This window comes from Dactylosporangium sp. NPDC050688 (assembly GCF_040654515.1).
Classification (GTDB): Bacteria; Actinomycetota; Actinomycetes; order Mycobacteriales; family Micromonosporaceae; genus Dactylosporangium.
The window spans coordinates 1-57671 of record NZ_JBFAIC010000008.1; the positions used below are offsets into that span (position 1 = coordinate 1).

Below are 57671 nucleotides of genomic sequence, written 5' to 3' on the forward strand. Positions count from 1 at the left end.
GAGTTCCGACGTGGGCTCTTCCGATCTCCGGGCGCCGCTGGCGGACCGGGCGCCGCTGGCGGACCGGGCGCCGCTGGCGGACCGGGCGCCGCTGGCGGACCGGGCGCCGCTGGCGGACCGGGCGCCGCTGGCGGACCGGACGCCGCTGGCGGACCGGGCGCCGCTGGCGGACCGGACGCTGTCGAACCGAGCGTCGCTGGTGAGCCGGGCGCTGCCACCGCGCCCAACGCCGCCGAGCGGGACGTCGCGGCCTCACCTGACGCGAAGCCCCTCCGTTCCGACGCAGCGCGGGCCCGCCGGCGACCTCCCTCCCCTCACCCCATCCCCCCATCGGGCGACATTTCGGAAATGTCCGGCAGTGGAGGAGCCGAGGAAACGACCCACGGCATGGGCGAGGAAACGACGCACGGCATGGGCGACGAAGCCGCTGCCACGACCGGTGACGCCGGGCGCCGGACCCCCGCCGCGACCAGCAGCGCGGAAGACCCGGCCACCACCTCGACCAGCGGCGCGGATCAGGACGTCACACCCACTGCACCTACGAGCGGCCCGGCCATCACCTCGACCAGCGGCGCGGGTGAGGACGTCACACCCACTGCACCTACGAGCGGCCCGGCCATCACCTCGACCAGCGGCGCGGATCAGGACGTCACACCCACTGCACCTACGAGCGGCCTGGCCATCACCACAACCGGCAACGCGGGCGAGGCCGGCGGCGGCGGAAGCACCCCCTCGGGTGACGAGGCCGCCACAGCGAGCCACGCTGCGGGTGAGGCAGCCACCCCGACCAGCGGCGCGGGTGATGCCACCGGCACGAGCGGCGATCCCCTCACCCACGACGACGACCTGGCCACGGCCGCCGGCGGTGCCGGCACTCCCCCACCGCGGTCCGGGCGGCAGCGGGGTGGGACGGGGTTGGTGATCGCGCTGCTCGTGGCGTTGCTCGGGTTCGCCATCTCGGTGCAGTTCAAGGCGAGCAACTCCGACGCCGGGCTGGCGGCCGCGCGGCCCGAGGACCTGGTGCGCATCCTGTCCGACCTGGACGCGCAGCAGGACCGGCTGCGGCGGGAGATCAGTGACCTGGAGGAGACGCGGCGCCAGCTGGACTCGGGGGCGCAGGGGCGGGACGCCGCGCTCGCCGAGGCGCGGAAGCGGGCCGACGAGCTGGGGATCCTGGCCGGGACGTTGCCGGCGGAGGGGCCCGGGTTGTCGATCGAGATCACGCCCGGGACGGAGAAGGTCAAGGCGGAGGTGATCCTGGACGCGGTGGAGGAGCTGCGGGGGGCCGGCGCCGAGGCGATGCAGATCAACGGGCACGACGGCGGCACGGTGCGGGTCGTCGCGTCGACCTATTTCGTGGACGGGGACAACGACCGGCTGGTGGTTGCCGGGCTGAGTCTCGCCGCACCCTATACGATCATGGTCATCGGCGGACCGGACACCATGCGCACTGCACTGAACATCCCCGGAGGGGTGGTGGACAGCGTGCGGCAGCACGGCGGTACGGTTCTGGTGCGTGCAGCGGATCCGGTGCGCGTGACCGCGTTGCACACCGCCGGTGAGTTGCAGTACGCAAAGCCCGCCTGACGACTAAGGACCGACGTGATTCCCGAGGATCTGCGCTACACGGCGGAGCACGAGTGGCTCGCACCGGCCGAGGCCGGCGCCTTCAAGGTCGGCATCACCCACTTCGCCCAGGAGGCGCTGGGCGACATCGTGTTCGTGCAGTTGCCGGAGGTCGGCGCGACGGTCAAGGCCGGCGACTCGTTCGGTGAGGTCGAATCCACCAAGAGTGTTTCGGAGATCTACGCGCCCGTCTCGGGTGAGGTCGTCGCGGTCAACGGGGCCCTCGACGCCACGCCGGAGGCAATCAACACCGACCCGTATGGCGACGGCTGGCTGGTCGTGCTCAAGGCCGACGACCCTGCGGCGGTCGACACGCTGCTGGACGCCGCGGCGTACCGGGAGCTGACGGAAAACAGCTGAGCCGCGACAATACGGTTCACCGACATCGGCTGATCCGCGAATCAGCCGATTGAGCACGGCAAAGCGGAAACGCGATGAGCACGAGAAGACAACGTCCGACGACCCGCGACAGGAAATGCGGCAATACGGTGCCGCGAGTCTGGTTGACCCGTGATTTCGGGCGTGACTAGGCTCGCTCAGTCAACCGTATGCATCAGCCTGTCGCATCGGAGGACACCCGAGTAGACGACCGTGAGGTGGTTCCATGACACGCCCAGACGACGAGTTCCCCCCGCTCGACGTCACGTCCACGCTCAACCTTGGCGCCATTGAGGATGCCATCGCCGGGCCGGACGACGACGTGGTTCCCACCCGCGTGTCGGGGTCGCTCCCGCCCGGCACGGCCCTGCTGGCGGTGCGCCGCGGCCCCAACGCCGGTGCCCGCTTCCTGCTCGACCACGACGTGACGACCAGCGGCCGTCACCCCGACAGTGACATCTTCCTCGACGACGTCACGGTGTCCCGGCGGCACGCCGAGTTCCACCGCGAGGGTGGCACGTTCACGGTGCGCGACGTCGGCAGCCTCAACGGCACGTATGTGAACCGCGAGCGGGTCGAGGCCGCCACCCTCAGCAACGGCGACGAGGTCCAGATCGGCAAGTTCCGCCTCGTGTTCGTGGCAGGACCGCGCCCCGACGAGAGCTGAGGCGATGACGGGGGCGACGGCAGCCGCCTGGGACACACCGCAGGACCGCGACGGGCACGACCGTGGCGGTCCTCAGGGCGCTGCCCGCGGGGAGCGCCTGATGAGCATCGGCGAGGTGCTCGCGCAGCTGCGCGCCGACTTCCCCGATGTCACGATCTCCAAGCTGCGGTTCCTGGAGACCGAGGGTCTGGTGGAGCCGCGCCGGACCCCGGCCGGGTACCGCAAGTACACCTGGACGGACATCGCCCGGCTGCGGTATGTGCTGACCGCGCAGCGCGACCACTACCTGCCGCTGCGGGTGATCCGTGAGCATCTCGCCACAATGGGTGAGCCGCTCACGGAGGTCTCGCAGTCGGTGCCGGTCGAGGTGCCCGCCGAGGTGCGGCTCACCCGGGACGAGCTGCTGGACAAGGCCGGGCTCGGCGACGCCACGCTGCGCGCCCTGGAGGAGCACGGCCTGCTGCGGCCCCGCCCGGGCGGCGGCTACGACGCCGACGCCCTGGAGGTGGCCACGGCCGCGGCGCGGCTGGCCGAGTTCGGCGTCGAGCCGCGCCACCTGCGCGCCTACCGGGCCGCCGCGGACCGCGAGATCGGCCTGTTCAGCCAGCTGGTGACCCCGATGACGCGGCAGAGCGGCCCGGCGGCGCGGGCACGGGCCGCCGACACGGTGCACGAGCTGGCGGCGCTGACCCAGCGGGTGCACGCCGCGCTGGTGCGTGCCGGGCTGCGGGAGATCCTGGGCAAATGAGCTGTCGGGGACCCCTCCCCACACCCTCGGCCGGAGCGATCTTCGCCACTGAGCGCACTTGTGCGGTGGCGCGAGTGGCACGACCTCCCCTTCGCCCGTGTACCGTGCAGGGAGTGGCAAGTCGACACGGAGGCGGGCAGTGCGAGAGCTGAATGTGGTCGGTGTACGCGTGGAGCTGCCTACCAATCAGCCCATCGTGTTGCTGAAGGAGGTCGACGGCGACCGCTACCTGCCGATCTGGATCGGTGCGGTGGAGGCGACCGCGATCGCCTATGAGCAGCAGGGGGTCAAGCCTGCCCGGCCGCTCACCCACGACCTGATGCGCGACATGCTGGCGGCGCTCAAGGCCCCGCTGAAGGCGGTCGAGATCGTCGAGATGCGGGACAACATCTTCTACGCCGAGCTCGTGATCGGCGACAACGTGCGGGTCTCCGCCCGGCCGAGTGACTCGATCGCCCTGGCGCTGCGCGTCGGCGCGCCGATCCGCTGCGCGGACCAGGTGCTCACCGAGGCCGCGATCGTCATCCCGGACGAGCAGGAGGACGAGGTGGAGAAGTTCCGCGAGTTCCTGGAGCAGGTCCGCCCGGAGGACTTCGCCGGGTAGGTTCGGCACTGTGACCACCCGCGCCCGTGGTGAACGGCCAGGTGAACGGCCAGCTGAATCGGGACAAATGGTCACAGTGGCGACGCGCGGAAAATTCGGCGCACCGACACGCGGCGTGTCGCGGCGTTACCTCCACGCAGACCCTCAAGGTGCGCTATAGGGTTGCCGTGTTGACGCTGGAGGTGGGTCGCAATGCAACAGCCGCCCGATCCCGGGATACCCGGTCATGCTGCTGACACGGTTTCGGTGAGCGCTTTCGCCAAGTCCGACGACGTCGGTTACCGCGGTCCGACCGCCTGCCACGCCGCCGGGATCAGCTACCGCCAGCTCGACTACTGGGCCCGCACCGGGCTGGTCGTGCCGAGCGTGCGCGACGCGGCCGGCTCCGGCAGCCAGCGGCTCTACTCGTTCCGCGACATCGTGGTGCTCAAGGTGGTCAAGCGCCTCCTGGACGCCGGCGTCTCCCTGCAGAACATCCGCAAGGCGATCGACACCCTGCGCTCCCGCGGCGTCGCCGACCTGGCCGGCATCACCCTCATCTCCGACGGCACCACCGTCTACGAGTGCCGCTCCCCCGAGGAGGTCGTCGACCTGCTGCAGGGCGGCCAGGGCGTGTTCGGCATCGCGATCTCCGGCGCGTTCAAGGAGATCGAGGGCACCCTGTCGCACCTGCCGGCCGAGGCGGCCACCCCCGCCGAGGAGGCCCCCACGGCCACCGACGAGTTCGCCGCCACCGGCGGGGACGAGCTCGCGATGCGCAGGGCCCGCCGCCGCGCCGGCTGACACCCCACAAAGCAAACCGCTCCACAAGGCCAACCGCTCCACAGAAGCCAAACCGAACGCCAAACGCCAACCGCTCCACAAAGAACCGCAGCTCGCGCCGGTCGACCACCCCCAACGGTCGACCGGCGTTTCCGTGCCCGGCGCATGGCAGGAAAGGTGGGGCCGGCGTCGTTGCGGTCACCGCGCGGCGCCGGTGAGGATCGCAGGCATGGCAGCCCAGCGGGTCCTCGTCGCCCTCTTCGACGGCGTGCAGAGCCTCGACGTCACCGGCCCCGTCGAGGTGTTCGCCGGCGCCGAACAGGCCCGCCCCGGGTCGTACACCATCCGCACCGGCAGCATCGACGGCCGCACCGTCACCACGTCCAGCGGGCTGCGGCTCACCCCCGACGGGGACCTGGCCGGCGGGGACGCCGCCGACCTGATCGTCGTGCCCGGCGGCGCCGGCACCCGCGCCGGCGACCCGCGGCTCGTCGCCTGGCTGCGCGCCACCGCGCCGGGCGCGCGGCGGGTCGCGTCGGTGTGCACCGGGGCGTTCCTGCTGGCCGAGGCGGGCCTGCTCGACGAGCGCCGCGCCACCACCCACTGGCGGCACGCGGGCGCCCTCGCCCGCCGCTTCCCGCGGGTCACCGTCGACACCGAGCCGATCTTCGTCCGGGACGGCGACGTGTGGACGTCCGCCGGGGTCACCGCCGGCATCGACCTCGCGCTCGCCGTCGTGGAGGCCGACCACGGCCGCGACGTCGCCCTCGCCATCGCCCGGCACCTGGTGATGTTCGTGCGCCGGCCCGGCGGGCAGCGGCAGTTCAGCGCGCAGCTGGCGGCGCAGGTCGCCGCCCGCGACCCGCTGCGGGAGGTGCAGCGGCACATCGCCGAGCACCCGGCCGGCGACCTCAGCGTCGACGCCCTGGCCAGGCTCGCCAACCTGTCGCCGCGGCAGTTCAGCCGGGCATTCACGGCCGAGGTCGGCACTCCGCCCGGCCGCTACGTCGACCGGGTCCGCCTCGAGACCGCCCGCCGGCACCTGGAGGAGGGCGCGTTCGTCGAGGACACCGCGCGCGCCTGCGGCTACGGCACCGGCGAGGCGATGCGCCGGGCGTTCGTGCGGACGCTCGGTGTCACCCCGACCTGCTACAAGGAGCGGTTCACATGCACATGATCTTCGTGGTGTACGACGGGATGACGGCCCTCGACGCGATCGGCCCGTACGAGATCCTGTCCCGGCTGCCCGGCGCCAGGGTCACGTTCGCCGGCGTGACGGCCGGCCCGGTGCGCACCGACACCGGCGCGCTGCGCCTCGTCGCCGACCGGGCGCTCGCCGACTGCGACGCCCCGGACCTCGTCCTCGTGCCCGGCGGCCCCGACGTGCGGGCGCAGACCGCGGACACGGCCCTGCACGGGTGGCTGCGCGCCGTGGACCCGGCGACGGCGTGGACGGCGTCGGTGTGCACGGGTTCGGTCGTCCTCGCCGCCGCCGGCCTGCTGCGCGGCCGCACCGCCACGTCGCACTGGCTGGCGCTGGACCTGCTGCCCCGCTACGGCGTGACCGCGTCGGCGGAGCGGGTCGTGCGGGACGGCAAGTACGTCACCGGCGCCGGTGTCTCGGCCGGCATCGACCTGGCGCTCACTCTCGCCGCCACGATCGCCGGCCCGGACGTCGCCCAGTCGATCCAGCTCGCCACCGAGTACGACCCGCAGCCGCCGTTCACGGCCGGCTCGCCGCGGTCTGCGCCGCCGGCGCTCGTGTCGCACCTGCGGGCCAACGCCCACCTCGTCATGTCGACGTAGACTGCGGCGGTGGCGTTCCGTGGCTGGCCCGCCGAGGCCCTCGACTTCTACGACGGTCTCGAGGCGGACAACTCAAAGACCTACTGGACGGCGCACAAGGCCGTCTACGACGACAAGGTCCGCGCCCCGATGACCGAGCTGCTCGCCGAGCTGGAGCCCGAGTTCGGCCCGGCGAAGATCTTCCGGCCGTACCGGGACGTGCGCTTCAGCGCCGACAAGTCGCCGTACAAGACGTCGTGCGCGGCGTCGTTCGAGCGCGGCGGCTACATCCAGCTGACCGCCGCCGGGCTCGCCGCGGGCGCCGGGGCGTACTGGATGGACCCGCCGCAGCTGGCGAAGTTCCGCCAGGCGGTCGCCGACGACGCCAGCGGCGGGCGGCTCGCCGCGATCGTCGCCGACCTCGCCGCCCGCGGCACCTCGGTCACGTCGCGGGAGCAGCTCAAGTCGGTGCCGCGGGGCTTCCCGAAGGACCACCCGCGCGGTGACCTGCTGCGGCACAAGGGGCTGATCGCGTGGCACCAGTTCGAGCTGCGCCCGTGGCTGGGCACGGCGAAGGTGAAGACGCACGTGGTGACGTTCCTGCGCTCGTGCGCGCCGCTGCAGGAGTGGCTGGCCACACACACCTGCTCATGATCCCGAATGGTTTTGGTAGCCAGAGCTACCGGAACCATTCGGGATCATGGGGGAGGGTGCGGGAGTCAGCGGCGCTCCACCGCGGCGAGGACCACGTCGAACGGTGCCGCGGCGGCGGTCCGGGCCGCCTCGGCGCGGTCGGCGGCCTCCCGCTCGGCGTCGTCCAGCCACGGCCCGCCCTCGGCCCGCATCGCCTCGCGGGCCGCTGACGCGCCGGCCTGCCACGCGGCCTCCTCGGCGGCGGCCCGGACCAGCAGCTCCGGCGGCTCGCCGACCGGCACGTCCGGCGGGTCCGCGAGCAGGTTGCCGGGTGGCACGAACACCACGGGCAGGCCGCCGGGCGGCGTGGTCTGCCGCTGCGCCTCGAACGCCGGCGCGGCCGTGACCGCCTCGGCGTAGACGGCGGCGGTGCGCTGCGCGGTCGCCTGCCACGAGTGCCGGTCCCGGACCATCTGCCGCGCCCTGGACGCGAGCGTCTGGGCGAACATCGGGTCCTGCAGCAGGGCGCTGACGGCGTCGGCGAGGCCGTCGGGCTCCCCGACGGGGAACCGCACGCCGGTGACGCCGTGCTCGACGATGGACGCGAGCCCGCCGGTGGACGCGACGACCAGGGCGGCGCCGGACGCGGCGGCCTCCAGCGCGACGGTGCCGGTGGCCTCGTAGCGGCTGGGCATGACGAACGCGTCGGCGGCGGCGAGGACCGCGGCCAGGGTGCGCTGGTCGAGCCGGCCGGGGAAGCTCACGGCACGGTGTAGCTTGCGCTTGCGGGCCTGCTCGATGAGCGCGGCCCGGTAGTCGCCGGCGCCGGCGACGACCGCGCGGGTGCCGGGGTGCCGGTCGCGGATCGCCGGGAGCGCTTCCAGGAGGTCCTGGACGCCCTTCTCGGCGATGAGACGGCCGGCGTAGACCAGCAGCGGGCCCTCACCGGCGAAGCGGAGCCGGGCGGCGCGGACCTCGCGGGGCGAGGCGGTCCAGAGGTCGGGGTCGATGCCGTTGGGCACCACGTCGACCCGGCCGGCGGGGATGTCGAACAGGTGCTGGACCTCCCACCGCAGGTAGTCGGTCGGCACGATCACCCGGCACGCCTCGGAGCCGAGCCACCACTCGACGGAGTGCACGGAGCGGCTCGTCTCGCCGGTGAGATACCCCTGGTGCCGGCCCGCCTCGGTGGCCTGCATCGAGGCGACGAACGGCAGCCCGAGCGACTCCTTGAGGGTGATCGCGGCGTGGGTGACGAGCCAGTCGTGGGCGTGGATGACGTCGTAGCCCTCGTCGGGCACGGTGCGCCGCGCGACCTCGGCGAGCAGGTGGTTGACGGCCATGGTGTGCTCGAGCGCCCCGCCGGTGGTGTCGGCGGGCGGTGCGTCGGCGTGCACGACGCGGACGCCGTCGACGACGGACACGGAGCCGGCGACGGCCGGGTCGTGCCGGGTCACGACGGTCACGGAGTGGCCGGCGGCCACCAGGGCGGCAGACAGGGCGGCGATACGCCCGCGGGGCGCATCATCGGTCGTCGGACGTTGGAATTCCCAGGCGATCATCAATACGCGCATAGCGGATACCTCTCGACGCCGACTGTCACCGTAGCGCGTTCCGGCGCTTGCGCGGAGCGGCTTCGCGGGCCAATTTCGTGGGTGCTGGTTTGCTGGATGATGCCGACTGCAACTTGCGGTTCGCCCTGATCACGGACCTCGCGTGCAGCAGCGCGGCGACCGAGCGGGCGGAGAACGGGGCGCCGGTGGGGCGGTGGGGAGCGTCGCCCTCCGCGATCTCACTGACGGACCCGAGACCGCACTCACCCACGTGCGCCTCGGCGGCGGTGAGCACCGCGTCGACCGGCAGCCCGGCCGCGAGGCACGCCTCCACGTACGGGGCGAGCCACCACGGCCACACGGTCCCCTGGTGGTAGGCGGTGTCCCGGGCGACGACCCCGCCGCGGTGGCCGCCGTGGTAGCCGTACTCGGCGGGGGCGAGGCTGCGCAGGCCGAGCGGGGTGAGCAGGGCGGCGCCGACGGCCCGCAGCACGTGCTGGCGCAGGTGCGCCTCGTCGGCGCAGGGCGCGTACGGCAGGCTGAACGCGAGGACCTGGTTGGGCCGCAGCACGGCGTCGTCGTGGACGCTGCCGCCACCCTTCGGGTAGGCCGCGGGCTGGGCGTCCACGACGTCGAACAGCCAGCCGTCCGGCGCCCGGAACCGCTTGACGAACTGCGCCTTCACCGCGTCGCGGCGGGTGTGCACCACGGAGGCGTCGCGGCCGCAGCGTTCCCGCAGCGCGCCGACGGCGCCGAGCGCGTTGGCCCACAGGGCGTTGAGCTCGACCGGCTTGCCGTCGCGCGGGGTGACCGGGCCGCGCGGCAGGCGGGCGTTCATCCATGTCAGGCCGGACTCGTCGGCGTCGATGACGAGCAGCCCGTCGGCGGGGTCGGCGCGCACCCCGTCGGCGGTGCCCTTCGTGTACGCGGCGATCACCCCCTCCAGCGCCGGCAGCAGCTCGGCGGCGAGGGCGGCGTCCCCGGTACGGGCGATGTGCCGCTCGGCGGCGTGCACGAACCACAGCGGCCCGTCGGCGTCGCCCAGCGGCGCCGGTCCCCCGGCGGCGGGGCGCATCCGCTCGGGCAGGTCGCGGTGCGCCCGCAGCAGCCGCGCGCCCTCCTCGAACCGGCCGGTCGCCAGGAACAGCCCCTCGTAGGCGGTCATCGTGTCGCGCAGGTAACTGCCGAACCACGGGTACCCGGCGACGACCTCGGGCGCGCCGCCGTCGCCGGTGACGACGAACGCGTCGGCGGCCAGGACGAGGGCCTTGTCGACGGCGTCGCGGGCGCCCACGGTGGCCGCCGTGCGCAGCAGCCGGCGGGCCCGGCGGCGGGCGTCGGCGACGACGACCGGCGCGGGCGGCGGCGCGGTGCCGAGGTCGCCGGACCACGCGGACACCGACAGGGTCCCGCCGGCGGTGAGCGTCGCCTGGAACGTGCCGGCGGCCCACAGGTCCTCGACGGGGTTGAGGCCGCGGGCGGCCTCCTCGCGGGCGTACGCGTCCAGGTACCACTCGCCGAGCGGGCGGAAGTCGGGGCCGTCGACGCGGTAGGCGTCCTCGACGGTGAACCCGCTGTCGCCGGCCAGCGCGACGGCGGGCGGCGGCGTGGTCCGGTCGCGTTCGACGTCGGCGTGCCGCCACGTGCACAGCGCGGTCAGGGTCAGCCGGACGGCGACCCCGGCGGGCGCGGCGACGAGCCGGTGCACCACGGCGACGCTGTTGCGGCCGTGGGTCATCGCCAGTTCACGCTCCAGCACGACGTCGCCGACCCGCCAGCGCCAGCGGGGCACGCCGTCGGCCACCTCGAAGTGCTCCAGGTGGTGGTGGCCGGCCGGGTCGATCGCGCCGGACGCCCACTCGTGCACGGCGAGGCGCACCTCGGCGCCGCCGGGCAGGGTGAGGACCGGGTCGAGGGCGGCGAGCGCGAGGTGCCGCCGCGGCGTGACGAGCAGGCCGTGGTAGCGGCGTGTGCGGAGCCCCGCGACCGTGCCGGTCGCGTATCCGCCGGTCCCGTCGGTGACGAGCCACTCGTGTTCGAACCCGGCGACCGAGCCGCAGACATGAGGGCCGAACGTCATGACCGATCCGGGGGGCATGTGCCCAACTATGATCCGAACCTCCTTGCTTGAAACGCGCGCCACGACGAAATTCCGGTGTGATTCATCCCAGCGCCACGTCAGGGGCACTGTCGGAGATCCGACGCGCCGTGCTGCACGATTCATTATTGGTGGCGCTGGGCATATGGCAGCCAGCTTCGCGCGTACTCGCGCGTGAACTTTCGACGCACGTAACACTGTGGCAACGCGGCAACGGTTGAACACCGGTGCCAGCCGACAGAGCAGGAGCTGAAATGCAGGTCTGGCCGGGCAACCGGTACCCGTTGGGTGCGACGTACGACGGGCAGGGCACGAACTTCGCGATCTTCTCCGAGGTGGCGTCGGGAGTCGAACTGTGCCTTTTCGACGACAACGACGTCGAGGAGCGCATCAAGCTCGTCGAGGTCGACGCGTTCGTGTGGCACGCGTACCTGCCCGGGGTCGAGCCGGGTCAGCGCTACGGCTTCCGCGTCCACGGTGAGTACGACCCGTCGCGCGGGCTGCGGTGCAACCCGCACAAGCTGCTGCTGGATCCGTACGCCAAGGCGATCGACGGCGACATCGCCTGGGACCCGGCCGTCTACGGCTACGACTTCAACGACCCGGAGCAGATGTCGACCGCGGACTCCGCGCCGTTCATGCCGAAGGCCGTCGTGGTCAACCCGTACTTCGACTGGGGCAACGACGCCGCGCCGCGGGTGCCGTACCACCACACCGTGGTGTACGAGGCGCACGTGAAAGGGCTGACGATGCGGCATCCGGAGGTGCCGGAGGAGCTGCGCGGCACGTACGCCGGCATCGCCCACCCGGCGATCATCGAGCACCTGCGCCGGCTCGGCGTGACCGCGCTGGAGCTGCTGCCGGTGCACCATTTCGTGCACGACCAGCGCCTGGTGGAGCTCGGCCTGTCCAACTACTGGGGCTACAACACCATCGGCTTCTTCGCCCCGTACCACGGCTACGCCCGGCGGCACCGGGGCCAGCAGGTCCAGGAGTTCCGCGGCATGGTCAAGGCGCTGCACGCGGCCGGCATCGAGGTGATCCTCGACGTGGTCTACAACCACACCGCCGAGGGCAACCACCTGGGCCCCACGCTCGGCTTCAAGGGCCTGGACAACGGCCACTACTACAAGCTCGAGGACGACGACAACCGGTACTACACCGACTACACGGGCACCGGCAACAGCCTCAACGTGCGCAACCCGCACACCCTGCAGCTGATCATGGACTCGCTGCGGTACTGGGTGACGGAGATGCGCGTCGACGGGTTCCGCTTCGATCTGGCCTCCACCCTGGCCCGCGAGTTCTACGAGGTCGACCGGCTCTCCACGTTCTTCGAGGTCGTGCAGCAGGACCCGGTCGTCAACCAGGTGAAGCTGATCGCGGAGCCGTGGGACGTCGGGCCCGGCGGCTACCAGGTCGGCAACTTCCCGCCGCTGTGGACGGAGTGGAACGGCAAGTTCCGCGACACGGTCCGCGACTTCTGGCGCGGCGAGCCCGCGACGCTCAGCGAGTTCGCCAGCCGCATCTGCGGGTCGGCGGACCTGTACCAGGACGACGGCCGGCGGCCGTTCGCCAGCATCAACTTCGTCACCTGCCACGACGGGTTCACGCTCAACGACCTGGTGTCCTACAACGACAAGCACAACGAGGCCAACACCGAGGACAACCGCGACGGCGAGAGCCACAACCGGTCGTGGAACTGCGGTGTGGAGGGCCCCACCGACGACCCGGAGATCAACGCGCTGCGCGCCAAGCAGCGGCGCAACTTCCTCACCACGCTGATGCTGTCGCAGGGCGTGCCGATGATCGCCGCCGGCGACGAGCTCGGCCGCACCCAGGGCGGCAACAACAACGCGTACTGCCAGGACAACGACATCAGCTGGATCGACTGGGACGACGTCGACGAGCAGTTGCTGGCGTTCACCCGCGGGCTGGCCGCGTTCCGCGAGCGGCACCGGGTGTTCCGCCGGCGGCGGTTCTTCACCGGCCGGCCCGTCGCCCGGCAGGAGGGCACGCCGATCCCGGACGTGGCGTGGTTCGCCACCGACGGCCGGCAGATGACCGAGGAGGACTGGGACAACTACTTCGGCAGGGCCCTGATGCTGTTCGTCAACGGCGAGTCGATCACCGAGCGCGGCTCGCACGGCGAGCGGCACGTCGACGACTCGTTCCTGCTGTGCTTCAACGCCCACTACGAGCCGCTCGAGTTCGTCATCCCGCAGCAGGACTACGGCAAGGAGTGGGAGCTGGTGATCGCGACCGCGCCCGGCTCGGCCCGCGGCGGCGTGTCGTACACCGCCGGCGGCACCCTCGTCGTGCCGGACCGGTCCCTCGTCGTGCTCGACCGGACGGTGTGAGCCGTGGCCGCGAACGTCCCGACCGGCACGTACCGGGTGCAGGTGCGCCCCGATTTCGACCTCGACGCGACCGCCGGGCTCGCCGGCTACCTGCACGACCTCGGCGTCAGCCACTGCTACTCGGCGCCGCTGCTGGCCGCGACGCCCGGCTCCCCGCACGGCTACGACGTCGTCGACCCGACCCGGGTCAACCCGGAGCTCGGCGGGCCGGAGGCGTTGCGGCGGCTCGCCACCGCGCTGCGGCAGCAGGGGCTCGGCCTGGTGGTGGACATCGTGCCCAACCACATGGGGCTGTTCCAGCCGGCCGCGAACCCGGCCTGGTGGGACGTGCTGACCCACGGCCGGGACTCGCCGTACGCGGACTGGTTCGACATCGACTGGGCCGCCGGCCCGATCGTCGTGCCCGTCCTCGGCGACGCGGCCGACCTGGCGAAGCTCACGGTCGCCGGCGGCGAGCTGCGCTACTACGAGCACCGCTTCCCGATCGCCCCCGGCACCGGCGACGGCAGCCCGCAGCAGGTCCACGACCGGCAGCACTACCGGCTCGTCGACTGGCGGCTGGGCAACCAGCTGCTCAACTACCGCCGGTTCTTCGCCGTGACGGAGCTGGCCGGGGTACGGGTGGAGGACGCGGGCGTGTTCGAGGCGACCCACGCGGAGGTGCTGCGCTGGGTCGCGGCCGGCGACGTGCACGGCATCCGGGTCGACCACCCGGACGGGCTGCGCGACCCCGGCGGCTACCTCGCCACGCTGCGCGAGCGGGCCCCGGACGTGTGGCTGGTGGTGGAGAAGATCCTGGAGCGCGGCGAGCCGCTGCCGGCGCACTGGCCGGTCGACGGCACCACCGGCTACGACGCCCTCGGCGAGGTCTGCGGCCTGTTCGTCGACCCGGACGGCGCGCCGCCGGTGGACGGGCCCGGCTGGGACGAGGAGGCGCACGAGCAGAAGCTGGCCGTGACCCGGCGGCTGTTCCCGGCGGAGCTGCGCCGCCTCGACACGCTCGCGCCAGGCTCGGCGGAGACCCTCGGCGAGCTCGCCGCGAACTTCCACGTGTACCGCACGTACCTGCCGTACGGCCGGGCCGACCTCGACGCGGCCGTCGCGGAGACGAAACGCCGCCGGCCCGACCTCGCCGGCAGCCTCGACGCGCTGCTGCCGCGGCTCACCGACCCGGCCGACGATCTGTGCGCCCGGTTCCAGCAGCTCACCGGCGCCGTCATGGCCAAGGGCGTCGAGGACACCGCCATGTACCGGTGGAACCGGTTCGTCGCCCTCAACGAGGTCGGCGGCGACCCGTCCCGGTTCGGGGTGCCGCCGCAGGAGTTCCACGAGGCCGCCGCCCGCCGCCTCGAGCAGTGGCCGGCCGGGATGACGACCCTGTCGACCCACGACACGAAACGCGGCGAGGACGTGCGGGCCCGCCTCGCCGTGCTGTCCGAGGCGCCGGACCTGCTGCTGACCCTGTACGGGCGGGCCGGCATCCCCGACGTGTCGTTCGAGGCGCTGTTCTGGCAGACCGTGGTCGGCGCGTGGCCGCTGAGCGCGCAGCGGCTGCAGGCGTACCTGACGAAGGCGGCCCGCGAGGCGAACCGCTCCACCTCCTGGGACGCGCCCGACGAGGCGTTCGAGGCCACGCTCGCCGCGGCCGTGCGCCGGCTCGACGACGACGCCGCCCTACGCGCCGACGTGGAGGCGGTGGTGCACCGGATCCGGCCGTTCGGCTGGTCCAACGCGCTGGGCCAGAAGCTGGTGCAGCTCACCATGCCCGGCGTCCCCGACGTGTACCAGGGCACCGAACTGTGGGAGGACTCCCTCGTCGACCCCGACAACCGCCGCCCGGTCGACTTCGCCGAGCGCCGGGACCTGCTCGCCGCGCTGGACGCCGCGGCGGTGTCCCCGCCGGTCGACGACTCCGGGGTGGCGAAGCTGCTCGTCGTCAGCCGCGCCCTGCGGCTGCGGCGGGACCGGCCGGAGCTGTTCCAGCGCTACCACCCGGTGCAGGTCACCGGTGACCCCGCCGGGCACGCCGTCGCGTTCGACCGGGGCGGCGCCCTGACCGTCGTCACCCGGCTGCCGCTGCGGCTGGCCGCCGCCGGCGGCTGGGACGCCGAGGACCTCAAGCTGCCCGGCGGCACCTGGACCGACGTGCTGACCGGCCGTGTCGCGGACTCCTCCCGGGCCGGCGACATCCTGGCGACGTACCCCGTCGCGCTTCTGGTGAGGGAGTAGCTCGTGCACGAGTTCCGCGTCTGGGCCCCGGCGGCGGACACCGTCAGCCTGGCCACCGGCGGGTCGGCCCGTGTGTCGGCACTGCCCATGACCGCCGACACGGGCGGCTGGTGGACGCTGACGCTGCCCGACGCCGGCCACGGCACCGATTACGGGTTCGTGCTCGACGACGGCGACGTCATGCCCGACCCGCGCTCGCGCCGGCAGCCGCACGGCGTGCACGGCCTGAGCCAGGTGTACGAGCACGACCGGTACACCTGGCACGACGGCGGCTGGACCGGCCGGCAGCTGCCCGGCAGCGTCGTCTACGAGCTGCACGTGGGCACGTTCACCCCGGGCGGCACGTTCGACACCGCGATCGAGAAACTGCCCTACCTGCGCGACCTCGGCGTCGACCTGGTCGAACTGCTGCCCGTCAACACGTTCAACGGCGAATGGAACTGGGGCTACGACGGCGTCGGCTGGCACGCTGTCCAGGAGTCCTACGGCGGCCCCGACGGCCTGAAACGCTTCGTCGACGCCGCCCACGCCGCCGGCCTGGGCGTGATCATCGACGCGGTCTACAACCACTTCGGCCCGTCCGGCGCGTACACCCCGATGTTCGGGCCGTACCTGTCGGCCGGCGCGAACACGTGGGGCCGCTCGCTGAACCTCGACGAGGCCGACTCCGGCGAGGTCCGCGCGTTCATCATCGACAGCGCCCTGCAGTGGCTGCGCGACTACCACGCCGACGGCCTGCGCCTGGACGCCGTGCACGCCCTCGTCGACCGCGGCGCCACGCACCTGCTGGAGCAGCTCGCCGTCGAGGTCGACGCCCTGTCCACCGCGGTCGGCCGGCCGCTGTCGCTGATCGCCGAGTCCGACCTCAACGACGCCAGGCTCGTCACCGCCCGCGAGGGCGGCGGCTACGGCCTGCACGCCCAGTGGGACGACGACGTCCACCACGCGCTGCACGCCCTGCTCACCGGCGAGCGGCAGGGGTACTACGGCGACTTCGGCTCCCCCGCCTGCTTCGCCAAGGTGTGGACGTCGGCGTTCTTCCACGACGGCACCTGGTCGTCGTTCCGCCGGCGCCTGCACGGCCGGCCGGTCGACACCCGCCGCATCCCCGGCCACCGCTTCGTGGTCTGCCTGCAGAACCACGACCAGATCGGCAACCGCGCCGTCGGTGACCGGCTCACCGGGGTGCTGTCCCCCGGCCTGCTGAAGGTCGGCGCGACGCTGCTGCTCACGTCGCCGTTCACGCCGATGCTCTTCATGGGCGAGGAGTTCGCCGCCCGCACCCCGTGGCAGTTCTTCACCAGCCACCCCGAGCCCGAGCTGGCCGGCGCGGTCCGCGAGGGCCGGCGCGCGGAGTTCGCCGAGCACGGCTGGCCGCCCGGCGACGTGCCCGACCCGCAGGACCCGGCCACGTTCGAGCGCTCCCACCTGGACTGGTCCGCGCAGGACCCGGCGATGCTGGCGGTGTACCGGTCGCTGATCGCGCTGCGCAAGCGCCACCCGGCCCTGGCCGACCCGCGCCTGGACCGGGTCGAGGTCACCCACGACGACGGGGTGCTGCTGATCCGCCGCGGCCCGCACGTGGTGGCCGCGAACCTCACCGGCGACCCGCGCACCGTGCCGCTGTCCGCCGACTGCCTGCTCTTCACCACCGACGACACCGTGGTCCTGCAGACCGGCACCCTGACCCTGCCCCCGGAGTCCGCCGCGATCATCTGACCTGTGGGCCGGCCGGCCCACGCCGGGTCAGGGGCGGGGCGGGATCTCCTGCAGCAGCCAGGTGTTGCCGTCGGGGTCAGCGAAGGGGGCGTACAGGATACCGCCGAGGTCGTCGACGGTGCCGAGCGGCACGCCGCGGGCCAGCAGCAGCTCCCGGGACTTGTGGATGTCGGCGACGACGAGGTGCAGGCCGCGCAGGGTGCCCGCGGGCAGGTCGAGGCCCGGCAGGTCCTTGTACAGCACGATCGAGCAGGCCGAGCCGGGCGGGGTCAGCTGGGTCACGCGGGCGCCGTTGCCGGGCTGGACGTCGTGGTCGAGGTGGAAGCCGAGCAGGTCCACGTAGAAGGCGAGCGCGCGGTCGACGTCGGCGACGGGGACCGGCACGAGCTCGAGGCGCATGTCGGGCACGGGCGGCAGGTCGACGCCCTTCAGGTAGGTCTCGAGGGTGCCGAAGCCGGCCTCCATGCCTTCCTTCATCCCGGACTGCAGGGCGGCGTCGCGGGCCTCCTTCGACGGGTACCGCACCAGCGTGGTGATCAGGGTGTGGCTGCCGAACGCGGTCAGGGTCAGCGTGTTGAGCGTCTCGGGCCAGCCGGGGCCCCACGTCTCGGTGCTGACGACCCGCAGCGGGCGGTCGATCTCCTGGTAGGTCCCGGACAGGACCAGTTCGGCGTCGCCGTCGCCGCGCAGCACGTAGCGGAACGCGCCGCCGGGGCGCAGGTCGATCTCGCAGACCTGCATGCTCCAGCCGGGCGGGCCGGCCATCCAGTTGGGCAGGTGCTCGGGTTTGGTGTAGCAGTCGAACACCAGGGCGCGCGGCGCGGCGACGGTGCGCCGGATCTGGATCTCGGTGTCGCTGGGCAGCTCGAACGTGGTGACGCCGGGCTCATGCAGCAGGGTCATCGGGGCCGTCCTTCTGTTGCAGGGTCTTGAGATAGCTGTCGAGCCGGGCGTAGTTCTCGTCCCAGAACCGCCGGTACTGCTCGGCGAACTCCGTCACTTCGCGCATCGGTGCGGCCTCCAGCCGGCAGGGGCGCCACTGCGCCTCGCGGCCACGGCTGATCAGACCGGCCTGCTCGAGCACCCGCAGGTGTTTGGAGATCGCCGGGCCGCTCATGGCGAAGGGTGCGGACAGCTCCTTGACGGTGGCCTCGCCGCGGGTGAGCCGGGCGAGGATGGCGCGCCGGGTCGGGTCGGCGAGCGCCGCGAAGGTGGTGCTGAGCTGATCGGTGACCATCCGTTACCTCACCACTTGGTTATCTAACCTCCTGGTTATTCAAGCGTGCCGGGTACGCGCCGTCAAGCGGGACATGACCTCGCTCTGCCGGATGGCGCTTCGAAGCGGACCGTCGGGTAGCGTCTCGGGGATGTTCGGGCACGTGGCGGCGTCCGCCTTCAAGTGCGGCTTCGGCGGGTTCCACAGCGCGCGCTCGGCGCGGCTGGAGCTCACCGTCCCCCGGCGGCAGGAGCTCGTCGACGTGTGGGCGCAGCTCGCCGACCCGGAGGCCCGGTTCCGGCTCGGCTGGGGCGAGAACGGCCCGGTGGTCGAACGCGACGAGACCGACCCCATGGTGATCGCCGACACGGGCGCCGAGTTCGTCGGCCGGGACCCGCAGACGGGCATCGCCGTGGCCAGCGTCGGCTTCGGCCGCGGCGGCGACGGGTTCATGGAGGTGGGCGGCCTCGTCCACCCGGCGTTCCGGCGGTTCGGGTTCGGCCGGGAGGCCCTCGACCTCGTCTGCGCGTTCGCTCACCGGCACTTCGGCATCGTGGAGCTGCGTGCCCGGTGCGAGACCGACAACGAGGCCAGCCGGCGCTGGCTGGCGGCGGCCGGGTTCCTGCCGCTGGAAGGGATCTCGATGCACACGCTGCCCGACGGCCGCAGCATGGCGACGATCCGGTGGCGGCGCCTGGACCCGACGGCGCGCCACCGGTGCAAGCAGCCGTTCACCCCCGTCGAGTAGCCCTCGGCGCGCGAAGCCCCGAAACCCGGCCCGGTGCCGACCCCGCGCGGGGCCGGCACCGGCCGCGGCTACGGCTTCTTCAGCGTCGCCTGCAGCGCGCCGACCACACCGGCCAGCTCGGCGAGCAGCCCGCCGATGGTGCTGGTGTCGTTGCCGCCGATGGTGACGGCGCGCAGCTCCGCGGGCTTCGGCAGCTTCGCCACGATCTCGGGCAGCGCGTCGACGAGCTTCGCCTGGATGCTCTCCGCGGACTGGGCGTTGTCGATGTCGGCGCGCAGGCGGGTGCGCTCCAGGTCCAGCAGCGCCCGCTCGTGGGCGGCCCGGGCACGGACGGCCTCGACGGCCAGCTCGCCGTCGACGGTGAGGCGGCGCAGCTCGGTCTCGCGTTCGATGCGCAGCCGGCCGATCTCGGCCTCCTCGTCGGCCCGCTGCCGCTCCAGCGCCATCGCGTGGCGGGCCGTGGCGTCCTGCAGGTCGGCGAGGGCCCGGCTGTCCTCCTCCTGCCGCTGGGAGCGGCGCAGCTGCTCGCCGGCCTCCTGGTCGAACTGCAGCGCGGCGTTGCGGGCGCGCAACTCGGCCAGCTCCCGGTCGCTCTCGATCTGCTGGGTCTGGCGCAGCCGGGACGCGGCCAGCTCGCGGGCGCCGATCGCCTCGTCGGCGGCGACCTCCGCCAGCCGGGCGATGCGGCCCTGCTCGGAGCGGTACGGCTTCTGCAGGTTCTCCCACAGCCGCGCCGAGCTGACCACGGCCTCCTTGATCTGCACGGTGACGATGCGCAGGCCGAGACCGGCGGACGTGTCGGACGAGGTGCCCTCGGCGACGGCCCGCAGCCGGGCGGTCAGCTCCTCGATGATCGGCTGTTTGTCGCTGAGGACGTCGCTGACACCGAGAGTGGCGACCTTGTCCTTGATCGCGGCCTCGGCCTGCTCCTTGAGCTGCAGGTTGACCAGCCGCATCGGGTCCTCGGCGTCGCCGAAGTCGAGTTTGCGGTACGCGGTGGAGAAGTCCTCGATGATCCACTGCACGTACGCCTGGACGAGGACGCCCTGCAGCTCGCGGCAGATGCAGAAGGCGTTGATGAGGATGGTCTGCATCGCGCCGGGCACGACGAGGTAGGAGTCGGTCGCCGGGTTGTACCGGAACGACACGCCGAGCCCGACGTGCAGCGGTTCGCTGCGGCCGCGGCGGGTGTGCACGACGAACGCGTTCGGCGGGACGATGACGGTCTTCCACCGGCCGATGCCGGTGACCCGGACCTCGACCGCGTTCGGCGTCGGCTGGCCCGCCTGCTGCCGGTCCCGGCCCCGGGTCGGCCCGCCGGGGGCGGGCGCCTGCGCGGCCGGCGCCGGCGCGCTGCGTTTGGAGCGCAGGTCCGCCTCGAGGCGTTCCTGTTGTGCGACGACCTGCTGAAGGTACTGGTTCCCGCTCGACGACATCCGCCCGCTCCCTGACCGTGGAACTCACTGTGGGGATTCCGGGCACCCATATTGGCCAACCCCGTCAAGGGTCGCCATCGAAAAACGCCACCGGCGAAGCCCTACGCGTTGAACAGGTCCGCGATCTGCTTCATCCGCGCGTCGGCGGTCAGGTCCTCCAGCGTCAGCGGCAGCGGCACCCGCCAGTTCGGGTACTGCGTCGTGGTCCCCGGCAGGTTCGGCTGGCGGACCTCGCCGAGCACGTCGTACGGGGAGGCGAGCACGATCCGGCAGGGGGTGCGCCGCAGCAGCTGGTGCATCGCCAGGACGATCTCCTCGTCGGTGCTGTCGGGGCCGGTGAGCCCCTCGGCGTCGAGCAGGTCGAGCAGCGCGGTGCGGTCGGCGGTCGCGGCCGCCCACTCGACCTTGACGTCGCGGGTGAGGACGCCGGCCTCGGCGCGGGCCAGGACGTGCTCGCCGGACAGGAACCCGGCGGCGGTCGGCAGGTCGTGGGTGGAGATGCTGGCCATCGCGTTGGCGGGCCAGTCACCGGGCGGCAGGAACCGGCCGTCGTCGTCGCGGGTGAACCACAGCACGGCCGAGCCGAGGATGTTGCGCTCCTGCAGGGTCCTGGTGACGACGTCCTCGACGGTGCCGAGGTCCTCGCCGACGACGACGGCGCCGGCCAGCTTCGCCTCCTCGACGAGGATGCCGAGCATGGCCGCGTCGTCGTAGTACACGTACGTGCCCTGCGCGGGGCTCTGACCGGGCGGCACCCACCACAGCCGCCACAGCCCGGCGACGTGGTCGACGCGCAGCCCGCCGGCGCGGCGGAAGATCTCCCGCAGCAGGGTCCGCCAGGCGGCGTAGCCGGTTTCGGCGAGCCGGTCGGGGCTCCACGTGGCCAGCCCCCAGTCCTGGCCCTGCTGGTTGAACGCGTCGGGCGGCGCGCCGACCTTCGCGCCGGCGGCGATGACGTCCTGCAGGATCCAGGCGTCGGCGCCGCCGGGGTCGATGCCGACGGCGAGGTCGTGGATGATCCCGACGCTCATGCCGTCGGCGGCGGCGTTCGCCGCGGCGAGCTGCTGCGTGCAGCGCCGCTGCAGCCACGTGTGGAAGGCGACGGCGGCCGGGTCGGCGGCGGCGTAGGCGGCGGGCCCGGGGCGGCGCAGCTCGGCGGGCCAGGTCCGCCAGTCGGGGCCGTGGTCGGCGACGAGCGCGCAGTAGACCGCGAAGTCGGTGAGGTCGGAGCGTTCCGCCGGCACCGCGGCGCCGCCGGTGGGGCGCAGCAGGGCGAGCGCGGCCCGTTTCGCCCGCCACACCCCGTCGTAGTCGATCAGCCCGTCGGCCGGTGGCACGGGGCGCAGGGCGTCCACCGACGCGCGCACCGCGCCGGTGGCGTCGCGGTACTCGGGCAGGTCGGTGATGCGCAGGTACAGCGGGTTCACGAACCGCCGCGACGACGGCGAGTACGGTGAGGCGGGCAGCGGGTCGACGGGCGCGACCGCGTGCAGCGGGTTGACGAGGACCGCCCCGGCGCCGGTCGACTTCGCCCAGCGGGTGAACGCGGCGAGGTCGGCGAAGTCGCCGACGCCCCAGGAGCCGGCCGAGCGCAGCCCGTACAGCTGCAGCATCCAGCCCCAGGTGCGCGGCACCTCAGGCAGTGGACCGGCCGGGTGGACCGGCGCGGCGGCGGCCGGGTCCGCGGGCGGTCCGAGCAGCGACAGCACCGTCTGCACGACGGCGGGGTCGATGTCGACGCGCTGCCCGGAGGAGGTCTCGTAATAGGTCGCGACACCGCGGTGGAAGCCTGGCACGCGTGCAGTCATACCCCGCTGACCTGGTCGCGAAGCACGAGACTCGGCACGGCGTCGGCGCCGACCAGGCTGAGGGCCTGCCGCACGCCGCGGGTGCAGCGCACCACGGTGTGCCGGGTCGGCCGGGAGGCGGCGAACCGGACGATGGCGCCGGCCCCGGCCGCGTCGAGGAAGCGCAGGTCGCTGGCGTCGAGCAGGACGGTGCTGTCGACCTCGGCGACGATGTCGAGGATGGACGGCAGGGCGGCGCCGTTGGAGGCGTCGAGCTCGCCGGACAGCCGCAGGTGCGCGCCCCAGCCACCGAGAGTGAAGCGCAGCAGCGGCCCGGGGTGCACCGCGCCGATGGCGGCGAGCGCCTCCTTGCCGAAGCGGCGGCGGTCGTACAGGCACAGCCCGGCGATGCGCCCGTCGCCGAAGAACCGGTTGACGGCCGACTCGTAACGCAGCAGCTCCTCGGTGTCGAACCCGGCCCGCAGCGCCCACGTCATCTTCCCGGCGACGAACAGGCCCCGCTGGCCGTCGGCGTACGCCTGGTCGCGCACGGCGGCGAGCCCGTCGAGCAGTTGCTGGACCCCGGCGGGCCCGGCCGGCACGTCGAAGCCGGCGCCGTACAGGGTGATGAGCAGCTGTCCGGGCTCGGCGTCGGGGGCGGACGCGGTCAGGTGCCGGGCCAGGTCCGCGTCGTCGGCGTCCAGGAAGACCGCCACCCGCTGCCCGGGGCGGACCCCGGTCCGCACGTAGCCGGTCAGCAGGTCCCGGCACTCGTCGTCGGTGGAGTACATGGCGCTGACGTGCTCACCCAGCCGCCATGATCGATCTTCGCGCCCCTCCGACACCTCCCCAGGGTATGAAGAAACGCGATGCTGCACTAGAGCCTGGGCGCGTCGTCGACGGTCTCGTCGGCGAGGGCGGCGGGGCCGACGATCAGCGGATCCGGGGTGCCGACCAGGCGGACGTCCTTGTTCTCGTAGTCGAACCGGTTGAGCACGTGCCGCATCGCCTCGATCCGGGCGCGCTTCTTGTCGTTGGACTTGACCACGGTCCAGGGCGCGTCGGCGGTGTCGGTGTAGAAGAACATCGCCTCCTTCGCCTCCGTGTAGTCGTCCCACTTGTCCAGCGAGGCGAGGTCCATCGGCGAGAGCTTCCACTGCCGGACCGGGTCGACCTGCCGGATCAGGAAGCGGGTCCGCTGCTCGTTGCGCGACACCGAGAACCAGAACTTCACCAGGTTGATCCCGGAGCGCACCAGCATCCGCTCCAGCTCCGGCGCCTCCCGCATGAACTCCAGGTATTCCGCGCGGGTGCAGAACCCCATCACCCGCTCCACACCGGCCCGGTTGTACCAGGAGCGGTCGAACAGCACGAACTCCCCGGCGGCCGGCAGGTACTGCACGTACCGCTGGAAGTACCACTGGGTCGCCTCGCGCTCGCTGGGCTTCTCCAGCGCCACGACCCGGGCGCCGCGCGGGTTGAGGTGCTCCATGAACCGTTTGATGGTGCCGCCCTTGCCCGCGGCGTCGCGGCCCTCGAACAGGATCACCAGCCGATCGCCGCGGGACTTCAGCGTGTTCTGCAGCTTCAGCAGCTCGATCTGCAGCAGGCGCTTGGTCCGGTCGTACTCGTCGCGGGTCATCCGCTCGTCGTACGGGTACTCCTCATGCCACGTGTCGACCGGCCGACCGTCCTTGCGCAGCAGCACGGGGTCATCGTCGTCGTCGTCCTCGACGATGTAGTCATCCAGCGACAGGTCAGCCATGCCACTGATGTACCCCCCTCGCCCGGCGTTTCACCACCGCCGGCGTTTGAACAGCACGTTACTGGTACCCGCGGATCTCCTTGAACGCGGCGGGCAGCGCGCCGCCCGCCCGGGCGGGTCCACGCCGCCGGTGACCGTCCGGCCGGTGCCCCTGGCTGAACGGCTCAGGGTACCGGCCGGACGGTCGGGCGGTACCGGAATCCGCCCCGCTCAATGGCATACTTTCCCGCGGTCCACCCCCTCTGACCTCGCGGATGGTTCGAAACCATGGGCAAGCACCAGACCGGCCACATCGTCGGTTCACTGCTGCGCGGGCTCGTCCTGCTCCTCGCCGTCGGTCTCGTCGCCGCCGCCGGCTGGTTCGTCCTGCACAACAACAGCGCCAACCGCGCCGGTGGCTGCCCCACCACCCTGCACGTGGTCACCGCCTCCTCGTTCACCACCGTCGTCTCCGCCGCCGGGCGCACCCTGCGGGCCGGCAAGGACTGCGTCCTCGTCGACACCACCAGCACCGACGGCCGCCCCGCCGCCGGGCAGCTCACCCAGAGCCGCGCCGACCTGTGGATCCCCGACGACGCCGCCTGGGACGTCATCGCCCCGCCGCAGTTCCTGGCCAGCAAGGGCATCCTCAACGCCTACGCCACGCTCGCGACCAGCCCCATCTACATGGTCACCGACCCCGCCACCGGCGACCGGATCAACGCCGGCGGCGGCAGCTGGCTCGCCCTGTCCGGCCTGCTCAACACCAAGGGCTCCGGGGTCAGGATGGTCGTGCGCAACCCCGCCATGTCCGGCGACGGCATGGTCGCCGCCGGCGCCGTCGGCGAGGCCGTCTGGCTGGAGCGCGGCATGGACGCCTCCTCGCTCGTGCTCACCAACGTCCTCGGCGTGACCCGCACCGTCAACCACGACCTCGCCGCCGTCCCCGACACCCCCGGCGAGGTCGGCCTCGTCCCCGAGTACGCGCTGCTGGCCACGCTGCGGCTGGCCAACTCCGAACGCCGGTACATCATCGGCACCGACCACACCGCCCTGCTGCGCTACACCTGGCTGCCGTCCGCGGCCGCCGCCGCCGACCCGAAGAAGGCCGCCGCGCTGCGCCGCCTCTTCACCGCGTTCACCAGCCCCGAAGGCAGCCGCGCCATCGCCGAGGCCGGCCTGCGCGGCCCCGACAACATCCGGCCGATCTTCGACGGCGCCAACGTGCTGCCCGAGCCGACCGCCAAACCCTTCGAGGTGCTCCAGCCGCACCACGTCCAGCACATCTTCGCCACCTGGGACCCCGAGGACCGCCGCAGCAACCTGCTGATCATCGTCGACATCGCGGCCAACGGCGCCGGCTCCGCTCCCACCACCGGCACCTCACCGTCGCCCGGCAACAAGGTCGCACCGATCGAGGTGCTCCGCGACGGCTGCCTCGTGCTCGGCGGCCTCATGCCCGTCGGCTCCCGCCTCGGCCTGTGGGAGGTCAGCCCGGGTACGCCCGGCTACCGCAAGCTCATGCCCACCGACCGCCTCGACGACGCCAGCCGCGCCGCGTTCGGCAAGCAGGTCGGCAAGCTCGCCGCGCACAAGCCGGGCCCCGGCCTCTTCGACGCCATCGTCGCCGGGTACCAGTCCGTCCGCGACGACTACCACGACGACATGTTCAACCAGGTCCTCGTCCTCACCGACGACCAGAACAAGGACAGCGTCAACACCCAGGCCGTCAAGGACCTCGTGCAGAAGCTCACCGCCCTGCAGGACCCCGAGAAACCGGTCAAGGTCAGCATCGTCGTGCTCGGCAAGAAGGACTCCGCCGACCGGCTCAAGGAGGCCCTCAAGCCGGTCGACGCGTACGTCGACAACGCCCTGCAGACCAGCGACGTGCAGGCCGCGTTCATCCACGTCGTCGCCGGCGGCCTGCACGAGTAAGCGGCTACGCCGGGGTGGTCGGCGAGTCCAGCCACGCGTCGATCAGCCCGGTGAAGTCGCGGCCGGTCTGCCGGTTCACGAACGCAGTGAACGCCACCCGGTCCTGCGCCGTGCCCGCGTGCTGCGACACCCACGCCCTGGCCAGGGCGAAGAACGCCGGCCCGCCCAGCGCCTTGTGCAGCTCGTACAGCATGAGCGCCGGGCACACGTACACGTTGCCCTCCGCGAAACGGTCGGCCTGCGGGTTGCCGGGCGGCCCCAGCTCCTGCCGCGCCTCCGCGTCGCGCTGCCGGGCCCGCTTCGCCCACGCCTCCATGCCGGTGTTGTCGCGCTCAGCGGTGTACAGCGCCTCCGCGTAGGTCGCCCAGCCCTCGTTGAGCCACACGTCCTTCCACTGCGACGGGCCGACCGTGTTGCCGAACCACTGGTGCGCGTACTCGTGCAGCATGACCGCGTCCAGCGCCGACGGGTACTTGCCGAGGCTGCCGCCGACCGTGACCATCTGCTGCGTCTCCATCGCCGAGTCCGACGGCACGACCACCACGCCGGCGCTGGCGAACGGGTACCGCCCGAACCGCGACTCCAGCCAGCGCAGCTGCTCCGGCGCCTTGCGCAGCACCGGCAGCATCGCGTCGTCGACCCCCGGCCGGGTCCACAGCGTGATCGGCAGGTCCCGCGGGCCGGCGAGCCGATCCTGCTGGTACTGCCCGACGGCCAGGGTCGTCAGGTAGGTGGCGACCGGCCGGTCCGACGAGTAGGTGAACGTGCTGCCCCGCACGGTCCCGGGGGTACCGCCGGCCACCGCCTCCCAGCCCTCCGGGACGGTGACGGAGATGTCGTACAGCGCCTTGTCCGACGGCTGGTCGTTCGACGGGTACCAGGTCGACGCGCCGTACGGCTCCTGCATCGTCCACAGCCCGCCGTCGGCGGTGACCGTCAGCCCGAGCGGCTCGGCGTCGCCGCGGTGCGACGGCATCGGCACGGGCGCCGGCGTGCCCTGGTAGCGCACCTCGAGGGTGAGCGTCGAGCCGGGCGTCACCGCACGGTCGACGATCAGCTTGCCGCCGCCGACCCGGCCGGGTGCCGCGGCGCCGTCGACCGTCGTAGCCGTCACCGTGTACGGGCCGCTCAGGTCCAGCCGCAGCGCCTGGTCCGCGCGCAGCACCCGCAGCTTCAGCGTCGCCGTGCCCGTCAGCGTCTTCGTCGACGGCGCCCAGGTCAGCGCCAGCCCGTAGTGCAGCACGTCGATGCCGGGGTTGCCGTACGCCGGGTACAGCGGGTCGGCGACCGGGGTGGACGTGCCGTCGCGGTTGCCTGCGTCCAGCTGCTGCGGGGAGCCCAGCGTGCGGGCCTGGCCCGGGGCGGTGCAGCCGGCCAGGACCGCGAGGGCCGCCAGGGCGGCGACGATCCTGGGCGCGCGGCGGCGCCCTGCGGTGCTGTCGTGTGCGGTGCTGTCGTGTGCGGTGCTGTCGTGTGCGGTGCTGTGGTGGCTCGGGGGGCGATGCACCGGGCCAAGCATATGACTCAGGTGCATCCGAGCGCTTCACGCAGCGCGGCGAGGTTGCGCACCATGACCGAGACGTAGTCGCTGCCGTCCTCGACGCCCTCGATCGGGTCGAGCACCGCGGCCTTCACGCCGATCTCCTTCGCCACCGTCTCCGCCAGCTTCGGGCTGACCAGGGTCTCGAAGAAGATGGTGGTCACGCCCTTCTCCTTGGCCAGGGCGGCGACCTGCGACACCCGCTGCGGGCTCGGCTCCTCGTCCGGGTCCAGGCCGCTGATCGGCACCTGCGTCAGGTGGTACCGGGCGGCGAGGTACCCGAACGCCGCGTGGCTGGTCACGATCTCCCGCCGGGCGCAGGTCTGCAGGCCGGCCGCGTACTCCTCGTCGAGGCGGCGCAGCTCGTCCTGCAGCTGCGCGGCCCGCACCCTGATCGCGTCGGCGCCGGCCGGGTCGACAGCGGCGATACGCTCGGCCAGCTTGCCGACGATGACCGCGAACCGGACCGGGTCGAGCCAGACGTGCGGGTCGCCGCCGTGCTCGCCGCCGGCCGCCAGCTGCTCGACCGCCGCGACGTCGAACGCCTTGTCCTTCGCCTGCAGCCGGACCGCCTCGTCGACCGACGGCTGGAACCCGGCGAGGTACACCACCAGGGCCGCGTCGCTGATCTGCGCCAGCTGGCTCGGCTTGAGCTCCAGATCGTGCGGCTCGGCGCCGCCCTGGGTCAGGTTGGTGACCACCGCGCTCTCCGCGCCGATCCGCTCGCTCATGTACTGCAGCGGGTAGAACCCGGCCACGATGCGCAGCCTGCCGTCCGCCTGCCGCTGCTCGGCCGGCTCGCCGCCGCCGCAGGCGGCGGTGCTCAGCAACAGGGACCCGGCGGTGAGACCGGCAAGAACGGCACGACGCAGCATGATCCCATCCTCGGGGCAGTTGACAATGATTGTCAAAAACGCATGGTTGTGGCCGTCACGTCGTGCTAAGCTTCCTAGGACACTAGCCCGAAGACTTCGCGGGCCGTTTTCGACCTGTCGGTGACACCGTTGCGAAAGGATCATGAGCATGCTGCGTGTGCACAACTTCAGCGTCTCGGTCGACGGCTACGGCGCAGGAGCCGGCCAGAGCCCCGGCGACCCGCTCGGCGCCGGCGGCGAGCGGCTGCACGACTGGATGTTCCGGACCCGCACCGGCCGGCGCATGCTCGGCGAGGAGGGCGGCAGCGAGGGCGTCGACGACGAGATGGTGCGGGCCGGCGAGACCGGCATCGGCGCCACCGTCATGGGCCGCAACATGTTCGGGCCGGTGCGCGGGGCGTGGGCACCCGACGAGTCCTGGACCGGCTGGTGGGGCGCCGACCCGCCCTTCCACCACCCGGTGTTCGTGCTGACCCGGCACGCCCGGCCCAGCGTGACGATGCAGGGCGGCACCGTCTTCCACTTCGTCACCGGCGGCATCGAGGCCGCCCTGGCGCAGGCCGTCGACGCCGCCGGCGGGCTCGACGTGCGGCTCGGCGGCGGCGTGTCCACCGTCCAGGAGTTCCTGCGCGCCGGCCTGGTCGACCAGCTGCACCTGGCGATCGTCCCGGTCGTGCTCGGCCGCGGCGAGCGGCTCTTCACCGATGGGCTCACCGACGGCTACACGTGCACCCGCATGGCCGCCTCCGACGCCGCCACGCACATGATCCTCACCCGGTCATGACCACGGTCCGGTCAGTCCGCCGGCCCGTCCGCCGGTCAGTCTGCCGGCGCGTCCGGCGGTGCGGGCAGGGTGACGGCGAACTGGCGGGCGGTGAGGCCGTACCAGCGGTCGGTCAGCCCCTCGTCGGTCATGCCGAGCCGGGTGGCGACCGCCTGCGAGGCGAGGTTGTCCTCGTCGGTGAGGGCGAGCACCCGGCCGCCGGTGCGCGACAGCAGCTCGCGGGCCGCCCGGGTGGCGAGGCCCTTGCCCTGGTGGTCGGGGTGCAGGTGCCAGCCGATCTCCACCTCGCCGGTGTCCCCCGACGCGTCCTGCAGGGGCAGCAGGAGCACCGTGCCCACCGGCACGCCGTCGACGTCGATCGCCCAGTAGCCCTTCGGACCGTCCTCCCGGGCCCGGAGCCGCGCCAGCCTGGCCAGAGCCTCCTCCCGGTCCGCGACCACCCGCCGCGGGTGCGCGCCCAGATGGCGCATCACCTCCCAGCGGGAGTAGATGTCGTAGAAGGCCTCGACGTCGTCGTCCGTCCACCGCCGCAATCGCATGCCGATCATGATGCACCGTTCGTCACCACCGGGTAACCAGGGGGACATCGGTGGACCGACCGTGTTCGATATGATCCGCAGCGTTTTGCCGCGACCGTGTTGCCGAGCCCTGGAGGGCCGACGCTCATGACCGTCACCGAGACAGCCCCGGCACCGGCGCGGCAGATCCCGCTCGTCAAGGGGCGGCCCGTCGTCGGCAACGCGCTGGAGCTGGCCAAGGACCCGGCGCGGTTCTTCGCCCGGGCCTACCGCGAGCACGGCCCCGTCTACCGGATCAAGCTGTTCAACCGGACCTACCCGGTCCTCGCCGGCGCCGACGCGGCCAACTTCATGGGCTCCCGTGAGGGCCGGGAATGCCTGCGCTCCAAGGAGTTCTGGCAGGGCTTCCTCGACGAGTACGGCGGCACCCGCACCATCCTCGGCGAGGACGGCGACAGCCACAAGGAGCTGCGCGACATCATGCGCCGCGGCTACTCCCGCGACGCCATCAAGGGTCGCGGCGACGAGCTCGTCGCGATCACCGACCGGGTCCTGGAGCGCGACTGGCGGGCCGGGAAGTCCGTCCCCGTCGTGCACGCCCTGCAGTACATGGTCACCGACCAGCTCGGCACGATCCTCACCGGCAACGCGCCGCTGGAGTACGTGCCCGACATCCGCACCATGACGCTGTACACGCTCAACGTCCTGGTCACCAGGCAGCGGCCGAAGATCCTGCTCAAGCACCCGAAGTACCGCAGGGCCCGGTCGCGGGTGTTCGAGCTCGCCGACAGGATGGTCGCCGAGCTGCGCGCCGGCGCCGGCGGCAAGCCCGAGCAGGAGCGCAACCTGGTCGAGGACCTCATGGACGTGCACCTCAACCGCGAGGGCGTCCTGCCGGCCAGCGACCTCACCATGGCGCTGACCGGGCCGTACGTGGCAGGGCTGGACACGGTGGCCAACACGACCGCCGCGTTCATCTACTCGGTCCTCAAGCACCCCGAGGTCCTGGCGAAGGTCCAGGCCGAGGCCGACGCCCTGTTCGCCGGCGGCAGCATCACCGACGACGACCTGCGCAGGATCCCCTCGATCCGCTACGCGCTCATGGAGGCGATGCGCCTCTACCCGATCGCGGTCGCGCTGACCCGGACCGCGACGCGGGACTTCGAGTTCGGCGGGTACACCGTCAAGGAGGGCGAGATGGTGTACCTCGCGACGACCGTGCCGCACTTCCTCGACGAGTACTTCCCCGACCCCGACACGTTCGACATCGGCCGGTACGAGAAGCCCCGCGCCGAGCACCTGCGGCCGGGCGCGTACTCGCCGTACGGGCGGGGGCCGCACACGTGCCTGGGCAAGAGCTTCGCCGACGTGCAGATGGCCCTGTCGATGGCGCGCGTGTTCCACCGGCTCGACCTGGAGCTCGACCCGCCCGGCTACACCCTCGTCACCAAGACCGCGCCGACGCCCGGCCCGGCGATGAGCTTCAAGGTGAAAGTGAAGGGCTACCGGCATTAGCCGTTAGGTTCGTGCGCATGGCATCACTCGCGTACGGCAGCGCGGCCGGGCGCTGGGTCCTCGCCGCGACGATCCTCGGCTCCGGCATCGCGGCGATCGACGCGACCGTCGTGGGCATCGCGCTGCCGGCGATCGGCCGCTCGTTCGGCACCGACCTGCAGACGCTGCAGTGGGTGGTCACCTCCTACACGCTCGCCCTGGCCGGGCTGCTGCTCATCGCCGGGGCGCTCGGCGACCGGTACGGGCGCCGGCGGGTCTTCCTCATCGGCGTCACCTGGTTCGCGCTCGCGTCGGTGCTGTGCGGCGTGGCGCCGGACGCGCCGACCCTCATCGCCGCACGGGCGCTGCAGGGCGTGGGCGCGGCCCTGCTCACCCCGGGCAGCCTCGCGATCCTGCAGGCGTCGTTCCACCCCGACGACCGCAGCCGGGCCATCGGCGCCTGGTCCGGCCTCGGCGGCGTCGCCACCGCCATCGGCCCGTTCCTCGGCGGCTGGCTCGTCGGCGCCGCGTCCTGGCGGCTGATCTTCGCGATCAACGTCCCCATCGCCGCCGCCGTGCTGCTGATCGCCTGGCGGCACGTCCCGGAGTCCCGCGACACCACCGCCACCGGCCGCGTCGACGTCACCGGCGGCATCCTGGTCACCCTCGGCCTGGTCGGCGTCACGTACGGCCTGATCGACGGCTTCTCCCCCGTGCCCCTCACCGCCGGCGCGCTGGTGCTGGCCGCGTTCGGGTGGTGGGAGCGGCGCACCGCCCACCCGATGCTGCCGCTGGACCTGTTCGCCTCCGCCCAGTTCAGCGCCACCAACGCCGTCACGTTCGTGGTGTACGGCGCCATCGGCGGCGCGCTGTTCCTGCTGCCGATCCAGCTGCAGCAGGCCGCCGGGTACACACCGCTGCAGGCCGGCGTGTCGCTGCTGCCGATCACGGTCATCATGCTGCTGCTGTCGGCCCGCTCCGGCGCCCTGGCCGGGCGCATCGGGCCCCGCCTGCAGATGAGCGCCGGGCCGGTGGTCGTCGGCGCCGGGATGGCGCTGTTCACCCGCGTCGGCACCGACGGGTCGTACATCTCCGACGTCCTGCCCGCCGTCGTCGTCCTCGGCCTGGGGCTCGCCACGACCGTCGCGCCGCTCACCGCCACCGCGCTGTCCTCGGCGCGGGCCAGCCACGCCGGCATGGCCTCCGCCGTGAACAACGACGTCGCGCGGGCGGCCGGGCTCATCGCGGTGGCCGTGCTGCCGGCGGCGGCCGGGATCAGCGGGACGGCGTACCTGCACCCGGACGAGCTCTCCACCGGCTTCCACACGGCGGTGCTGATCTGCGCGGGGCTGTGCGTGCTGGCGGGGGCGCTGGCCGCGGTGACGATCCGCAACCCGGCGCAGCCGCCGGCGGTCCGGGCTGCGCCACGGCACTGCGCCGTCGACGCTCCGCCGCCTGCCGCTGCGCGGTGAGCTTTGCGCTTTGGGGAGTCAGTTCAGCAGACCGCTGCGCTTTTGGGGGGTCAGTTCAGCAGACCGCTGCGCTTTTGGGGGGTCAGTTCAGCAGACCGCGCAGGACGCCGCGGACGGTGCGTTCGAACAGGTCCGGCGCCTCCGGCGGGGGCGCCGGGTCGGTGAACGCCGCCGTCAGGTGCGGGTGCGCCACCGGGTCGACCATGGCGAACAGCTGCGCCGCCACGGCCTGCTGCCGCTGGACCGCCTGCGGGTCGTCGGCCGGCGGGTTCATCGGTGTCGGCGTGGCGAACAGCGACACCAGGCCGGTCAGCACCGCCACCGCCTCCATCTTCACGCTCGCCGCCTCGGGCAGCGGTGCCATGATCGCCAGGCAGCGCTCGAAGTGTGCGACGGTGTTCGGCCCGAATGCGCCCACCCGGCGGGCCGCCTCGCTCAGCCAGGGGTGGCGGCGGTAGAGGGCCAGCTGGTCGCGGGCGACGCCGACGAGGCCGTCGAGCCAGTCGCCGGCGGCCGGGGCGCCGGGCGGCAGCTCGCCCAGCGCCGCGTCGACCATGAGGTCGAGCAGGTCGTCGCGGGAGGACAGGTACCGGTACAGCGAACCGGCGCCGGTGTCCAGCGCGGCGGCGACGGCCCGCATCGACACGGCGGCCAGCCCGCCCTGGTCGGCGAGGACCGTGGCGGCGGCGACGATCTCGGCGCGGCTGTGCTGCGGGACCGGGCCCCGGGACCGGCGGTCGGGCCGGGTCCAGACCGGCTCCCGGGACGTTGCGGACATGCCGGCAAGCATAAATCGCAAACGTCGTTCGCCGTTGCGCGCCGCGCTCGTCGCGGCGCGGGTGACGGCGCTTGCCGTCGGGCGGGTGACGGCGCTTGCCGTCGCGGCGGGTGACGCGCGGGTGGGGCCATGCGGCCGGAAAAACTGTCGGGCGCACCCGGTAACATCCCAGGTGTCCCGAAAAACCTAGCCAAAGGTGCGCGGCAACCATGCTCGACATCGAGTTGATTCGCAAGGACCGGGCCTTCGTCGAGGCCGCTCTGTCCAAGAGGCTCGAGCCGTCCGAGGTGTCCCGCGTCCTGAGCTCCATCGCCGAGCTCGACAAGCAGCGCCGCGAGCTCATCGGCGACATCGACGCCGAGCGGGCCCGCCGCAAGGAGGAGGCCCGCGCCTTCGGCGCCGCGAAGGCCGCCGGCCAGGCCGTCGAGCCGACCACCCGCGACGCCAAGGCCGCGCTGCAGGAGCTCGAGGACCGCCTCGCCGCCGTGCAGGAGCAGCTCACCACCGTGATGAGCGAGCTGCCCAACCTGCCCGCCGACGACGTCGTAGCCGGCGGCAAGGAGGCCAACGTCGTGGTGAAGGTCTTCGGCGAGGCGCCGAAGATCGAGACCGTCCGCGACCACGTGACCCTCGCCAACGAGCTGGGCCTCGTCGACTTCGAGCGCGGCGTCAAGCTCGGCGGCTCCGGCTTCTGGATCTACACCGGCTGGGGTGCCCGCCTGGAGTGGGCCCTGGTCAACTGGTTCATCGACCGGCACTTCGCCGCGGGCTACCAGTTCATGCTGCCGCCGCACCTGCTGCTCGACTCGGCCGGCTATGCCGCGGGCCAGTTCCCGAAGTTCTACGACGACGTGTTCCACATCGCCACCGACGGCGAGGAGCGCGGCCGCTTCCTGCTGCCGACCTCGGAGACCGCCATCCTCGGCGCCTACCAGAACGAGATCTTCGATACGGCGGACCTGCCGCACAAGGCGTATGCGTACACGCCCTGCTACCGCAGCGAGAAGGCCGGTTCGCACTCCGACGAGCGCGGCACGGTCCGCGGCCACCAGTTCAACAAGGTGGAGATCTTCCAGTTCACCACCCCCGAGGACGGCGAGAAGACCCTCGAGGAGATGGTCGACTACGCCGAGGACCTGGTGAGCTCGCTCGGCCTGCACTTCCGCCGGTCCCTGCTCGCCGCCGGCGACTCCAGCGCCTCGATGCGCAAGACGATCGACATCGAGGTCTGGATGCCCAGCACCGGCAAGTACAAGGAGGTCTCGTCGGTCTCCTGGGCCGGCGACTACCAGGCCCGCCGCGCCGGCATCCGCTACCGCGTGCCCGGCTCGAAGAACAACCGCTTCGTCCACACGCTCAACGGCTCCGCCCTCGCCACCAGCCGCATCTTCCCGGCGATCCTGGAGCAGTTCCAGCAGCCCGACGGCTCGGTCCTGGTGCCCGAGGTCCTCCGCGACAAGGTCGGCACCGACCGCATCGTGAAGCCCACCAAGCGCCGCTGACCGGCGGCCGCCGCCGACCGCACACCACCTGCGACCGCGGCGGGGAGGTGACCGGGCCAACCTGACGGCCCGGCCACCTCCCTGCCGCGCGCATGGGCGCCGCCCGCACGGCGCTACCCTGCTCTGCGCCGCACCGCACCGCACCGCACTGCACCATGCCGCACTGCATTGCGCCGTCCCGCACGGCACGTGCGGCGCCGAGTCGCGCGGGGCGCGAAGCGCGGGGCGCGAAGCACGGGGCGCGAAGCACGGGGCGCGAAGCACGGGGCGCGAAGCACGGGGCGCGAAGCACGGGGCGCGGGGCGCGAAGCACGTGCGGCGCCACCGTATCGGTGAAAACGAGTGCCACGGATTGACCATCGCTTGAGGCGCAGACCGAACCAGCGCAGCGACGTTGCGTCACGCTCCTCGGTCTGGACCATGGGTTACAACCCGGTGGATCCCTGCAACCCGGTGGATCCCTGTCGTCCGGCGGACAGCGATCCACCAGGTAGTGCTGCCCGGTCGCGGACATGCCACAGCCAACGCGCGTCGGCTTTGCAGTACGCATCACGGTGCGTGAGGTGCCACTGGTTCGGCGAAAGGTCTGGCCCTGCGCCGGCGGCGATCTTCGGCCAGAGAGCACCCTCACCCATCTTCGCCGGGTCTGCTGGCCTTCCATTGCGCGTGACAGGACAGTCCTGCCGCGCTGCACCCGTACCCCGAGGATCTCGTCATCGTGACCTCTGCGTTCCCTCGGCGTGGACCGGCTGGACGTGGTGAACCTCCGCATGGGCGATCGCGGACACACCGGCGCGCCGTTCGAGGCGGCGCTGGAAACGCTCATGACCCTGCGCGCGGAATGCCTCGTCCGGCACCTCGGCGTCCCCAACGTCACGCCGGAGCAGGTCGACCGGGCCCGCGCCGTCGCCGAGTTCGTCTGCGTGCAGAACTTCTACAACATCGCCGCACGCGACGACGACCCGCTCGTCGACGCCTGCGCCCGGGCCGGTGTCGCGTACGTGCCGTTCTTCCCCGTCGGCGGGTTCCAACCGCTCACCGCCGAGCACCTGGGCACCGTCGCCGAACGGCATGGCGTCACCGGGCCGCAGGTGGCGTTGGCCTGGCTGCTGGCCCGGTCACCGAACATCGTGCTCATCCCCGGCACCACCTCCCTGGCGCATCTGGAACAGAACATCGCCGCCGCCCAGGTGCGCCTCACCGACGACGACCTCGCCCTGCTCGGAGCCGTGCGGGTAAGCGGCAGCCCGGTGAGGACACGCATCCACCAATGCCGCGATCCTGCCGGCACCACCGATGCAGCGATCCGGCGGCGCCGGTGATGCCGCGATCCGGGCTGCGGCGATGCGAACGTCGCCGCGCCCGGTCCCAGCCCGCCGCATCGCGGTGACCCCCGGCGCATCTCGGCCGTGGCGATCGCAGCACGAGGCGCCGGCCGCGGCCCGCGGTTCCCCGGACGGCTGCGGTCCGCAGTCCACGATCCGCGGTACTGCGGACGAAGCTCGGCGGCCAGCGCGGCGTCGTGGTGATCGTCCTGCGCCCGGACGAACGCGCCGGCAACAATGTGGTCAAGGGCGCCCCGGTCCCGGCCGGCGACGACCAGGACCGGTCCAATCATCTCGGCGAGCCGGTCGGTCCGGCCCGCAGAGCGCACCAAGGGTCACATCAGCGGGCGCGTCAACGAGCGCCGACAACGAGCGCCGTACCGCATCAAGGGCACATCGAGGATCTCGGCGGCGCCGAGCTGCCGGCAGCGGCGGCCTCCCCCGGGCCGAGGCCTGATCGAGGCGACGGATCCGGCCATCGCGGTGGCCGGATCCCCCTCGGGCCGTGGCGTCACAGGGCCCCGCACCGTTACAGGAGCTCGCGGAGGGAATCCACGAGCAGCCAGACGCCGAACAGGGCGAACAGCGTCGCCGCGCCGTACTTGATGGTGCGTTCCGGGAGGCGTTTGCCGAGCATGCGGCCGAGCATGATGGCCAGGGCGTCGGCGGCGACCATGCCGATGGTGGAGCCGAGCCAGGTGCCGAACCAGCCGTGCTGGGTGGCGAGGGTGATGGTGGCGAGCATCGTCTTGTCGCCCAGCTCGGCGAGGAAGAAGGCGACGCCGACGGCGACGATCGCGGAGCGGGTGGTGGGTTGGGAGGCCTTGTCGCGTTCGGCGTCGGTGAGGGAGTCGCCGCGCAGGGTCCAGGCGCCGAAGCCGAAGAACGCCAGGGCCGCGACGAGGGAGATCCAGCCGGTCGGCAGGGCGGCGCCGAGACCGTACCCGACGGCGACGGACACCAGGTGCACGACGGCGGTGGCGACGGTGATGCCGATGAGGACCGGCACGGTCTTGAACCTGGTCGCGAACGTCAGCGCCATCAGCTGGGACTTGTCGCCGAGCTCGGCGACGAAGATGACGCCGAAGCTGATGGCGAGGGCAGCGAGGAAACCGCTCATGGGGTGCAGACAACCTTCCCGGGACGGAGCCGGGAGGAGGGTACGGATGACCTCGACCCGGCTTGTTCAGCCTGAGTCGAAGGTCTCGTCCGCCCCATGAACGCCGACCGGGGGCCGGTCGGAGCCATCCGGCCGCTACAGCCGGGACGGGGCCGCGTGGCCGGGGACGCGAGCGCCCCAGTATGTCGACCACGCAGTTGGGGGACTACTCCCCTTCGCGCTCCCTCACCTTACCCGATCACCTGGAGGATCACCTCGCGCAGCGGCCGCAGGTGCCGAAGATCTCAAGGGTGTGGCTCACGTCGGTGAAGCCGTGCTCCTCGCCGATGCGGTCGGCCCAGCGCTCCACGGCGGGGCCGAGCACCTCGACGGTGCGGCCGCAGCCTCGGCACACCAGGTGATGGTGGTGGCGGTCGCTGCAGCGCCGGTACCGGGTGTCGCTGCCCGGGACCTGCATGACGTCGATCTCGTTGGTCTCGGCGAGCAGCTGCAGCGTGCGGTACACGGTGGTGAGGCCGACGTTGGCGCCGCGCTCGCGGAGCATGACGTGCAGCTCCTGGGCGCTGTGGAAACCGTCGACGTTGCTCAGCAGCGTCATCACGGCGTCGCGCTGGCGGGTGTTGCGCCTGGCGGGGTGCTGCTCCACGTCGTTCACGAGTCGAAGCCTAGGTCGTTCACCCGAAAAAGCTTAGCGTGGCCTCACCAGCGCCGGCAGCGTGGCGCCGTCGCCCGCGCACGGTACGGTGCCGTCGTGGACATCAGCCTTGAGGTCGACGACGAGGATTCCCTGCGGGCGCTGTACCAGTGGCTGCGCGACGACGAGATCCGCCGGGCGGTGCCGGTGACCCTGACGCCGACGCCGCCGCGGCCGGGTGAGATGGGTGCGGCGTTCGAGGTCATCAACGCCGTGGTGAGCAACGGCATCGCGCTCGGCGGCCTGCTCGTCGCGGTGGCGTCGTGGCGCGCGTCGCGGCCGCGGGCGCCGCGGGTGCGCATCCGGCACCGGGACACGGTGGTGGAGCTGGACGGCTCCCCCGACGAGATCCGCCGCCTCGTCGACGCTCTCGACCCGCCGCCGACGACGACCGCCCCGCCGCCGCCCGCCGTCCCGCAGCCAAGAACCGCCCCGCAGCCGGCCGACGAGACCAGCCCAGCCGATGAGACCAGCCCGGCCGATGAGACCAGCCCGGCCGACGAGACCGGTCCGGCGGACGAGACCAGTCCGGCCAGCGGCCGGGAGTAGGCGGTGCGCGCGTCCCGGCTCATCTCGCTGGTGCTGCTGCTGCAGGCCGGCGGCACCGTTACCGCCGCCGAGCTGGCCGAGGCGCTCGAGGTGTCCGAGCGCACCATCTACCGCGACATCCTCGCCCTGTCCGCAGCCGGTGTCCCCGTGTACGCCGAGCAGGGCCGCGCCGGCGGGTACCGGCTGCTGGACGGGTACCGCACGAGGCTCAACGGGCTCAGCCGGGCCGAGGCGGAGGCCCTGTTCCTGTCCGGGCTGCCGGGGCCGGTGCGGGACATGGGCCTCGGCGACGTGCTCGCCGTCGCGGAGCTGAAGGTCGCCGCGGCCCTGCCGGCCCCGATCCGCGACGCCGCCGGCCGGGCGCGGCAGCGGTTCCACCTCGACGTCCCCGGCTGGTTCGAGGACCCGGCGCAGCCGCCGCCGTGGCTGGCCGACCTGGCCCGCGCCGTCTGGGACGACCGGGTGGTGCGGCTGCGGTACCAGCGCCGCGAGGTCGTCACCCGCACCGTCGAGCCGTACGGCCTGGTGCTCAAGAACGGCGCCTGGTACCTCGTCGGGCGGGTCGGCGGCGACCTGCGCGTGTACCGGGTCGACCGGATCGTGGACCTGACCGCGGACGGGTCGGCGTTCACCCGGGACCCGGCGTTCGACCTGGCCGCGTTCTGGGCGGTCCGCGCCGACGAGTTCGTCCGGCGGGTCCTGGCGGACCGGGTCACGATCCGGGTCACGCCGGCAGGGCTGCGGCTGCTGCGGTACGCGGTGGAGGCCCTCGCGGTCCGCGACGCCCTCGCCGGCTGGGAGGAGCGGCACCACCCGGCCGACGAGCAGGGCCGGGTGGTGCTGGAGCTGCCGGTGGAGTCCGTCGGCGTGGCGTACACGCAGCTGCTGCGGCTCGGCCCGGAGGTCGAGGTGCTCGCCCCGCAGGAGCTGCGCGACCTCATGCGCGCCGCCGCCGACCGGATGACCGCGCTCTACCGGTAGCCGGTCGCGTCGGCGGGTTTGCCGGCCTCGTGGACCTCGTAGAAGTACCGGAACCAGTCGGGCCGGCTGCCGTCGAGGTCGGTGAAGCCGTACACCCCTGACAGTTGCCCGCTGGACAGCGACTGCCCGTTCCACCGCGCGACGTCCGGGTCGGCGGCGAGCGCGGCGACGGCCCGCCCCACGTACGCCGGCGACTCCGAGATCACGAAGTGCGGCTCCTTCGCGGTCGCGTCGAGCCAGTTCGCCTCGGTGACGCCGAAGTGTTCGAGCATCATCTCCGAGCGCAGCCAGCCGGGCGTGATGGAGACCGCGGTCGCGCCGTGCGGCTTGAGCTCGTGCGCCTGCGCGAACGCCAGCCGCAGCACCGACGTCTTGGCCAGGTCGTAGAAGAACGACACCCGGTAGTTGCCGGCGTTGAACTCGTTGGTGCCGTCGGTCACCTCGACGACGAGCCCGCCCGGCCGGCGGATGAGCAGTGGCAGCGCGGCGTGGCTGGTGATGATGTGCGTGTCGACGGCAAGACGCAGGATGTGCAGGCCGGTGTCGAGGGAGTCCTCCCACAGCGGCTTGTCCCAGGTGAACAGCCCCTCGGCGCCCCAGATGTCGTTGACGAGCACGTCGAGGCGGCCCTGCTCGGCGTCGATACGGGCGACCAGGTCGCGCACCTGCTGCGGCACCAGGTGGTCGACCTGCACGGCGATGCCGACCCCGCCGGCTGCGGTGACCAGCTCCGCGGTCTCCTCGATCGTCTCCGGACGGTTCATCTCCGACGGCTGCTGCCGGGTGGTACGACCGGTCGCGTACACGGTGGCGCCGGCGGCGCCGAGCTGCACCGCGATCTGCCGGCCCGCTCCCCGCGTGGCCCCGGCGACCAGCGCGACCTTGCCTTTCAGTGGTGTGTTCATACCGCTGACGGTGCCAGGAAAACCTGACAACCGGTGTCCGACTTTCTCAGCGGGTCTCGGCGGGTCGTGCTGTCAGCGGTTCTGCGCTCAGCGGGTCTTGCCGTCGACGCGGGGGCGGTGCACGCCGTCGACGGCGACGCAGATGCCGTACACCTTCGCGTGGCCGGTCCAGCCGTTGACCCGCCCGCGGTTGTTGCTGATCTGCACCCGCGCCCCGGCGGCGTCGACGGCCGAGACCAGGTGCAGGTAGACCGTGCCGGCGACCTTCGCCAGCACGATGTCGCCGACCTCGACCTTCGCCGGGTCGACCGGGCTGACCGTCACCAGCTGGCGGCTGCGCACCAGCGGCACCATCGAGGAGCCGCTGGGCCGCAGTTGCACCGTCGCGCCGGCGGCGACCCGCGCGGCGGCCATGTCCAGAGCACCCATCGTGACGAAGAGCATGCCGCCGGTGCGGTGCGGTGTCGAGCGAGAATGCACGGATGAACGTCGAGCTGTCCGGTCCCGCCGTCCCCCGGGCCCTGGCCTCGCCTCTCGCTGTCGCCGGCTGCGCGACCGCGGCGGTGGCCAGGTGCCTGGACGCCGCCGCCGACCTCGCCGAGGCCCGCACCGGCCGGCGGCCCGCGGTCGCCCTCGACACCGCGCACGTCGCCGCCGCCGTGCGCGCCGAGGCGCTGCTGCGCGACCCGGCCGGCGAGGGCATCGGCGGGTTCGCCCCGCTGTCGCGGCTGTGGCCGGCCGCCGACGGCTGGGTCCGCACCCACGCCAACTACCCGTGGCACCTCGCCGCGCTGCTGGCCGCCCTGGGCACGGACGAGGCCGGCGTGGCCGCCGCGATCGCGGACCGGCCCGCCGAGGAGGTCGAGCGGCTGGTGTACGACGCGGGTGGCCTCGCCGTGGCCGCCCGCGACCCCGGCCGCTGGCCCGATCCGGAGCCGGGCGCGCCGCTCGTGCGCACCACGCCCCTGACGGCCGCCACGCCCTTGCCGGCCGCCGCGCGCCTGCCGGCCGCCGTGGGACTGCCGGGCGCCGCGGGACTGCCGGGCGCCGCCGCCGGATCGTTGCCGGCGGCGGGGGTGCGGGTGCTCGACCTGACCAGGGTCATCGCCGGCCCGGCCGGCACCCGGATGCTCGGCGCGCTCGGCGCCGACGTCCTGCGCGTCGACCACCCGGCCCGGCCGGAGCTGCCGATGCACGCCGTCGACGGGGTCGTCGGCAAGGCCAGTACCCTGCTGGACGCCGGCACCCCCACCGGCTTGGACACCCTGCACCGGCTGCTCGACCGCGCCGACGTGCTCGTCACGGGGTACCGGCCGGGCGCGCTGCGCCGGTTCGGCCTCGACCCGGACCAGGTCGCCGACCGGCACCCCGGCACGGTCGTGGTCACCCTGTCCGCGTGGGGCACCACCGGCCCGTGGGGCGCCCGGCGCGGCTTCGACAGCCTGGTCCAGGTCGCGACCGGCATCGCCCGGCGCACCCAGGACGGCGCCGGCCGGCCCGGTGCGCTGCCGTGCCAGCTGCTGGACCACGCGACCGGGTACCTCGCCGCCGCCGGTGCGCTCGCCGCGCTCACCGAGCGGGCCCGCACCGGCGTCGCCGCCCACGTCGAGGTGTCCCTCGCCCGGACCGCCCACTGGCTGCTGGACACCCCCGCCGACCCGGACCCGCCGCGGGACACGCCGGTCGCGCCGTACCTGGTCCCGCTCGGCAACGGCTGGACCGGCGTCAGCCCGCCCGGCACGATCGACGGCGCGCCCCTCGCCTGGCCGCACCTGCCACCGTCCTACGGCACGGCGGCCGCCGCCTGGGGCTGAGCGGCGGACACCGCGATGTCCCGCATGGCGTGCAGCACCACCGCCCCGTCGGCCGGCGACACGTGCGCGGCGTCGAGGTAGACGGTGAGCCGTACCGCTGCCGAACCCTCACACGTGGCGTCGTCGACGTGCACGAACAGCGGCTCGAACGTCGGCGCCTCCTGCCGCTGCACCCACCGGAACCCGGCCGGCGCGTCCGCCGTGCCCGCGCCGCGCCGGTCGTTGAAGTAGCAGCCCAGCTCGATCGGCGCGCCCCGCTCCCGGCCGACCCGCTCGACGAGGTCCGCCATCTGCGCCTGGTGGAAGTACGCGTACTTGTACGCCGTCAGCGCCGCCCGACCGGCCCGGCCCAGCAGCTCGTCGAACGCCCCGTCGCCGACGTCGAGCCGGAACAGCCCCGCCTGCGCCAGGGTGCACACCACGCCGGCGAGACCCGGCCGGAAGCGGTTGCTGGTGATCGGCCGGATCACCACCGGGTCCACGCCGACGACCCGGCGCAGCGCCGCCGCGTACAGGGTCAGCAGCACCGTCGCGGACTCCACGCCGCTGCGGGCGCTGATCGCCCCGACCGCCGCCGGCAGGTCCGTCGAGGTGAGCTCGCCGTGCCAGTACCGCGGCGAGGCCCGCACGGCGGGCGGCGGGAACCTGACCGGCTCGACCTCCCGGACGATGCGCTCCCGGCCCTCCTCAGTTTTCTACTTCCGGCGGCAAAGTTTTCACATCGTGCGCAAGAAGTCCGCATCCGCCATGGTGCATTGAGCCAATTGACACGCCGAACCAGGCGGCGCCGCCCCCAGCCCTCTGATGATCTTGCACGCTTGATCGAAGTCCCGCCGTGGCTATCCAGGCGACCAGCACGCGACTTCGATCTGTGACGGTCCAGCCGGCGCGACGAGGGTGCTCGCCAGCGCACGACGCCCGTCCTGGCGGCGGGTCCGGTTCGATGCGTCGCCCAGCCCGTCGTGGCGCCGCAGCTTCGCCCGGCCGTCGCAGGAAGTACCGGCTCAATGATGATCTTGCGTGCTTGATCGAAGTCCCGCCGTGGTCATCCAGACGGCCAGGGCACGACTTCGATCAGCACAGTGGTCCGGGCGGTGCGGGGTGGCTCTAGCTGGTCGGGCGGCGCAGGGTGGCGAGGATCGAGTCGCGGACCGCGGAGCGTCCCGCCTCCTGGGCGCCGAGCAGCGGCGCGTCGTCCTGCAGGGTACTGGTCGCGATCGCCGTCTCCAGTGGCGCCGCCTCGGCCAGGGCGGTCGCCACCGCGGTGCCCAGGACCGGGCCGCCGGCCTGGCCGACCTCGCCGCCGATGACGACCAGCGGCGGGTCGAGCACGGCCACGACCGCGGACAGGCCGATGGCGATCCGGCCGGCGAGCGTGGTGACGAAGCCGCGGGCGGCGGCGTCGCCGTCTGCGGCGCGGGCCACGGCGGCGGCCATGGTGCCGGCGGCGGTGCTCTCCTGCAGGCCGTACTCGGCGGCAAGGTCCAGCACGGCGCCGCCGCCGACGAGGTCCTGGAAGCCGACGCGGCCGGTGAACCCGCGGCCGCCGGTGACGCCCGGCAGCATCATCGGCATGTAGCCGATCTCGCCGGCGCCGCCGCGGGCGCCGCGCAGCAGGGTGCCGCCGAGGTCGATGGCCAGGCCGAGGCCGGCCTCGCCGAGCCACAGCAGCGTGAAGCTCTCCGCGTCGCGGCCGGCGCCGTGGGCGCGCTCGGCGACGGCGGCGAGGTTGACGTCGTTGTCGACGCCGACCGGCACGCCGAGCCGGCGGCGCAGGTCGTCGACGAGCCCGGGGCGGCCCCAGCCGGGGACCTCGACGTGGTGCAGGACGTCGGTACGCGGGTCGTAGGACCCGGCCACGGCGATCTGCACCTGCGCCACCGGGTCCGGGGCGATCCGGGCCTCCTTGCACACGTCCTGGACGGCGTCGACGACGGCGGAGACCGGGTCGGTGCGGGTGAAGTCGACGGCCAGCTCGAGCCGCCCGCGGACGGTCCCGGCGAGGTCGGTCACGGCCGCGGACACCGCCGGCAGCCCCGACCCCGGCGAGCCGGGGGCGTCGGCGGCCCGGTCGCGCACGGACAGCGCGACGGAGTACGCCGCGTCCGGGTTCACCGCGTACACCTCGGCGTTGGGGCCTGGGCCGGCGCTGACGTAGCCGACAACGGTGACCAGCTTCGCCTCCGTGAGCCGCCGCAGCGCCTCGGAGATCGTGGGCTTGGACAGGCCGGTCAGCTCACGCAGGTCGCCGCGCGTGAGGGTGCCGCGTTCGAGGACATGACTCAGGGCCGCCGCGTCGTTCATGGCCCTGAGCAGCTTGGACGATCCGCCGAGATGCGTCATGGTGGCTCGAACCGTATGGGCGTCTGTCGGCGGGTGTCAATCGCGCCCACGGTCGGGTGGCCGTCACTGAACCTCATGAATGGTGCCGGCGGCGCGACTGCCGTCGTGACCGCATGGCAGACTGCCCCACCATGCTGCACTTCGTCTGGGGCGTCGATGTCCCCGGCACCGGACCGCTGCGCGAGAAACTGCTTGAGGAGCACTGGTCGTACATGGACCGCTTCGTCAAGGAGCTGACCGCCCGCGGCCCGACACTGAGCGACGACCGCACCGAGGCCACGGGCAGCATCCACATCGTCGAGCTGCCCGACGTCACCGCGGCGCGGGCATTCGCGTTCGACGAGCCGAACTTCCGCGCCGGTGTCTACGATCCCGTGCTGCTGCTGCGGTACGACGACACCCTGGGCGGCACCATGTGGCAGCACGCCTCCGGATCCGGCGACGGCTTCCTGGTCATCGGCCATGCTTCGCCCGGTACCCAGCCGCTGCCGGCCGGCCCTCCGGCGCGGGGCGTGCTCGCGCGCGGTGAGCTGTACTCCCACGACGACGGCGGCTGGGCCGGCACCGCGGTGCTGGTCGAGGCGGCGCAGGTGCGCGCCGAGGACGTCCTGCCGGGCGGGTACGACGAGGTCGAGATCCACCCGTGGTGCATGGGCGGGCGCCGGTAGCCGCCTCCCAACCCTGCGGTCCGGGCCGCGGGCGTGTACGGTGCCGCTCGATTGATTCATCGCGAGGGGAGCGCGGGTGCCATGCACATCAACGACTTTTTGAGCGCGATCCCGATCGGTCTGCTCATCGGTGTCCTCGGCCGGCTGGTCCTGCCGGGCCGGCAGTCGATCGGGCTGTTCATCACGTTCCTCATCGGCGTGGGCGCGGCACTGCTCGGCACGCTCGTCGCCGAGCTGGTCAACGTCGACGACAAGGCCCTGACCAAGGTCTGGAAGATCGAGTGGAGCTGGTGGGAGCTGGCGATCCAGGTCCTGTTCGCCACGATCGGCATCGGGCTGGCCAACATGCTGACGTACACCAGGCTCGCCTCCGGCAACCCGAAGCCCCGCAAGCGCACGACCCGCCGCAAGAAGAAGTCCGAGAGCTGACCGGCGCGGGCGGGACTGGTCGCTGCCTGCCGCCGCGGAGACCGGTCGAGCCGGCCCCGCAAGGACTTGTCGACGGCTGTCCTGCGAGGACTGCCGACAGCTTTCCTGTGGGGACTGTTTGCCTGTGGGCTTCCTGCGGCGACTGGCTTTCCTGCGGGACTGGCGGCGGCTGTCCTGCCGGGGACTGGTCGATGCCTGTCCCGCGAGGGACGTTGGAGGCATGGACAGACCAGTGGTCGTCGGCGTCGACGGTTCCGTGGCGAGTCTCGGTGCGGTGCGGTGGGCCGCCGACGAGGCCGCCCGGCACAACCGGCCGCTGCGGATCGTGCACGCCTTGAGCTGGGAAGGCTCCGCCGACGGGCAGGGCGTCGTGCTCGACGCGGCCGCCGACGCGCGGGGCTGGCAGCCCGGCATCCCCGTGGAGACGGTCACCGTTGGTGGCCCGGCCGCGCGCGTCCTGCAGGAGCAGTCCCGCGCCGCGAGCCTGGTGGCGATCGGCGGCAGACCCCACGAGGGCGGCCTGCTCAACTCGTCGGTCGGCGCCCACCTGGCCGCGTTCGCGCACTGCCCGGTCCTCGTGGTCAACCACGGCGAACACTGGCTGACCGAGGACCGGCGCCCGCTGGACCGATGGCCCGGCCCTCCCGCCGCGGACCGCGCCGGCCCCGGCGCCGACCCGTTGACCGCCGAGCCGGGCACCGCCCCGGTCGTGGTCGGCGTCGACGGCTCCCCGTCGAGCTGGCGGGCCCTCGAGTTCGCGTACGACGAGGCCCGCTCGCGCGAGGTCCCCCTGGTCGCCATGCACGCCGGCCACGACCGGCCGCACACCACCGTCTACGCCGACCTGGCCCCATGGCTGCGCCGCCACCGCGACATCGACGCCAGGTTCGCCGGCACCGACGAGCCGGTGCTGGAGGCGCTCACGTCCGCGGCGGACACCGCGCTGCTGCTCGTGGTGGGCGCGCACCGGGCGTCCTGGTACGAGCAGCCCAGGCCGAACCCGCGCACCCAGCTGATCGTGCACCACGCGGCCAGCCCCGTGCTGGTGACCCGCAGCGTCTGACCCGCCGGTCCGGCCTGCCGCGCCAGCACCGCCCCAGCGCGCCCGGCCCAGCCGCAGACCCCCGCCCAGCAGGCGCAGCGTCAGCTTGCGCTCGTCTCCCGGGCCGACTGGAACACCTCGGCCGCCGCCAGCTCGCTGATCACCGCGTTCAGCTCGTCGATCTGCTCGTCGGTGTTGGCGGCCGTCACCTGGACCCGGAAGCCGACCTGGTCGCGCGGCACGCCGGGGTACGGGGCGAGCGTCACGAACAGCCCGCGCCGCCACAATAGCTCCGACACCTCGACCAGGTCGCGGTCCAGGGCGATCGGCAGCTCGATGATCGGGGTGTCGTCGGTGTTGGGGGTGAAGACGCCGAGGCCGCGCACGTGCTGCAGGACACGGGTGGACATGCGGTGCAGGTCGGCGCGCAGCTTGTCGCCCCGGTCGGCGTTGACGTCGAGGCCGGCCAGGACGGTGGCGAGCGACGCGGTCGGCGACGGGCCCGAGTACAGGTACGGGGCGGCGGCGGCCTTGAGCCGGTTCTTCAGCACGGTCGGCACCGCCAGGAACGCCAGCAGCGACGAGTACGCCTTGGAGAACCCGCCGACGAGCACGACGTCGTCGTAGGACTCGCCGAAGTGGCGCACGATGCTGTTGCCGCGGGCGCCGTACGGCGACGTCTCGTCCGACGTCCGCTCGCCGATGACGCCGAAGCCGTGCGCGTCGTCGACGTACAGGATCGCCCCGTGCGCCCGGCACAGGTCCAGGTACGAGACGATCCGGGGGATGTTGCCGGTCATGCTGTTGACGCCGTCCATGCAGACCAGGACCGGGCCGGGCAGGTCCGTGGCGAGCAGCGAGGCCAGCTCGTCGATCGTCTTGAACCGTTTCAGCGTGGCGCCCAGGCCGCGGGCGTGCACGCAGCCGTCCCAGATCGTCTTGTGCGCGCGGCTGTCGACGAGCAGCGTGCCCTGCTGTGCCAGTACGGGGATGACCGACAGGTGGATCTGCGTGATCGTGGGCAGCACGAGGGTGTCGGGAGCGCCGAGCAGGTCGGCGAGGCGCTCCTCGATGCGTGGGTACAGCGCCGGGTTGCCCAGCATCCGTGACCAGCTGGGGTGGGTGCCCCAGCGGCGCAGCTCCCCCTCGACGGCGTCGATGATCTGCGGCTCGAGGTCGAAGCCGAGGTAGTTGCACGACGCCCAGTCGGTGAGCCAGTGCTCGCCGACACGAATCCGGCGGCCGTCGACCTCGTCGATGACGGCGTCGTAGTAGCGGGTGGTGGCCCGCAGGTGGGCGATGCCGCTGTAGCGCGGGTCGTCGTCGACAGCAGCGGCGAGGTGGTTGAGCACAAGTCCTCCGTGGCCCCTAGGGTCAGGCCGCCGTCTGACTTCCCCGTTGAAGCCCCGACGCTTCCTCCAACAACCATTGACTCGCGTCACCGTAGCTCAACGGCCTGGAGAACAAGTACCCCTGCCCGAGATGGCAGCCCATCGTCACCAGCAGATCACGCTCGGCCTCGGTCTCGATGCCCTCGGCCACGATCTGCAACTGCAGGATCCCGGACAGCTGCACGATCATGTCGACGACGGCGTGCTGCTCGGCGGAGGACACGATGGTGTCGATGAAGCTCTTGTCGAGCTTGAGCACGTCGACCGGCAGGCGGCGCAGGTACGACAGCGACGAGAACCCGGTGCCGAAGTCGTCGATGGCGATGCGGACGCCGGCCTCGCGCAGCTCGGCGAGCTCGGCGGCGACCTCGCCGTCGTCGTGCAGCAGCAGGCTCTCGGTCATCTCCAGCAGCAGGCTCGCCGGCGGCAGGCCCATCCGGTCGATCTCCTGCAGCACCCAGCGGGAGAAGCCCTGCTCCCGGCCGCGGAACTGGCGGACGGAGACGTTGACCGACACGTACACGTCCTCGCCGGGGTGCAGCAGGCGCCACTGCGCGGCGGCCTCGACGGCGTTGCGCAGCACCCACGCGCCGAGCGGCACGATCAGGCCGCTCTCCTCCGCCACGGAGATGAACTCGGCCGGGGGGACCATGCCGCGGGTCGGGTGGTTCCAGCGCACGAGGGCCTCGAAGCCGTGGGTGCGGCCGTCGCCGATGGCCACGATCGGCTGGAAGTGCAGCAGGAACCCGCCGTCGGCGATGGCCCGGTCCAGGTCGGCGCGCAGCTTGTGCCGCTCGACGACGGCGCTGTGCAGCGACGACTCGTAGCGGCGCCAGCGGTCCTTGCCGGCGTCCTTCGCGACGTAGACGGCGAGGTCGGCGTGGCGCAGCAGGTCCTGGGCGTCGGCGGCCTCGGCGGTCGTGGCCACGCCGATGCTGACGGTGGCGTTGACGTCGCCGTGCGGCAGCTGGAACGGGGCGGCGAAGCTCGCGAGGACCTTCTCCGCGACGCGTTCGACGTCGGCGGCGGTGCCGGCCCTGCGGACCAGGGCGGCGAACTCGTCGCCGCCGAGCCGGGCGACGGTGCCGGCCGCGCCGTAGGAGCCGTCGACGGAGCGCAGCGCCTCGGTGAGCCGCTTGCCGACCGCGACGAGCAGCGCGTCGCCGGCGCTGTGGCCGAGGGTGTCGTTGACGACCTTGAAGTCGTCGACCTCCATGATGAGCACGCCGACGGTCGCGCCGTTCTCGGCGCCGGAGCTGACCGCCTCCTGCACCCGGCCGAGGAACACCTCGCGGTTCGGCAGGCCGGTCAGCGCGTCGAAGGTGGCTCGCTGGTACAGCTCGGCCTGCAGCCGGCTGCGCTCGGTGACGTCGCGCAGGGTGACCACGATGCCGCCGACGGTCGGCTCGCCCCGCAGGTCGCGGAACGTCGCCTCGACCAGGGCGGGCCGGCCGTCGGCGCCGACCACGCGCAGGTCGTCGCCGGGGCGGTCGACGCCGCGGGTGCGCAGCTCGTGCAGGCGGCGGTCGACCTCGACGAGGCTCTCCTTCGCGAACGCCATCGGCAGCGGGGTGCCGTCGAGCTCGTCGCTGCCGAACAGGGCCCGCGCCGACGGGCTGGCGTAACGGATCTGGTCGTGGTCGCCGACGATGAGGATGACGTCGGCGGTGTTGAGCACGAGGGTGCGGAAGTACGCCTCGCTGTTGCGCCGGCCGATCTCCTCGCCGAGCGCGATGCGTTCCAGGGCGAGGGCGGCCTGGGTGGCGAGGATCTGCGCGGCCTCCTGCACGCCGACGAGCGTCACCTCGTCGGCGGCGATGTACAGCGCCCGCCCCGACTCGCGCCCCTCGACCGGCGCCAGGGGGCAGCACAGGGTGACCTCGAAGTCGCCGAGCTCCTCGGCGAGGGCCGGGGCGAGCGTGCGGGTGTAGGGCATCGACACGACCCCGTCGCCGTCGCCGGCGGCCGGGGCGAGCACGACCCGGTGCGGCCGGCCGAGGGGCAGCAGCTCGGCGATCGCGGTGCGCACGGTCGCGGTCACGCCGGCCTCGTCGGTCGCCATCAGCAGCGCCGCGCCGGCCCGCCGCAGCCGCCGCTCCCGCTGCACGGTGCGCCGCTGCACGTTGACGGCGCGGCCGAGGCGCAGCAGCACCATGCCCGACAGCAGGGCCGAGGACGCGGCGATGACGTTGGCGTCGTGAACCTCGCCGTTGCGCATCTCGAAGTACAGCACGCACGGCGCGATGAACAGGGCCAGCCCGAGCAGCAGCAGCCGGCCGAAGTGCTCCTCGCCGGCCCGGTGCACCTTGGGCTCGGTGAGCTCGCGCATCGACGGGTGCAGCGCCGCGACGCCCCACAGCACGTAGAACGCGGCCCATCCGAGGTCGACGGGGCCGCCGGTCTCCCAGACGCCGTTGAGCTGCTTGAGCCCGTATCCGACGTCGGCGCTGAGCAGGCCGATCCCGCCGGCGGCCAGCAGCAGCAGGGCCGGGCTGCGCCGCGCGGCGCTGATGAGCCGCGCGCCGACGGCGAGCACCACGATGTCGGCCAGGGGGTAGGCGATGGAGATGCCCTTCTCCAGCACCGACAGCGCCGGATCCTCCACGTAGGGCCGGATGAGGAAGATGTACGACAGCAGCCCCAGCCCGGCGGTCACGGTGACCGCGTCGTACAGGCCGTTCGGGTCGCGCCGGGCCACCCCGATGTGGATCAGCCCGACCAGCGCGGCGGCGATCAGCACGTACACGGCCAGGTAGAAGCCGTCGGCGACGGACGGGAAGCCCTGCCGGTCCAGCACGCGGGTGAGCACGTCGGCGATGAGGTCGCCGGTGATGAACGAGGCGACGGCCCCGGCGAGCAGGTACCAGGGTGCGCGCCGGCGGGGTCTGTTGATGCGCACGCCGGTGACGATGGCCGCGACGCTCAGCACGCCGATCGCCGACCACAGGACCAGGTGCAGGGAGGGCAGCGCGAAGTTGGCCACCACGAGGGCAGCCATGATCACACAGTAGCCGGCCAGCACCCTACGCGGCGACACGCAACCCTCCCGACCGTCACGGCGGCGGCCCCGACGCTACCCAGTGACACCCGTTAACGCCCCATCGGCACGGGGCCGGTCCCATTTAGGCTTTTTGGCGAGGGGAGCCATCGGCCTGCCCTCACCGTAGATTGTTTGCTGCCGAATGAGGAATACCTTGCAAGGACGTGCCATGCGGCGCCGACCAGGGTTTTTGCGGCAATAGCGTGCTATGCGGATTTCGCCCTACCCGACCGTGTCGATCTTGCGTACAGGGTGCGTTCGGGCCGTCTACGGTGCGCGATCGTTCACGAATTCATTCACTTCATTCGGCAAAAGGTAACTTTCACGCCATCTCGGCGTATCCCAGCAGGTCGGCGCCGCGGCCCGCGCTGACGCGTGGACCGTCCCCCCGGCCCGGCCGTACGGTCGGCCTTCCCGTGACCCCCGGAAGGACCAGCACCGTGCTCCGATCGCTCCGAAAATGGCAGACCGCCGTCGCCGCGCTCGCCGCAGTCACCGCCGGCACCGCCGGGCTGTGGCTCGCCGGCGGCGGGTCGGCCAGCGCCGGCACCATCACCGGCACGTTCTACCGTGACCCCGACTCGCAGGTGATGCGCTGGCTCGCGGCCAACCCGGGCGACTCGCGCGCCGCCCTGATCCGCGACCGCATCGGCGTGCAGCCGCAGTCGAGATGGTTCACCAGCCCGAACACCGCCGCCACCACCAGCGGCGTGCAGTCCTACGTCGGCGCCGCCAACGCCGCCGGGCAGATCCCCGTCCTCGTCGCGTACGCCATCCCCAACCGCGACTGCGGCGGCGCGTCCGCCGGCGGGACCACCAACCTGACCGAGTACGCCGCGTGGGTGCGCGCGTTCGCCGCCGGCCTGGGCAACCGCACCGCCGTCGTGGTGCTCGAGCCGGACTCCCTGGCGCTGCAGACCTGCCTGGACAGCGCCGGCGTGACCGCCCGCGGCAACGCCCTGGCCGGCGCGGTCACCACCATCAAGCAGGCCAACCCGCAGGCGAAGGTGTACCTCGACGGCGGCCACTCCGCCTGGAACTCCGCCGGCGACCAGGCCAACCGGCTCGTCGCCGCGGGCGTGCGCAACGCCGACGGCTTCTACACCAACGTGTCGAACTTCCGCACCACCGCGGACGAGGTCGCGTACGGCCGCAACATCCTCAACGCGATCGGCGCCGGGAACCTGCACCAGATCATCGACACCAGCCGCAACGGCCGCGGCCCCAACGGCAGCCAGTGGTGCGACCCGTCGGGCCGCGGCGTCGGCGTCGGCCCGACCACCAGCACCGGCGAGGCCAGCGTCGACGCGTACGTGTGGATCAAGCTCCCCGGTGAGGCCGACGGGTGCGCCGCAGCGGCCGGGCAGTTCGTGCCGGACCTGGCGTACCAGCTGGCGCTGAACGGGGTCGTGCCGTCCACGCCGCCGTCGTCGCCGTCGGTGTCGCCGTCGCGGTCGGTGTCGCCGTCGGCGTCCGTGTCGCCGTCGGCGTCGGTCTCGCCGTCCTCGTCACCGTCGGTGCCGACCGGCACCGGGTGCTCGGTGGCGTACCGGGTGGACAACCAGTGGAACAACGGCTTCACCGCGACCGTGACGATCACCAACCGCGGCCCGGCCGCCGTCAACGGCTGGACCCTCACCTTCGCCTTCCCCGGCGACCAGCGCATCAGCAACGCCTGGAACGCCACCGCGACGCAGAGCGGGACCTCGGTCACCGCGCGCGACGGCGGCTGGAACGGCAGCATCCCGGTCGGCGGGACGGCGAGCTTCGGCTTCCAGGCCGGCTACTCCGGCACAAACGGGGCCGCCACCGGCTTCAAGCTCAACGGCACCACCTGCTCCTGACCGGTCCGCGTGGCCGGGGTCGCCCAGCGGCCCCGGCCACGCCACTGCCGCGTGACTCGCCCCGCCCGGGGGCGGGAGGTCAGCCCTGCAGCGAGCGGGCGAACGCGTCGGCGATCGGGCCGGTGACGTCCTGCCCGGCGCCCTCGACGTACACGCAGAACGCGACGTCACCCTGCACCCGCACCGACATGCCCGGCACCGTCAGCGGGCCGGTGACCGCCGGGCCGTCCGCGGCCGGCGGCCCCGGCGACGGCTCCGTGACCAGCACCGGCTGGCGCCAGTGGCCCCTGGCGACGGCAGCGGCGGCGGCCGCGTACACCAGCGGCGGGCCGGTCACGCCGGACGCGGTGACCCGGCCGGTGAACATGTCCGCGCCGAGCTTCCAGGGCGCGCCGAACCCGGCGGCGGCGCCGTCGACGCCGATCGGCGGGCTGGTCACCTCGGCGAGGAACGCGAGGTTGTACCCGGCGGCGTCGGGGCCGTTCGCGGCGGCGAGGACGGCGCCGTCGCTGACCCGGACCGCGACCAGCGCCGAGCGGTTCGCGGTGCCCGCCAGGGCGGTCTCGGCCGCCTGCTGCGTCCTCACCTCGACCGTGGTGCGCACCCGCGCCCCGTCGACCGCGGGTGCGGTGTACAGCACCTTGTCCTTGGCCACCACCTCGAGCCGCGGCGTGCCGCGCAGCGCGGTGTCGTACCGGCGCTGCAGCCCGGTGAGGCCGGTGACGTCGCCGGCCCGCAGGGTCCCGCCGCTGGCGTCGATGAGCTCCTTCGTCGCCGGCCCGGACGTGCCGAGCAGCGCCCGGCCGAACGTGCGGGTCAGCGGCAGCGGCAGCGTCCCCGGCTTCGTGGCGACCCCGTCGGTGGCGGCGAGGTCGCGCTCGATCTCGGTGTAGTCGCTCTTGCGCAGGGTGACCAGGTCGACGAACGCGTCGGGCTTGGCCGCCCGGATCCGGCCCGGCAGCGCCGACACGTCCACCGACACCCGCACCGAGCGGAACACCAGGTCGAGCCGCTGCACCAGGGCGTCGACGTCGCGCACCAGGCGGGGCTCGACCCCCACGTACACGACGGGGACCTCCGACACGATCGGCGTGCCGTCGGCGGCCAGGACCACCCCGCGCGTCGCGGGCGCGGACCGCAGCGCCATCCGCGCGCCGTCGGGCAGGTCCGGGTGCACGACCGCGGGGCCCAGGTAGACCGCCCAGCGCCCGTCGATCCTGCGGGCCTCCAGGGTCGTCTCGTACGCCCAGTGCCGCCCGTCCGGCAGCGTCCAGTCGACCCCCGCGGTGGCCCTGGCGTCGTTGTTGCGCACGGTCACCGCGCCGTGCCGGGCCACCACGGGCCGCCGGGCGGCGAGGTCGCCCTCGGTGTCGGCGAGCAGCCGCCGGGCCTCGCCGGCGCTCAGCGGCTGCCCGCCGGGCGTGCGCAGCTCGACGCCGGTGAAGTCGGCGCGCTGCCAGCCGGTGACGAACGCCGCGAACGGGTCCTCGGCGGGCTCGCCGCCGGTGCACCCGGCGGTCGCCAGCAGCAGGGCGGCGACCAGCGCCGGTCTCACATGTCGCAGCATCCGTGCCATCCCCCGGTGTCCAGTGCCTTCCTGAGGAACCGTATCGCCGGGGTCCGGGGTTGTTCCCGGCGGCTGTGGCGCGCGCCACAGCCGCCGGCGGTGCAGGTCAGGCGGTCAGGCGGGACACCGAGCGCATCTTGTTCATCGCGTCGAGGGCGGCCACCTTGTACGACTCGGCGAGCGTCGGGTAGTTGAAGACCGCGTCGACGAGGTAGTCCACGGTGCCGCCGCAGCCCATCACGGTCTGTCCGATGTGGACGAGCTCGGTGGCGCCGGTGCCGAAGACGTGCACGCCGAGGATGCTGCGGTCCTCCGGCGACACGATGATCTTCAGCATGCCGTACAAGTCGCCGATGATCTGGCCGCGGGCCAGCTCCCGGTACCGGGAGATGCCGACCTCGAACGGGATGTTGCTGTCGGTCAGGTCGTCCTCGGTGCGGCCCACGAAACTGATCTCGGGGATGGTGTAGATCCCGATCGGCTGCAGCAGCTGCATGCCGCGCACCGGCTCGTCGCAGGCGTGGTGGGCGGCGAGGCGGCCCTGCTCCATGGACGTGGACGCCAGCGCCGGGAAGCCGATGATGTCACCGACGGCGTAGATGTGTGGCACCTCGGTCCGGAAGTGCTCGTCGACCTTGATCCGGCCGCGCTTGTCGGCCTCCAGGCCGGCCTTGTCCAGGCTCAGCTGGTCGGCGGCGCCCTGCCGGCCGGCGGAGTACATGACGGCGTCCGCGGCGATGCGCTTGCCGCTGGCCAGCACGGCGACGGCGGTGCGGCCGTGCCGCTCGACGGAGGCCACGGACTCGCGGAAGCGGAACGAGACCGACAGGTCACGCAGGTGGTACTTGAGCGCCTCGACGATCTCCAGGTCGCAGAAGTCGAGCATCCGGTCGCGGCGCTCCACGACGGTGACCTTGCTGCCGAGGGCGGCGAACATCGAGGCGTACTCGATGCCGATCACGCCGGCGCCGACGACGACCATCGAGGCCGGGATCTTGTCGATGTTGAGGATGCCGTCGGAGTCGATGATCGTCGTGTCGTCGAAGTCGACACTGTCGGGGCGGGCCGGGCGGGTGCCGGCCGCGAGAATGATCTTCTCGGCGGACACCAGCGACGAGCGGCCGTGCTCGTCGTCGATGGACAGGGTGTGCGGGTCGACGAACCGGCCCGTGCCCTGCAGCAGCTTCACCCGGTTGCGGGCCAGCTGGCTGCGGATGACCTCGATCTCCCGGCCGATCACGTGCTGGGTGCGCGCGCCCAGGTCGCCGACGGTGATGTCGTCCTTGACGCGGTAGCTCTGCCCGTACATCTCCCGCTGGCTGAGACCGGTGAGGTAGAGCACTGCCTCACGCAGGGTCTTGCTCGGGATGGTGCCCGTGTTGATACAGACACCGCCGATCATGTTGCGCCGCTCGACGACGGCGACGCGGCGGTCGAGCTTCGCGGCCGCGATCGCCGCCTTCTGCCCGCCGGGGCCGGAACCGAGCACGAGCACATCGAAGTCGTACATGAACCACAGTGTCCAGTGCCGGATCAAGCCCGTCCAGATGATCGGGACTATGGTCGTGCGCGTGAAACGACTTCTTCAGGGTCTGGCAACGCGGCTCGGCGTCCGCCGGGCACCCGCGCAACCGCAGTCACCGCAGCCGGCCCCGCCGCCGGCCGGCGCGCAGCCGCGTCCCCAGCCACCGCAGCAGCGGGCGACGCTGCACAAGCCCGGCCCGCCGCCGAAGCACGTCAGCGACAAGCTGCTGCAGTACGCCCCGCAGCTGGACGGCTCCGCCGACCCCGGCGAGGTCGTGTGGACCTGGGTGCCGTACGAGGACGACCCGGACCAGGGCAAGGACCGGCCGGTCCTCGTCGTCGGGCGCAAGGGCACGTCGCTGGTCGGGCTGATGCTGTCCAGCCAGAGCGAGCGCGACGGGCAGCGCAACTGGTTCGCCCTCGGTCCCGGATCGTGGGACCGAGACCAGCGGCCCAGCTGGGTCCGGCTCGACCGGGTCCTGACGGTGGAGGAGCACGGCATCCGGCGCGAGGGCGCGGTGCTGGACCGGGCGCGGTTCGACCGCGTCGCCGAGCGGCTGCGCAGCGCGTACGGCTGGGACTGACCGCGGCACGCACCGGCCGCCCCGACCCGGCGGCCGGTCACCGCGGCCGGCGACCGATCCCGGCGGCCGGTCACCGCAGCCGGCGACCGATCCCGGCGGCCGGCCGCGGCCGGCCGCCGGTCACCGCGGCAGTGGCGCCCTGCCCAGGCCCTTGACGCTGGCGCGCAGCGTGTCGTGCCGGCCGGCCGGGTCGTCGGGCTCGACCAGCAGGCACAGCCCGCGCTCGCCCTCGAACCAGCGCACCTGCAGGTCGCCGCGCTGCGAGAGCTCGTCCACGGTGAGCGACAGGTACCCGGCGGCCGCGGCGGGACAGTCCGCCTCCTGGTCGGCGCCCTCGGGCAGCAGGCCGGCCGCCTCGGCGGCGTGGTGCTCGTCGCAGCCGCCGTACCGCAGCGTGTCCCTGTCCTCGAGATCGGTGAGCAGGCAGGTGACCGCGAGCCGGCCGTCGCGCATGCCGTCCTTCAGGGTCGCGGTGCTGCCGATCGTCGTGCCGGCCGTGTCCGAGGTCTCCGCCAGCGCGCAGAACAGCCCGCCCCGCATCCGGTCGGTGGCGCTCAGCAGCGCGTACACGACACGGGAGGCGCGCCAGGAGCCGCCCAGGAACGCGTCGGCCTTCTCCTGGCACCGGCGCTCGGCGGCGTCGGCGCGCAGCAGCGAGATGACCTCCCAGTCATGCGGCTGCCCGCAGTCGGCGGGGGTCAGCCGACGGCCGGACTCGGGGATGCCCGGGATGGACAGCACCGCCGAGTAGCAGCCCAGACCGCTCTCGCCCGAGCCGGACGAGCGCGACATGCTGTGCCACAGCAGGGCACCGGCGAGCACGACCAGCCCGGCGATGTAGATCATGACTTTGCGGGGCA

General features: G+C 72.9%; 50 protein-coding genes (1 of these 50 running past the window's edge). 27 read left to right on the plus strand and 23 right to left on the minus strand.

The annotated features are described in order from the left end of the window. The first annotated feature begins 387 nt into the window (after window positions 1-387). The 9 genes from AB0H83_RS10140 to AB0H83_RS10180 all read left to right on the plus strand — a co-directional run bounded on the left by AB0H83_RS10140 (window position 388) and on the right by AB0H83_RS10180 (window position 7224). Complete coding sequence (locus AB0H83_RS10140; protein ID WP_360089992.1) at window positions 388-1587, plus strand: DUF881 domain-containing protein; 1200 nt, start codon at window positions 388-390, stop codon at window positions 1585-1587. A 15-nt stretch (window positions 1588-1602) separates the two neighbouring features. Beyond that, window positions 1603-1986, plus strand: coding sequence for a glycine cleavage system protein GcvH (gene gcvH, locus AB0H83_RS10145; RefSeq protein WP_360089995.1), 384 nt, complete (start codon window positions 1603-1605; stop codon window positions 1984-1986). Between the two features lie 244 nt (window positions 1987-2230). Next, a complete protein-coding gene (locus tag AB0H83_RS10150) occupies window positions 2231-2671 on the plus strand; it encodes an FHA domain-containing protein (protein ID WP_033358822.1) in 441 nt (146 codons plus the stop codon). A gap of 100 nt (window positions 2672-2771) precedes the next feature. Then, window positions 2772-3419, plus strand: coding sequence for a MerR family transcriptional regulator (locus AB0H83_RS10155; RefSeq protein WP_360089999.1), 648 nt, complete (start codon window positions 2772-2774; stop codon window positions 3417-3419). 139 nt (window positions 3420-3558) lie between these two features. Continuing rightward, window positions 3559-4023, plus strand: coding sequence for a bifunctional nuclease family protein (locus AB0H83_RS10160; RefSeq protein WP_033358824.1), 465 nt, complete (start codon window positions 3559-3561; stop codon window positions 4021-4023). A 192-nt stretch (window positions 4024-4215) separates the two neighbouring features. Beyond that, the gene (locus AB0H83_RS10165; protein ID WP_033358825.1) at window positions 4216-4806 is read left to right on the plus strand and encodes a MerR family transcriptional regulator; all 591 of its coding nucleotides are present in this window, start codon (window positions 4216-4218) and stop codon (window positions 4804-4806) included. A gap of 208 nt (window positions 4807-5014) precedes the next feature. Then, window positions 5015-5962 (plus strand): GlxA family transcriptional regulator, encoded by a 948-nt coding sequence (locus AB0H83_RS10170; RefSeq protein ID WP_360090004.1) that lies wholly within the window; start codon window positions 5015-5017, stop codon window positions 5960-5962. Then, window positions 5953-6591, plus strand: a complete 639-nt coding sequence (locus AB0H83_RS10175) for a DJ-1/PfpI family protein (RefSeq protein WP_360090007.1) — start codon at window positions 5953-5955, stop codon at window positions 6589-6591. The genes AB0H83_RS10170 and AB0H83_RS10175 overlap by 10 nt, the downstream gene beginning before the upstream one ends. Before the next feature lie 9 nt (window positions 6592-6600). Next, entirely contained in the window at window positions 6601-7224 is a 624-nt protein-coding gene (locus AB0H83_RS10180) for a DUF2461 domain-containing protein (protein ID WP_360090010.1), read from the plus strand. Between the two features lie 65 nt (window positions 7225-7289). Here AB0H83_RS10180 and AB0H83_RS10185 read toward each other — a convergent pair whose 3' ends face one another. Continuing rightward, window positions 7290-8777: a glycosyltransferase family 4 protein gene (locus tag AB0H83_RS10185; protein WP_360090013.1), complete on the minus strand. Its 1488-nt coding sequence runs from the start codon at window positions 8775-8777 to the stop codon at window positions 7290-7292. A 25-nt stretch (window positions 8778-8802) separates the two neighbouring features. Then, window positions 8803-10854 (minus strand): amylo-alpha-1,6-glucosidase, encoded by a 2052-nt coding sequence (locus tag AB0H83_RS10190; protein WP_360090016.1) that lies wholly within the window; start codon window positions 10852-10854, stop codon window positions 8803-8805. Between the two features lie 254 nt (window positions 10855-11108). Between AB0H83_RS10190 and glgX the strand changes: the two genes are divergently transcribed. The 3 genes from glgX to treZ are packed head-to-tail and all read left to right on the plus strand — an operon-like array spanning window position 11109 to window position 17162. Then, entirely contained in the window at window positions 11109-13214 is a 2106-nt protein-coding gene (glgX, locus tag AB0H83_RS10195) for a glycogen debranching protein GlgX (RefSeq protein ID WP_360090019.1), read from the plus strand. 3 nt (window positions 13215-13217) lie between these two features. Beyond that, on the plus strand, window positions 13218-15443 hold the full coding sequence (gene treY / locus AB0H83_RS10200; protein WP_360090022.1) for a malto-oligosyltrehalose synthase: 2226 nt from the start codon (window positions 13218-13220) through the stop codon (window positions 15441-15443). A gap of 3 nt (window positions 15444-15446) precedes the next feature. Then, a complete protein-coding gene (gene treZ / locus AB0H83_RS10205) occupies window positions 15447-17162 on the plus strand; it encodes a malto-oligosyltrehalose trehalohydrolase (protein ID WP_360090025.1) in 1716 nt (571 codons plus the stop codon). 27 nt (window positions 17163-17189) lie between these two features. On the opposite strand, the gene AB0H83_RS10210 is transcribed toward treZ, so the two are convergent. Both AB0H83_RS10210 and AB0H83_RS10215 read right to left on the minus strand, forming a co-directional pair. Beyond that, window positions 17190-18065, minus strand: coding sequence for an SRPBCC domain-containing protein (locus AB0H83_RS10210; RefSeq protein ID WP_360090028.1), 876 nt, complete (start codon window positions 18063-18065; stop codon window positions 17190-17192). Then, a complete protein-coding gene (locus AB0H83_RS10215; RefSeq protein WP_360090031.1) occupies window positions 18049-18399 on the minus strand; it encodes a metalloregulator ArsR/SmtB family transcription factor in 351 nt (116 codons plus the stop codon). Before AB0H83_RS10215 ends, AB0H83_RS10210 begins: the two co-directional genes overlap by 17 nt. A gap of 130 nt (window positions 18400-18529) precedes the next feature. Here AB0H83_RS10215 and AB0H83_RS10220 point away from each other — a divergent pair, with 130 nt between their 5' ends. Beyond that, window positions 18530-19126 (plus strand): GNAT family N-acetyltransferase, encoded by a 597-nt coding sequence (locus tag AB0H83_RS10220; RefSeq protein WP_360090034.1) that lies wholly within the window; start codon window positions 18530-18532, stop codon window positions 19124-19126. A 68-nt stretch (window positions 19127-19194) separates the two neighbouring features. On the opposite strand, the gene AB0H83_RS10225 is transcribed toward AB0H83_RS10220, so the two are convergent. From AB0H83_RS10225 to ppk2, 4 genes are all read right to left on the minus strand, one after another. After that, window positions 19195-20562, minus strand: coding sequence for an SPFH domain-containing protein (locus AB0H83_RS10225; RefSeq protein ID WP_360090037.1), 1368 nt, complete (start codon window positions 20560-20562; stop codon window positions 19195-19197). A gap of 101 nt (window positions 20563-20663) precedes the next feature. Continuing rightward, window positions 20664-22358, minus strand: a complete 1695-nt coding sequence (locus tag AB0H83_RS10230; RefSeq protein WP_360090040.1) for a 4-alpha-glucanotransferase — start codon at window positions 22356-22358, stop codon at window positions 20664-20666. Between the two features lie 8 nt (window positions 22359-22366). Continuing rightward, entirely contained in the window at window positions 22367-23194 is an 828-nt protein-coding gene (locus AB0H83_RS10235) for an MEDS domain-containing protein (protein WP_360090043.1), read from the minus strand. 32 nt (window positions 23195-23226) lie between these two features. Beyond that, a complete protein-coding gene (ppk2, locus tag AB0H83_RS10240) occupies window positions 23227-24114 on the minus strand; it encodes a polyphosphate kinase 2 (protein WP_360090046.1) in 888 nt (295 codons plus the stop codon). Between the two features lie 267 nt (window positions 24115-24381). Between ppk2 and AB0H83_RS10245 the strand changes: the two genes are divergently transcribed. Continuing rightward, complete coding sequence (locus tag AB0H83_RS10245; RefSeq protein ID WP_360090049.1) at window positions 24382-26028, plus strand: substrate-binding domain-containing protein; 1647 nt, start codon at window positions 24382-24384, stop codon at window positions 26026-26028. A gap of 4 nt (window positions 26029-26032) precedes the next feature. Here AB0H83_RS10245 and AB0H83_RS10250 read toward each other — a convergent pair whose 3' ends face one another. Next, window positions 26033-27535, minus strand: coding sequence for a M1 family metallopeptidase (locus AB0H83_RS10250; RefSeq protein WP_360090052.1), 1503 nt, complete (start codon window positions 27533-27535; stop codon window positions 26033-26035). A gap of 17 nt (window positions 27536-27552) precedes the next feature. Next, on the minus strand, window positions 27553-28443 hold the full coding sequence (locus AB0H83_RS10255; RefSeq protein ID WP_360090055.1) for a metal ABC transporter substrate-binding protein: 891 nt from the start codon (window positions 28441-28443) through the stop codon (window positions 27553-27555). A gap of 148 nt (window positions 28444-28591) precedes the next feature. Between AB0H83_RS10255 and AB0H83_RS10260 the strand changes: the two genes are divergently transcribed. Next, window positions 28592-29227: a dihydrofolate reductase family protein gene (locus tag AB0H83_RS10260; protein WP_360090058.1), complete on the plus strand. Its 636-nt coding sequence runs from the start codon at window positions 28592-28594 to the stop codon at window positions 29225-29227. 35 nt (window positions 29228-29262) lie between these two features. On the opposite strand, the gene AB0H83_RS10265 is transcribed toward AB0H83_RS10260, so the two are convergent. Next, the gene (locus AB0H83_RS10265) at window positions 29263-29766 is read right to left on the minus strand and encodes a GNAT family N-acetyltransferase (protein ID WP_360090061.1); all 504 of its coding nucleotides are present in this window, start codon (window positions 29764-29766) and stop codon (window positions 29263-29265) included. A 126-nt stretch (window positions 29767-29892) separates the two neighbouring features. Between AB0H83_RS10265 and AB0H83_RS10270 the strand changes: the two genes are divergently transcribed. Both AB0H83_RS10270 and AB0H83_RS10275 read left to right on the plus strand, forming a co-directional pair. After that, window positions 29893-31260, plus strand: coding sequence for a cytochrome P450 (locus AB0H83_RS10270; protein WP_360090064.1), 1368 nt, complete (start codon window positions 29893-29895; stop codon window positions 31258-31260). 17 nt (window positions 31261-31277) lie between these two features. Next, the gene (locus tag AB0H83_RS10275; RefSeq protein WP_360090066.1) at window positions 31278-32711 is read left to right on the plus strand and encodes an MFS transporter; all 1434 of its coding nucleotides are present in this window, start codon (window positions 31278-31280) and stop codon (window positions 32709-32711) included. 82 nt (window positions 32712-32793) lie between these two features. On the opposite strand, the gene AB0H83_RS10280 is transcribed toward AB0H83_RS10275, so the two are convergent. Beyond that, a complete protein-coding gene (locus AB0H83_RS10280; protein WP_360090069.1) occupies window positions 32794-33489 on the minus strand; it encodes a helix-turn-helix domain-containing protein in 696 nt (231 codons plus the stop codon). A 209-nt stretch (window positions 33490-33698) separates the two neighbouring features. Between AB0H83_RS10280 and serS the strand changes: the two genes are divergently transcribed. Both serS and AB0H83_RS10290 read left to right on the plus strand, forming a co-directional pair. After that, window positions 33699-34991, plus strand: coding sequence for a serine--tRNA ligase (serS, locus tag AB0H83_RS10285; RefSeq protein ID WP_360090072.1), 1293 nt, complete (start codon window positions 33699-33701; stop codon window positions 34989-34991). A gap of 725 nt (window positions 34992-35716) precedes the next feature. Then, window positions 35717-36313: an aldo/keto reductase gene (locus tag AB0H83_RS10290; protein WP_360090471.1), complete on the plus strand. Its 597-nt coding sequence runs from the start codon at window positions 35717-35719 to the stop codon at window positions 36311-36313. A gap of 532 nt (window positions 36314-36845) precedes the next feature. Here the strand turns inward: AB0H83_RS10290 and AB0H83_RS10295 are convergent. Continuing rightward, window positions 36846-37436 (minus strand): TMEM165/GDT1 family protein, encoded by a 591-nt coding sequence (locus AB0H83_RS10295; RefSeq protein ID WP_360090075.1) that lies wholly within the window; start codon window positions 37434-37436, stop codon window positions 36846-36848. Between the two features lie 250 nt (window positions 37437-37686). Beyond that, window positions 37687-38091 carry a transcriptional repressor gene (locus AB0H83_RS10300; protein WP_033358852.1) on the minus strand — a complete coding sequence of 135 codons (405 nt, stop codon included), beginning with the start codon at window positions 38089-38091 and terminating at the stop codon, window positions 37687-37689. Window positions 38092-38187: 96 nt separating this feature from the next. On the opposite strand from AB0H83_RS10300, the gene AB0H83_RS10305 reads away from it, so the two are divergent. Both AB0H83_RS10305 and AB0H83_RS10310 read left to right on the plus strand, forming a co-directional pair. Next, a complete protein-coding gene (locus AB0H83_RS10305) occupies window positions 38188-38679 on the plus strand; it encodes a hypothetical protein (RefSeq protein ID WP_360090078.1) in 492 nt (163 codons plus the stop codon). Window positions 38680-38682: 3 nt separating this feature from the next. Then, the gene (locus AB0H83_RS10310; protein ID WP_360090081.1) at window positions 38683-39660 is read left to right on the plus strand and encodes a YafY family protein; all 978 of its coding nucleotides are present in this window, start codon (window positions 38683-38685) and stop codon (window positions 39658-39660) included. Here AB0H83_RS10310 and AB0H83_RS10315 read toward each other — a convergent pair. Both AB0H83_RS10315 and AB0H83_RS10320 read right to left on the minus strand, forming a co-directional pair. Beyond that, a complete protein-coding gene (locus tag AB0H83_RS10315; RefSeq protein ID WP_360090084.1) occupies window positions 39651-40565 on the minus strand; it encodes an SDR family oxidoreductase in 915 nt (304 codons plus the stop codon). The genes AB0H83_RS10310 and AB0H83_RS10315 overlap by 10 nt on opposite strands. A gap of 87 nt (window positions 40566-40652) precedes the next feature. Then, window positions 40653-41045, minus strand: coding sequence for a hypothetical protein (locus AB0H83_RS10320; protein WP_360090087.1), 393 nt, complete (start codon window positions 41043-41045; stop codon window positions 40653-40655). Between the two features lie 2 nt (window positions 41046-41047). Here AB0H83_RS10320 and AB0H83_RS10325 point away from each other — a divergent pair, with 2 nt between their 5' ends. Next, complete coding sequence (locus AB0H83_RS10325; protein ID WP_360090090.1) at window positions 41048-42379, plus strand: CoA transferase; 1332 nt, start codon at window positions 41048-41050, stop codon at window positions 42377-42379. Here AB0H83_RS10325 and AB0H83_RS10330 read toward each other — a convergent pair. After that, window positions 42349-43008, minus strand: coding sequence for a hypothetical protein (locus AB0H83_RS10330; RefSeq protein WP_360090093.1), 660 nt, complete (start codon window positions 43006-43008; stop codon window positions 42349-42351). The two genes, AB0H83_RS10325 and AB0H83_RS10330, sit on opposite strands and share 31 nt — an antisense overlap. A gap of 478 nt (window positions 43009-43486) precedes the next feature. Further along, complete coding sequence (locus AB0H83_RS10335; RefSeq protein WP_360090096.1) at window positions 43487-44722, minus strand: ROK family transcriptional regulator; 1236 nt, start codon at window positions 44720-44722, stop codon at window positions 43487-43489. A 131-nt stretch (window positions 44723-44853) separates the two neighbouring features. Between AB0H83_RS10335 and AB0H83_RS10340 the strand changes: the two genes are divergently transcribed. The 3 genes from AB0H83_RS10340 to AB0H83_RS10350 all read left to right on the plus strand — a co-directional run bounded on the left by AB0H83_RS10340 (window position 44854) and on the right by AB0H83_RS10350 (window position 46882). After that, window positions 44854-45390: a YciI family protein gene (locus AB0H83_RS10340; RefSeq protein WP_360090099.1), complete on the plus strand. Its 537-nt coding sequence runs from the start codon at window positions 44854-44856 to the stop codon at window positions 45388-45390. 81 nt (window positions 45391-45471) lie between these two features. Continuing rightward, a complete protein-coding gene (locus AB0H83_RS10345; RefSeq protein ID WP_360090102.1) occupies window positions 45472-45819 on the plus strand; it encodes a hypothetical protein in 348 nt (115 codons plus the stop codon). A 220-nt stretch (window positions 45820-46039) separates the two neighbouring features. Continuing rightward, entirely contained in the window at window positions 46040-46882 is an 843-nt protein-coding gene (locus AB0H83_RS10350) for a universal stress protein (RefSeq protein ID WP_360090105.1), read from the plus strand. 80 nt (window positions 46883-46962) lie between these two features. Here the strand turns inward: AB0H83_RS10350 and AB0H83_RS10355 are convergent, their stop codons facing one another. Together AB0H83_RS10355 and AB0H83_RS10360 are read right to left on the minus strand one after the other, a co-directional pair. Continuing rightward, window positions 46963-48213 (minus strand): pyridoxal phosphate-dependent aminotransferase family protein, encoded by a 1251-nt coding sequence (locus AB0H83_RS10355; RefSeq protein WP_360090108.1) that lies wholly within the window; start codon window positions 48211-48213, stop codon window positions 46963-46965. Window positions 48214-48235: 22 nt separating this feature from the next. Then, the gene (locus AB0H83_RS10360; protein ID WP_360090111.1) at window positions 48236-51250 is read right to left on the minus strand and encodes an EAL domain-containing protein; all 3015 of its coding nucleotides are present in this window, start codon (window positions 51248-51250) and stop codon (window positions 48236-48238) included. 482 nt (window positions 51251-51732) lie between these two features. On the opposite strand from AB0H83_RS10360, the gene AB0H83_RS10365 reads away from it, so the two are divergent. Next, complete coding sequence (locus AB0H83_RS10365) at window positions 51733-53136, plus strand: glycoside hydrolase family 6 protein (RefSeq protein WP_360090114.1); 1404 nt, start codon at window positions 51733-51735, stop codon at window positions 53134-53136. A gap of 79 nt (window positions 53137-53215) precedes the next feature. On the opposite strand, the gene AB0H83_RS10370 is transcribed toward AB0H83_RS10365, so the two are convergent. Both AB0H83_RS10370 and sthA read right to left on the minus strand, forming a co-directional pair. Continuing rightward, window positions 53216-54691, minus strand: coding sequence for an NTF2-like N-terminal transpeptidase domain-containing protein (locus AB0H83_RS10370; RefSeq protein ID WP_360090117.1), 1476 nt, complete (start codon window positions 54689-54691; stop codon window positions 53216-53218). Between the two features lie 118 nt (window positions 54692-54809). After that, window positions 54810-56213: a Si-specific NAD(P)(+) transhydrogenase gene (sthA, locus tag AB0H83_RS10375; RefSeq protein WP_360090120.1), complete on the minus strand. Its 1404-nt coding sequence runs from the start codon at window positions 56211-56213 to the stop codon at window positions 54810-54812. A 61-nt stretch (window positions 56214-56274) separates the two neighbouring features. On the opposite strand from sthA, the gene AB0H83_RS10380 reads away from it, so the two are divergent. After that, entirely contained in the window at window positions 56275-56811 is a 537-nt protein-coding gene (locus tag AB0H83_RS10380) for a type II toxin-antitoxin system PemK/MazF family toxin (protein WP_360090123.1), read from the plus strand. Window positions 56812-56931: 120 nt separating this feature from the next. Here the strand turns inward: AB0H83_RS10380 and AB0H83_RS10385 are convergent, their stop codons facing one another. Further along, window positions 56932-57671, minus strand: partial view of a hypothetical protein gene (locus tag AB0H83_RS10385; protein ID WP_360090126.1) — the 3' portion only. The gene runs 1 nt beyond the window's last position; 740 of the gene's 741 nt are visible here — the last part of the coding sequence; only part of the start codon is in view: it crosses the right edge, with 2 bases visible at window positions 57670-57671; it ends in the stop codon at window positions 56932-56934.

Excerpts from the sequence above, each read along its gene's own strand:
- AB0H83_RS10140 (WP_360089992.1), top strand. The coding sequence starts at position 388 with ATGGGCGAGGAAACGACGCACGGCATGGGCGACGAAGCCGCTGCCACG.
- AB0H83_RS10150 (WP_033358822.1), top strand. The coding sequence starts at position 2,231 with ATGACACGCCCAGACGACGAGTTCCCCCCGCTCGACGTCACGTCCACG.
- AB0H83_RS10155 (WP_360089999.1), top strand. The coding sequence starts at position 2,772 with ATGAGCATCGGCGAGGTGCTCGCGCAGCTGCGCGCCGACTTCCCCGAT.
- AB0H83_RS10165 (WP_033358825.1), top strand. The coding sequence starts at position 4,216 with ATGCAACAGCCGCCCGATCCCGGGATACCCGGTCATGCTGCTGACACG.
- AB0H83_RS10170 (WP_360090004.1), top strand. The coding sequence starts at position 5,015 with ATGGCAGCCCAGCGGGTCCTCGTCGCCCTCTTCGACGGCGTGCAGAGC.
- AB0H83_RS10175 (WP_360090007.1), top strand. The coding sequence starts at position 5,953 with ATGCACATGATCTTCGTGGTGTACGACGGGATGACGGCCCTCGACGCG.
- AB0H83_RS10185 (WP_360090013.1), bottom strand. The coding sequence starts at position 8,777 with ATGCGCGTATTGATGATCGCCTGGGAATTCCAACGTCCGACGACCGAT.
- AB0H83_RS10190 (WP_360090016.1), bottom strand. The coding sequence starts at position 10,854 with ATGCCCCCCGGATCGGTCATGACGTTCGGCCCTCATGTCTGCGGCTCG.
- glgX (WP_360090019.1), top strand. The coding sequence starts at position 11,109 with ATGCAGGTCTGGCCGGGCAACCGGTACCCGTTGGGTGCGACGTACGAC.
- AB0H83_RS10210 (WP_360090028.1), bottom strand. The coding sequence starts at position 18,065 with ATGACCCTGCTGCATGAGCCCGGCGTCACCACGTTCGAGCTGCCCAGC.
- AB0H83_RS10215 (WP_360090031.1), bottom strand. The coding sequence starts at position 18,399 with ATGGTCACCGATCAGCTCAGCACCACCTTCGCGGCGCTCGCCGACCCG.
- AB0H83_RS10220 (WP_360090034.1), top strand. The coding sequence starts at position 18,530 with ATGTTCGGGCACGTGGCGGCGTCCGCCTTCAAGTGCGGCTTCGGCGGG.
- AB0H83_RS10225 (WP_360090037.1), bottom strand. The coding sequence starts at position 20,562 with ATGTCGTCGAGCGGGAACCAGTACCTTCAGCAGGTCGTCGCACAACAG.
- ppk2 (WP_360090046.1), bottom strand. The coding sequence starts at position 24,114 with ATGGCTGACCTGTCGCTGGATGACTACATCGTCGAGGACGACGACGAC.
- AB0H83_RS10245 (WP_360090049.1), top strand. The coding sequence starts at position 24,382 with ATGGGCAAGCACCAGACCGGCCACATCGTCGGTTCACTGCTGCGCGGG.
- AB0H83_RS10255 (WP_360090055.1), bottom strand. The coding sequence starts at position 28,443 with ATGCTGCGTCGTGCCGTTCTTGCCGGTCTCACCGCCGGGTCCCTGTTG.
- AB0H83_RS10260 (WP_360090058.1), top strand. The coding sequence starts at position 28,592 with ATGCTGCGTGTGCACAACTTCAGCGTCTCGGTCGACGGCTACGGCGCA.
- AB0H83_RS10265 (WP_360090061.1), bottom strand. The coding sequence starts at position 29,766 with ATGCGATTGCGGCGGTGGACGGACGACGACGTCGAGGCCTTCTACGAC.
- AB0H83_RS10270 (WP_360090064.1), top strand. The coding sequence starts at position 29,893 with ATGACCGTCACCGAGACAGCCCCGGCACCGGCGCGGCAGATCCCGCTC.
- AB0H83_RS10275 (WP_360090066.1), top strand. The coding sequence starts at position 31,278 with ATGGCATCACTCGCGTACGGCAGCGCGGCCGGGCGCTGGGTCCTCGCC.
- AB0H83_RS10280 (WP_360090069.1), bottom strand. The coding sequence starts at position 33,489 with ATGTCCGCAACGTCCCGGGAGCCGGTCTGGACCCGGCCCGACCGCCGG.
- serS (WP_360090072.1), top strand. The coding sequence starts at position 33,699 with ATGCTCGACATCGAGTTGATTCGCAAGGACCGGGCCTTCGTCGAGGCC.
- AB0H83_RS10295 (WP_360090075.1), bottom strand. The coding sequence starts at position 37,436 with ATGAGCGGTTTCCTCGCTGCCCTCGCCATCAGCTTCGGCGTCATCTTC.
- AB0H83_RS10315 (WP_360090084.1), bottom strand. The coding sequence starts at position 40,565 with ATGAACACACCACTGAAAGGCAAGGTCGCGCTGGTCGCCGGGGCCACG.
- AB0H83_RS10325 (WP_360090090.1), top strand. The coding sequence starts at position 41,048 with ATGAACGTCGAGCTGTCCGGTCCCGCCGTCCCCCGGGCCCTGGCCTCG.
- AB0H83_RS10335 (WP_360090096.1), bottom strand. The coding sequence starts at position 44,722 with ATGACGCATCTCGGCGGATCGTCCAAGCTGCTCAGGGCCATGAACGAC.
- AB0H83_RS10340 (WP_360090099.1), top strand. The coding sequence starts at position 44,854 with ATGCTGCACTTCGTCTGGGGCGTCGATGTCCCCGGCACCGGACCGCTG.
- AB0H83_RS10345 (WP_360090102.1), top strand. The coding sequence starts at position 45,472 with ATGCACATCAACGACTTTTTGAGCGCGATCCCGATCGGTCTGCTCATC.
- AB0H83_RS10350 (WP_360090105.1), top strand. The coding sequence starts at position 46,040 with ATGGACAGACCAGTGGTCGTCGGCGTCGACGGTTCCGTGGCGAGTCTC.
- AB0H83_RS10360 (WP_360090111.1), bottom strand. The coding sequence starts at position 51,250 with ATGGCTGCCCTCGTGGTGGCCAACTTCGCGCTGCCCTCCCTGCACCTG.
- sthA (WP_360090120.1), bottom strand. The coding sequence starts at position 56,213 with ATGTACGACTTCGATGTGCTCGTGCTCGGTTCCGGCCCCGGCGGGCAG.